Annotated in this window: 56 protein-coding genes and 4 pseudogenes (2 of these 60 only partly in view); 23 read left to right on the forward strand and 37 right to left on the reverse strand. The window is 64.8% G+C overall.

The features are described from left to right. Positions 1-484 carry the 5' portion of a carbonic anhydrase family protein gene (locus ACTIFK_RS15730; protein WP_150978945.1) on the reverse strand. It extends 191 nt beyond the left edge of the window, so the window shows 484 of its 675 coding nt (coding positions 1-484); the start codon lies at positions 482-484; the stop codon falls past the left edge of the window. A gap of 15 nt (positions 485-499) precedes the next feature. Then, a complete protein-coding gene (locus ACTIFK_RS15735; RefSeq protein WP_206078111.1) occupies positions 500-2212 on the reverse strand; it encodes a SulP family inorganic anion transporter in 1713 nt (570 codons plus the stop codon). Here ACTIFK_RS15735 and ACTIFK_RS15740 point away from each other — a divergent pair. Further along, a complete protein-coding gene (locus ACTIFK_RS15740; RefSeq protein WP_150978944.1) occupies positions 2196-2555 on the forward strand; it encodes a hypothetical protein in 360 nt (119 codons plus the stop codon). The two genes, ACTIFK_RS15735 and ACTIFK_RS15740, sit on opposite strands and share 17 nt — an antisense overlap. Positions 2556-3134: 579 nt before the next feature. Here the strand turns inward: ACTIFK_RS15740 and ACTIFK_RS15745 are convergent. After that, positions 3135-3260 (reverse strand): hypothetical protein, encoded by a 126-nt coding sequence (locus ACTIFK_RS15745; RefSeq protein ID WP_281350930.1) that lies wholly within the window; start codon positions 3258-3260, stop codon positions 3135-3137. 777 nt (positions 3261-4037) lie between these two features. Between ACTIFK_RS15745 and ACTIFK_RS15750 the strand changes: the two genes are divergently transcribed. The 11 genes from ACTIFK_RS15750 (at position 4038) to ACTIFK_RS15800 (ending at position 17498) form a co-directional block, all read left to right on the forward strand. Next, a complete protein-coding gene (locus ACTIFK_RS15750) occupies positions 4038-5204 on the forward strand; it encodes a universal stress protein (protein WP_354197419.1) in 1167 nt (388 codons plus the stop codon). A 198-nt stretch (positions 5205-5402) separates the two neighbouring features. Further along, complete coding sequence (locus ACTIFK_RS15755; RefSeq protein WP_150978942.1) at positions 5403-6467, forward strand: TerC family protein; 1065 nt, start codon at positions 5403-5405, stop codon at positions 6465-6467. Continuing rightward, complete coding sequence (locus ACTIFK_RS15760) at positions 6464-6808, forward strand: DUF1476 domain-containing protein (protein ID WP_150978941.1); 345 nt, start codon at positions 6464-6466, stop codon at positions 6806-6808. The genes ACTIFK_RS15755 and ACTIFK_RS15760 overlap by 4 nt, the downstream gene beginning before the upstream one ends. Before the next feature lie 180 nt (positions 6809-6988). Further along, positions 6989-7747, forward strand: a complete 759-nt coding sequence (locus tag ACTIFK_RS15765; RefSeq protein ID WP_167523851.1) for a tellurite resistance TerB family protein — start codon at positions 6989-6991, stop codon at positions 7745-7747. A 28-nt stretch (positions 7748-7775) separates the two neighbouring features. After that, the gene (locus ACTIFK_RS15770) at positions 7776-9350 is read left to right on the forward strand and encodes a pyruvate kinase (protein WP_150978939.1); all 1575 of its coding nucleotides are present in this window, start codon (positions 7776-7778) and stop codon (positions 9348-9350) included. 65 nt (positions 9351-9415) lie between these two features. After that, the gene (gene pyrC, locus ACTIFK_RS15775; RefSeq protein ID WP_244505151.1) at positions 9416-10396 is read left to right on the forward strand and encodes a dihydroorotase; all 981 of its coding nucleotides are present in this window, start codon (positions 9416-9418) and stop codon (positions 10394-10396) included. A gap of 37 nt (positions 10397-10433) precedes the next feature. Then, positions 10434-12155: a dihydroxy-acid dehydratase gene (gene ilvD / locus ACTIFK_RS15780; RefSeq protein ID WP_150978938.1), complete on the forward strand. Its 1722-nt coding sequence runs from the start codon at positions 10434-10436 to the stop codon at positions 12153-12155. Between the two features lie 153 nt (positions 12156-12308). Continuing rightward, positions 12309-13241, forward strand: a complete 933-nt coding sequence (gene cysD / locus ACTIFK_RS15785; protein WP_047558490.1) for a sulfate adenylyltransferase subunit CysD — start codon at positions 12309-12311, stop codon at positions 13239-13241. Continuing rightward, positions 13241-15166 carry an adenylyl-sulfate kinase gene (gene cysC / locus ACTIFK_RS15790; RefSeq protein ID WP_082004873.1) on the forward strand — a complete coding sequence of 642 codons (1926 nt, stop codon included), beginning with the start codon at positions 13241-13243 and terminating at the stop codon, positions 15164-15166. The genes cysD and cysC overlap by 1 nt, the downstream gene beginning before the upstream one ends. A gap of 67 nt (positions 15167-15233) precedes the next feature. Then, positions 15234-16148 (forward strand): DUF6671 family protein, encoded by a 915-nt coding sequence (locus ACTIFK_RS15795; protein ID WP_244466408.1) that lies wholly within the window; start codon positions 15234-15236, stop codon positions 16146-16148. 396 nt (positions 16149-16544) lie between these two features. Continuing rightward, complete coding sequence (locus ACTIFK_RS15800) at positions 16545-17498, forward strand: LysR family transcriptional regulator (protein WP_244466407.1); 954 nt, start codon at positions 16545-16547, stop codon at positions 17496-17498. On the opposite strand, the pseudogene ACTIFK_RS15805 reads toward ACTIFK_RS15800, so the two are convergent. Then, positions 17449-17571 (reverse strand): annotated as a pseudogene (locus ACTIFK_RS15805) (DUF2274 domain-containing protein); the annotation flags it as partial. The gene ACTIFK_RS15800 and the pseudogene ACTIFK_RS15805 overlap by 50 nt on opposite strands. A gap of 374 nt (positions 17572-17945) precedes the next feature. Here ACTIFK_RS15805 and ACTIFK_RS15810 point away from each other — a divergent pair. The 6 genes and pseudogenes from ACTIFK_RS15810 to ACTIFK_RS15835 all read left to right on the forward strand — a co-directional run bounded on the left by ACTIFK_RS15810 (position 17946) and on the right by ACTIFK_RS15835 (position 24005). Continuing rightward, positions 17946-18923, forward strand: coding sequence for a chromate resistance protein ChrB domain-containing protein (locus ACTIFK_RS15810; RefSeq protein ID WP_047558487.1), 978 nt, complete (start codon positions 17946-17948; stop codon positions 18921-18923). A gap of 17 nt (positions 18924-18940) precedes the next feature. Beyond that, complete coding sequence (gene chrA / locus ACTIFK_RS15815; RefSeq protein ID WP_052224906.1) at positions 18941-20344, forward strand: chromate efflux transporter; 1404 nt, start codon at positions 18941-18943, stop codon at positions 20342-20344. Further along, a complete protein-coding gene (locus ACTIFK_RS15820; protein WP_047558484.1) occupies positions 20331-21560 on the forward strand; it encodes an MFS transporter in 1230 nt (409 codons plus the stop codon). The genes chrA and ACTIFK_RS15820 overlap by 14 nt, the downstream gene beginning before the upstream one ends. A gap of 99 nt (positions 21561-21659) precedes the next feature. Further along, positions 21660-21929 carry a metal-sensing transcriptional repressor gene (locus ACTIFK_RS15825; RefSeq protein WP_047558481.1) on the forward strand — a complete coding sequence of 90 codons (270 nt, stop codon included), beginning with the start codon at positions 21660-21662 and terminating at the stop codon, positions 21927-21929. An 8-nt stretch (positions 21930-21937) separates the two neighbouring features. Then, on the forward strand, positions 21938-23257 hold the full coding sequence (locus tag ACTIFK_RS15830; RefSeq protein WP_047558477.1) for an MFS transporter: 1320 nt from the start codon (positions 21938-21940) through the stop codon (positions 23255-23257). A 27-nt stretch (positions 23258-23284) separates the two neighbouring features. Then, positions 23285-24005: pseudogene (locus ACTIFK_RS15835) on the forward strand (ABC transporter permease). 139 nt (positions 24006-24144) lie between these two features. On the opposite strand, the gene ACTIFK_RS15840 reads toward ACTIFK_RS15835, so the two are convergent. From ACTIFK_RS15840 to ACTIFK_RS15960, 25 genes are all read right to left on the reverse strand, one after another. Then, positions 24145-24432, reverse strand: a complete 288-nt coding sequence (locus ACTIFK_RS15840) for a DUF2274 domain-containing protein (RefSeq protein ID WP_052224905.1) — start codon at positions 24430-24432, stop codon at positions 24145-24147. Beyond that, a complete protein-coding gene (locus ACTIFK_RS15845) occupies positions 24420-24575 on the reverse strand; it encodes a DUF2274 domain-containing protein (RefSeq protein ID WP_082004871.1) in 156 nt (51 codons plus the stop codon). The genes ACTIFK_RS15840 and ACTIFK_RS15845 overlap by 13 nt, the downstream gene beginning before the upstream one ends. A 3-nt stretch (positions 24576-24578) precedes the next feature. Further along, positions 24579-25778, reverse strand: a complete 1200-nt coding sequence (locus ACTIFK_RS15850) for a TrbI/VirB10 family protein (RefSeq protein ID WP_047558476.1) — start codon at positions 25776-25778, stop codon at positions 24579-24581. Beyond that, positions 25775-26800 carry a P-type conjugative transfer protein TrbG gene (trbG, locus tag ACTIFK_RS15855; protein ID WP_052224904.1) on the reverse strand — a complete coding sequence of 342 codons (1026 nt, stop codon included), beginning with the start codon at positions 26798-26800 and terminating at the stop codon, positions 25775-25777. Before trbG ends, ACTIFK_RS15850 begins: the two co-directional genes overlap by 4 nt. Beyond that, on the reverse strand, positions 26797-27480 hold the full coding sequence (trbF, locus tag ACTIFK_RS15860; RefSeq protein WP_047558473.1) for a conjugal transfer protein TrbF: 684 nt from the start codon (positions 27478-27480) through the stop codon (positions 26797-26799). Before trbF ends, trbG begins: the two co-directional genes overlap by 4 nt. Then, the gene (gene trbL, locus ACTIFK_RS15865; protein WP_047558470.1) at positions 27480-28832 is read right to left on the reverse strand and encodes a P-type conjugative transfer protein TrbL; all 1353 of its coding nucleotides are present in this window, start codon (positions 28830-28832) and stop codon (positions 27480-27482) included. Before trbL ends, trbF begins: the two co-directional genes overlap by 1 nt. A gap of 3 nt (positions 28833-28835) precedes the next feature. Next, the gene (gene trbK-alt / locus ACTIFK_RS15870; protein WP_047558467.1) at positions 28836-29132 is read right to left on the reverse strand and encodes a putative entry exclusion protein TrbK-alt; all 297 of its coding nucleotides are present in this window, start codon (positions 29130-29132) and stop codon (positions 28836-28838) included. Positions 29133-29154: 22 nt separating this feature from the next. Further along, positions 29155-29916, reverse strand: a complete 762-nt coding sequence (trbJ, locus tag ACTIFK_RS15875) for a P-type conjugative transfer protein TrbJ (protein ID WP_047558464.1) — start codon at positions 29914-29916, stop codon at positions 29155-29157. Further along, on the reverse strand, positions 29913-32351 hold the full coding sequence (trbE, locus tag ACTIFK_RS15880; RefSeq protein WP_150978937.1) for a conjugal transfer protein TrbE: 2439 nt from the start codon (positions 32349-32351) through the stop codon (positions 29913-29915). The genes trbJ and trbE overlap by 4 nt, the downstream gene beginning before the upstream one ends. Positions 32352-32361: 10 nt before the next feature. Beyond that, positions 32362-32643 carry a VirB3 family type IV secretion system protein gene (locus ACTIFK_RS15885; RefSeq protein WP_150978936.1) on the reverse strand — a complete coding sequence of 94 codons (282 nt, stop codon included), beginning with the start codon at positions 32641-32643 and terminating at the stop codon, positions 32362-32364. Beyond that, positions 32643-32975: a TrbC/VirB2 family protein gene (locus ACTIFK_RS15890; protein ID WP_150978935.1), complete on the reverse strand. Its 333-nt coding sequence runs from the start codon at positions 32973-32975 to the stop codon at positions 32643-32645. The genes ACTIFK_RS15885 and ACTIFK_RS15890 overlap by 1 nt, the downstream gene beginning before the upstream one ends. Continuing rightward, positions 32972-33955, reverse strand: a complete 984-nt coding sequence (gene trbB / locus ACTIFK_RS15895; protein WP_150978934.1) for a P-type conjugative transfer ATPase TrbB — start codon at positions 33953-33955, stop codon at positions 32972-32974. Before trbB ends, ACTIFK_RS15890 begins: the two co-directional genes overlap by 4 nt. A gap of 169 nt (positions 33956-34124) precedes the next feature. Beyond that, on the reverse strand, positions 34125-34559 hold the full coding sequence (locus tag ACTIFK_RS15900; protein WP_047558828.1) for a ribbon-helix-helix protein, CopG family: 435 nt from the start codon (positions 34557-34559) through the stop codon (positions 34125-34127). 8 nt (positions 34560-34567) lie between these two features. Further along, on the reverse strand, positions 34568-36556 hold the full coding sequence (locus tag ACTIFK_RS15905) for a conjugal transfer protein TraG (RefSeq protein WP_150978963.1): 1989 nt from the start codon (positions 36554-36556) through the stop codon (positions 34568-34570). A gap of 31 nt (positions 36557-36587) precedes the next feature. Then, positions 36588-38327, reverse strand: coding sequence for a relaxase/mobilization nuclease domain-containing protein (locus tag ACTIFK_RS15910; protein WP_150978933.1), 1740 nt, complete (start codon positions 38325-38327; stop codon positions 36588-36590). Between the two features lie 244 nt (positions 38328-38571). Beyond that, positions 38572-39333: a lytic transglycosylase domain-containing protein gene (locus tag ACTIFK_RS15915; RefSeq protein WP_047558450.1), complete on the reverse strand. Its 762-nt coding sequence runs from the start codon at positions 39331-39333 to the stop codon at positions 38572-38574. Positions 39334-39336: 3 nt separating this feature from the next. Then, on the reverse strand, positions 39337-39672 hold the full coding sequence (locus tag ACTIFK_RS15920; RefSeq protein WP_047558448.1) for a DUF736 domain-containing protein: 336 nt from the start codon (positions 39670-39672) through the stop codon (positions 39337-39339). A gap of 45 nt (positions 39673-39717) precedes the next feature. Then, positions 39718-40263, reverse strand: coding sequence for a S26 family signal peptidase (locus tag ACTIFK_RS15925; RefSeq protein ID WP_047558444.1), 546 nt, complete (start codon positions 40261-40263; stop codon positions 39718-39720). Beyond that, the gene (locus ACTIFK_RS15930; RefSeq protein ID WP_047558441.1) at positions 40260-40766 is read right to left on the reverse strand and encodes a DUF2840 domain-containing protein; all 507 of its coding nucleotides are present in this window, start codon (positions 40764-40766) and stop codon (positions 40260-40262) included. The genes ACTIFK_RS15925 and ACTIFK_RS15930 overlap by 4 nt, the downstream gene beginning before the upstream one ends. After that, positions 40763-41017 (reverse strand): hypothetical protein, encoded by a 255-nt coding sequence (locus ACTIFK_RS15935; RefSeq protein ID WP_047558438.1) that lies wholly within the window; start codon positions 41015-41017, stop codon positions 40763-40765. The genes ACTIFK_RS15930 and ACTIFK_RS15935 overlap by 4 nt, the downstream gene beginning before the upstream one ends. Next, positions 41014-41652 (reverse strand): ParA family partition ATPase, encoded by a 639-nt coding sequence (gene parA / locus ACTIFK_RS15940; RefSeq protein WP_150978932.1) that lies wholly within the window; start codon positions 41650-41652, stop codon positions 41014-41016. Before parA ends, ACTIFK_RS15935 begins: the two co-directional genes overlap by 4 nt. Beyond that, the gene (locus ACTIFK_RS15945; RefSeq protein ID WP_082004870.1) at positions 41649-41939 is read right to left on the reverse strand and encodes a helix-turn-helix transcriptional regulator; all 291 of its coding nucleotides are present in this window, start codon (positions 41937-41939) and stop codon (positions 41649-41651) included. Before ACTIFK_RS15945 ends, parA begins: the two co-directional genes overlap by 4 nt. Positions 41940-42092: 153 nt before the next feature. Next, positions 42093-42602, reverse strand: a complete 510-nt coding sequence (locus ACTIFK_RS15950; RefSeq protein WP_052224903.1) for a DUF2285 domain-containing protein — start codon at positions 42600-42602, stop codon at positions 42093-42095. 43 nt (positions 42603-42645) lie between these two features. Further along, the gene (locus tag ACTIFK_RS15955; RefSeq protein WP_167523840.1) at positions 42646-42873 is read right to left on the reverse strand and encodes a transcriptional regulator domain-containing protein; all 228 of its coding nucleotides are present in this window, start codon (positions 42871-42873) and stop codon (positions 42646-42648) included. A gap of 126 nt (positions 42874-42999) precedes the next feature. Further along, on the reverse strand, positions 43000-43263 hold the full coding sequence (locus tag ACTIFK_RS15960) for a DNA -binding domain-containing protein (protein ID WP_047558812.1): 264 nt from the start codon (positions 43261-43263) through the stop codon (positions 43000-43002). Between the two features lie 168 nt (positions 43264-43431). Here ACTIFK_RS15960 and ACTIFK_RS15965 point away from each other — a divergent pair, with 168 nt between their 5' ends. After that, positions 43432-43677, forward strand: coding sequence for a helix-turn-helix domain-containing protein (locus ACTIFK_RS15965; RefSeq protein ID WP_366937483.1), 246 nt, complete (start codon positions 43432-43434; stop codon positions 43675-43677). A 221-nt stretch (positions 43678-43898) separates the two neighbouring features. Here ACTIFK_RS15965 and ACTIFK_RS15970 read toward each other — a convergent pair whose 3' ends face one another. The 3 genes from ACTIFK_RS15970 to ACTIFK_RS15980 all read right to left on the reverse strand — a co-directional run bounded on the left by ACTIFK_RS15970 (position 43899) and on the right by ACTIFK_RS15980 (position 45565). Next, complete coding sequence (locus ACTIFK_RS15970) at positions 43899-44222, reverse strand: DUF736 domain-containing protein (RefSeq protein WP_047558430.1); 324 nt, start codon at positions 44220-44222, stop codon at positions 43899-43901. Between the two features lie 583 nt (positions 44223-44805). Beyond that, positions 44806-45249, reverse strand: coding sequence for a hypothetical protein (locus ACTIFK_RS15975; RefSeq protein WP_047558427.1), 444 nt, complete (start codon positions 45247-45249; stop codon positions 44806-44808). Positions 45250-45397: 148 nt separating this feature from the next. Then, positions 45398-45565, reverse strand: a complete 168-nt coding sequence (locus ACTIFK_RS15980; RefSeq protein ID WP_167523850.1) for a hypothetical protein — start codon at positions 45563-45565, stop codon at positions 45398-45400. Between the two features lie 300 nt (positions 45566-45865). Between ACTIFK_RS15980 and ACTIFK_RS15985 the strand changes: the two genes are divergently transcribed. Further along, entirely contained in the window at positions 45866-46096 is a 231-nt protein-coding gene (locus ACTIFK_RS15985) for a hypothetical protein (protein ID WP_291738352.1), read from the forward strand. Between the two features lie 74 nt (positions 46097-46170). On the opposite strand, the pseudogene ACTIFK_RS15990 reads toward ACTIFK_RS15985, so the two are convergent. The 4 genes and pseudogenes from ACTIFK_RS15990 to ACTIFK_RS16005 form a co-directional block, all read right to left on the reverse strand. Further along, a pseudogene (locus ACTIFK_RS15990) lies at positions 46171-46395 on the reverse strand (SLOG family protein); the annotation flags it as partial. A gap of 137 nt (positions 46396-46532) precedes the next feature. Continuing rightward, positions 46533-47291, reverse strand: coding sequence for an IS21-like element helper ATPase IstB (gene istB / locus ACTIFK_RS15995; protein WP_439544016.1), 759 nt, complete (start codon positions 47289-47291; stop codon positions 46533-46535). Next, positions 47288-48784, reverse strand: coding sequence for an IS21 family transposase (istA, locus tag ACTIFK_RS16000; RefSeq protein ID WP_439544017.1), 1497 nt, complete (start codon positions 48782-48784; stop codon positions 47288-47290). Before istA ends, istB begins: the two co-directional genes overlap by 4 nt. Positions 48785-48906: 122 nt before the next feature. Continuing rightward, positions 48907-49566 (reverse strand): annotated as a pseudogene (locus ACTIFK_RS16005) (ArdC family protein); the annotation flags it as partial. 263 nt (positions 49567-49829) lie between these two features. On the opposite strand from ACTIFK_RS16005, the gene ACTIFK_RS16010 reads away from it, so the two are divergent. The 3 genes from ACTIFK_RS16010 to ACTIFK_RS16020 are packed head-to-tail and all read left to right on the forward strand — an operon-like array spanning position 49830 to position 55372. After that, a complete protein-coding gene (locus ACTIFK_RS16010; RefSeq protein WP_047558390.1) occupies positions 49830-51101 on the forward strand; it encodes an ATP-binding protein in 1272 nt (423 codons plus the stop codon). After that, entirely contained in the window at positions 51088-51870 is a 783-nt protein-coding gene (locus ACTIFK_RS16015; RefSeq protein WP_439544018.1) for a HamA C-terminal domain-containing protein, read from the forward strand. The genes ACTIFK_RS16010 and ACTIFK_RS16015 overlap by 14 nt, the downstream gene beginning before the upstream one ends. Next, positions 51857-55372, forward strand: a complete 3516-nt coding sequence (locus ACTIFK_RS16020) for a DEAD/DEAH box helicase (RefSeq protein WP_047558384.1) — start codon at positions 51857-51859, stop codon at positions 55370-55372. Before ACTIFK_RS16015 ends, ACTIFK_RS16020 begins: the two co-directional genes overlap by 14 nt. 43 nt (positions 55373-55415) lie before the next feature. On the opposite strand, the gene ACTIFK_RS16025 is transcribed toward ACTIFK_RS16020, so the two are convergent. Next, positions 55416-55487, reverse strand: partial view of a site-specific integrase gene (locus ACTIFK_RS16025; protein WP_047558381.1) — the end only. Its footprint extends 1272 nt past the window's final position; the window shows 72 of its 1344 coding nt (coding positions 1273-1344); its start codon lies beyond the right edge, outside the window; the stop codon is at positions 55416-55418.

The raw sequence follows: 55487 nt of genomic DNA on the forward strand, positions 1-55487 counted from the left end.
AGCCGTCCGTTCTGAGCGTCGCCGGCCGGATCTTACCCAGTAGGGCGGTAATATGACCCATCTGGACGCCGTCGATAGCCCCCATGACCGCACCGCAAAGCTCGTGACCCATGACGACGACGAGCTTGGCGCCCGCGACCTTGCACGCGAACTCCATGCTGCCGAGGATGTCGACGTTGATGGTGTTGCCTGCCACTCGCGCCACGAACATGTCACCTATCCCCCGGTCGAACACATCCTCAACCGGGATCCTCGAATCGAGACAGGACAGCACCACCGCCTTCGGATACTGACCCGCGACTGCGCGGCGGATCTGTTCGTTGTGGTTGCGGAGCGTCACTTCGCCACTCACAAAGCGGTCGTTACCCTCCGTGAGCAGGGCGATTACCCTGTCCGGCGTCAGGCTCGCCTGCTCCTCCTTGGTGAGGACCTCCTCGACGAGGCCCTGCTTTTCTCCGTTGGCTATTTCGGACGCGGTATTCATTGCTTTCTCCTTTGATCAAGTCGCTCCAACGGGGGCGATGGCGTCTCCATCTTCGCGGGCCGGCGGCCCGCGGCGTTTCAGCCAATCGCTCACCGACTCCATGTCGGCGAACAGCATGTCCTCGCTGATCAGGTCAGGGACAATCTTCAGGTCCCGCAGCATGGCGAGGGGCTGTTCCTGAACGCCTGTGAGGGCCACCTGAGCGCCCTTCTGGCGCAGGTCGAAGGCGACCTGCTCCAGTGCGTAAAGCCCTGACTGGTCGACATAGGGAACCTCTTCCATGCGGATCACCAGCAGCGCGGCGTTCGCGTCGACCGTGCTCGCCATCTCCTGGAACCGCGATGCGGAGCCGAAGAAGAGCGGTCCGTACATGTGCTTGATGTAGATTTGCCCTGGATGGGCGTCGAGTGCCTTCTCTTCATCGGCCCAAGGCTGATCGGTGAGTTCGCCGACATGGGAGTTCGCCTCGGTCAGGTCGCTCATCTTCTTCATGAACAGAATGCTGGCCAGGACCACGCCGATCGCGACGGCATGGATGAGGTTTCCGAACACGGTCATACCCATGACGATGAGCAGCACGGCGGCGTCGGCACGGGGTATCCGGACGAGATGCCGGAAGCCCTTGTAGTCTATGATGGAGAGGCCGACCGGAATCAGGAGCCCGGCGAGAACGCTTAGGGGTATGTAGCCGGCGAACCGGCCGAGCCCGAGGAGCACGGCCAGCAGGAACAGGCCATGCACAACGCCGGACAGCCGCGTCGTTCCGCCAGCGTTGATGTTGACCACCGTTCCCTTCGTCGCGCCGGCGCCTGGGATGCCACCGAAGATCGCCGCGACGCTGTTCCCGATGCCTTGTCCGATCAGTTCGCGCCGGCTGTCATGCTTGGTCTTGGTGATGTTATCGGCGATCACCGAGGTCAGCAGGGAATCGATTGAACCGAGCAGTGCCAGGGTGACGCCGAACCCGATGATGAGCGGATAGTGCTCGGGCGACACCGAGAACATCTGGTCCAGCTGCAGCCCGGGAATAGCGCTGGGAATTGCACCCACATTGGGCACGTCTAGGTCCGCGAAAACAGCGACCAACGTGCCCACCAGGAGGGCCACGAGCACGTTTGGCACCGCTTTGGTCACACGCGGGAACAGATAGTACACCGCTACGGTGATCGCCCCCAGCATCACCGCGCTCCAGTTCACGGCGGCGATCGGTTCGGCGATGCGGGTGAAGACCTCCAGCGGCGATTTCGGCGACGCAGATCCGAGGAACGGCCAGATCTGAAGCACGATAATGATCAGTCCGACGCCGCTCATGAAGCCTGATACAACGGGATAGGGGAAGAACTTGACGTACTTACCGACGCCAACAAGTCCGAGCACGACTTGCAGGATGCCGCCGCAAAGGAAAGCCAGCAGAGCGATGCCCAGCCCCGCTTCCACGCTGCCGGTCGTCGCGATAGCCGTCGCCACCACGGAGGCTGAGACGACGGTCATCGGTCCGGTCGGACCCGATGCCTGCGTACGGGTGCCGCCAAGCGCCGCAGCAAGGATCCCAAGCGCGATGGCACCGTAGAGGCCTGCGGCTGCGCCGAGCCCCGATTGAACGCCGAACGCCAATGCCAATGGCAGCGCGATCACGCCCGCCACCAGCCCCCCCGACAGGTCGCCCTTCAAAAAGGCAAGCGAATAGCCCCCAGGCAGAGTGCGTCCGGGCATGTCGCGTGAGGCCATCACACACTTCCTCCTGAAGTTTGTCACCCGCGCTGCCGGTGCAGGCCGTCCATACCAGTTGATGGGCGTGCGGGATAGTCGGCACGGTGAGCGGCGCGGAGTTCTTCGTGACCAGCGCCATTTCGTCGGCATTCTTGGCTGCCCTGCTCACGGCAACCTTCCAGTGGACGTCAGAACCTACGCTATCGAAGTGGTCGGGCTGATCGTCGGCGGGCTTGCGGCGGCACCCCTGGCCGGCTTCGTTGCGCGGCTCGCGCCCGCCCGTTATCTAACTATTGCCGTTGGCCTGCTCGTACTCGGGTTGGCCGCGTGGCAGATCGTGCGAGCCGTCAAGCTGACGTAGCCTTCAATGAAGTCACGCCCGATATTCGGCCGCAAGCTTGCAGGGTCAGTACGGCTAGGCACTCGGTGTATTACAGGCTTGGCCGTTCGAACGGCAACAGTGCCTCTTTCCCCTCTCACTGCCACCGCACCTCCCCGGTAGCGAGGCCGTAAACAGCTCCGACCACCTTCAACTCTCCTCGGCTCTGCGGCCCTATTCTCAAACTCGGTGTAGGTCACAACTGCTGTGACGACGCGTCGAGGTTGTCCAATCGATCGATCATTTTCTTGCACCTGTCTCGGCCGTCTGGTCCTCCGCGACGCACTGAGCAACGGCAGCACGAAGTTCTGGGCTGCTCGGCCTCAGATCGGCGAGGTCGGACGCGCCTTTCCCCTCCAAGATGCGATCTGCCGCGCAGCCGCAAAGGCGCTCTGGATCGACCCCCGCCGCCAGCGCGATCTCAGACTGAGGAACCCAAGCCGTGCAGGCTTGCACAGCACTTTGCCGAACCCCACGCCGGATACTTTGGTCGACGACGCCGCCGCTGTCACAGGCCGCTAGTGAGAGAAGCGACATAGCGGCCAACATTCTGTTCATTGATTATTCTTCATCATCGTCTTGGCCGCGCTGCTCCGTGCGATCGTCATCGTCAGGCTCACGCTCAGGCGCGTTGCAGGCCGACAGAGCGAGCAGCGCGACGGTTGCGCATGTGAGCAGAAGCCTCATGCCGGTTTCCTTACCTTTTCGCCCGAAGCGGTCCGACATGGCGACTGTCGGGGGTTAACAGCCGCCAGTGGTCCGCGACCCTGATGGCAAAGTCAACATCAAGCAATCGATCAGCATGACAGGCCGCGGCGCAAGCTACCTTCGGCTGGCGTGGCTTTCCTCACGCGCCCTGGCATTGCCGACCTTGGCAGTTTACCCAGCCGCCACACCGTCCAGCGCGCTGAGGCGCGCTTGGGCAAGTCTGGGACCAAACTGATGCCTAGCGACAGTAGTCGACAGCACACGCCGCTGAGGCCGTCCGGCCGAGCCTAGCTCGTGACAGCCAAGACGGCTGACACGAGGTGAGTCATGAGCACTTATTGCGCGCGCTACCCCAGCCGCTCCACGGTCTGCTTGAGATTGCGCAGCTAGCGTAAGGCTTTTCGGCCCTTGAGCGTTCAGAAGGATGCCGTGAGAGCACTTGCGTCGAACACAGGGACACAGTCAATTGTCCCGCCGCGGGACAGCGCCAGTCGGCACGCGCCCCGCGCGGCGGAATGGCGCTGTTCCGAAGGCTTCCTTGAGTGTTCCGTTCTGATGGTCTGCGGGCGAGACGCAGCTGCTCGGCAGCGCGCTCGATGCTGGTTCGTGACCGTCCAGCGTAGTGTGGCTGCTTGTACTCCGATCCGCAGTTTTTCTCGATCAAAGCACTATTATTAATCTGCTTTTTTTGACGATCAATCAAGCCCACATTCCGCACATGCTCAAGAATCTGGGTGGATGGAGGATTGATGATCGTTGTTCAGACGCCTGACAGGGACCGACCGATGGTGCTTGCACGCCGACTGCATCACGGCGATCGGCAATACGATCGTCGTGAAACCGGCGGATCGGCTTCCCGACCGCGGCATCGTTGGCCAGACCGCGTCGGAGCCTTCAGCCATTGAAATCGAGCGCAGCGGCTTCGTTCCCCGACGTCACCAAGCAGCTCTGCGCTCGGCAAAGGTACAGGCAAACGGACGGGGAGGAACAGGCGCCGTGCGGACTGACGAACAACGACGGCACAAGAGGGCGATGCCGTCCCGAACCATCCGGACCAAGCTGGGATTTGAGAGAATGGCTTTCAACGACGCCCTGCTTCACGTGAGCAGCTATCCCGATCCGACCCCGGTTGCGGCCGTCGAGCAAGCGGTCGACTTCTCCGCGGCGTTAGGCGCGCGCATCTCGGCGCTGACTTTCAAGGTCGAGATCCCGCTAGCCAGCAACATAGTTGCGGACATGTTGCTCGACATCCCGGGCATGATTGCGGCGGCGCGGCGGAGGAGCGTGGCGCATGCCCAGAATCTGATCGGTGCGTTCGAAAGCATGGCGACGAAGCGTGGCCTCACACACCAGCAGATCATCGTGTCATGCACCACGGTGCAGCTCCCGGACATCGTGACTGAACGCGCCAGGATGCACGATGTCACGATGGTCCCGATCGGCAAGCACGCGGACCTACAGCAACAAATCGCCAAGTGCGTGATACTCGGCTCTGGGCGACCGACGATTGTCTTCCCGGAAACGCCCAAAAAGCAGCAGTTCTTTTCCCTCGATGTCGTTGGAGTGGCTTGGGACTTCAGCCGGCCCGCGGCACGAGCCGTGGCGGATGCCCTCCCGCTCCTTCAGCGCGCCAAGACCGTGCGGGTGGTGACGATCACACAGAAGAAGGCGCCCGATACGAGAAGCTCGGGAGGGGAACTCGCGGAGCATCTCGCCTGTCATGGGATCGAGGCTGTCTTGGAGGAGGAAGACGCCGCCGGCCGGACGATCGGCCAGGCTCTCGAAGAGTATGCAACCGCGCACGACCTCGACCTGCTCGTAATGGGTGCCTACGGGCACTCCCGCTTGCGCGACTTCATCCTGGGTGGCGCGACGAAGACCATCGTCGCGAACCCGCCGCTGCCAGTGTTCCTCTCACATTGAGATGGAGCACATACGGCAGTGCATCGGCGAGCGACAACCCGAACAAGAGCCATTGGCGCTATCGCAATTGGCCCGCTCGCTAACGTCTCAAACGCTCCCGAAGGCCCCGGGTCCCGCTGGCGTTCGAGCATGGCGCAATAGGGAGCCCGTAACGCATTCAACGGGTGCTCTCAAACACCCGAATAGTAAGGATTACGCATGGAACTGCTCGCCGATTTCCTGACCAGCGATTTCCTCGGCAAGTCTGTCTGGCTATGGCTCGCCTTCCTCTTCGTGGTCGGCGCGCTGCTCGCCTTCGACCTCGGCATTCTTCACAAGAAGGATAAAGAGCTCGGTGTCGCGGAAAGCCTGAAGCTATCGGTGTTCTACATCGCTGTCGCGCTCGTGTTCGGTGCTTGGCTGTGGTGGTCCATGGGCCCGACCTCGGGCATGGAGTACTTCACGGGCTACGCTCTGGAGAAGGCGCTTTCGATCGACAACGTCTTCGTCATCTCGCTGATTTTCAGTTATTTCGCCATTCCCGCCAAGTATCAGTACCGGGCCCTGCTGTGGGGGATCATCGCGGTGCTGGTCTTGCGCGGCATCATGATCGGGCTCGGCGCGGCGCTCGTGCAGCAGTACGAGTGGGTACTCTACATCTTCGCTGTCTTTCTGATCGCCACGGGGATCAAGATCCTCGTCGTCGGCGAGGGCGAAAAAGACGTGTCGAAGAACCCGATCGTGCGCTTTCTGTCCAAGCGTATGCGGGTGTCGGCAGAGTTGCACGGTTCGCATTTCTTCGTTCGCAAGCCAGACCCGAAGACAGGCAAGCTCGCGCGCTTTGCGACGCCCCTGTTTCTGGCGCTGGTCATGATCAACATCGCCGATCTGGTATTCGCGGTCGACTCGGTGCCGGCGATCTTCGCCATTACGACGGACACCTACATCGTGTACACGGCCAATATCATGGCGATCCTCGGGCTGCGCGCCCTCTATTTCGCTCTCGCCGCCATGGTGCATCGCTTCGAGTATCTGAAATACGCGCTCGCCATCGTGCTGGTCTTCATCGGGGCGAAGATCTTCTGGAACCAGATCGTCGGCAAACTCGACCCCGCGATCTCGCTCGGCGTGACCCTGTCCCTCATCGCGGGCGGTGTGCTCTTCTCGCTCTGGAAGACACGTGCGGCCGCGCGCGAGGAAACTCATGGTCGCGGCCAGACGGATTTGCCTCCGCTCCCCGTCGGAGAGCACCCCCATGCCCGCTCTGCCGGAGATGATCGATGAACGTTGATGTCCCTATTGCTGCCATGACACACGGCACCGCATCCTCCACCGGGACCGACTCGTGCATAGACACCGACACGCGTGACAACGTCCTTGCCCGCCGCAACGTGCTCGCGGGTTTGTGGGCCGGTCGACTGATGCAGCTCCGGGACGATGGAGTTCAAGGCTACGCGACAGCGGTTCACCACGCCGACTTTTGCGAGCCTGGGGACGAAGATGTCGTCGACAAGCTCTTTGGCGACCTTACCCGTTGCGGATTTGCCATCACGCGCGAGGAAGTACGCCGCAAGCTCTGTGAGTTCCATCGTCAGGCGATCGTGCAAACCCGCGAGACCGACTGAATGACCCGGAAGAGACGACTGGCGAAGGCAAATCGCTCGGCACGTATAGATGACGCGCCGTCGCGTGCGAACTGCACGTGCCGTAGCACTGAATCGCCGCTGCGCTGCTGCCGCGGCGCAGCGCTGTGAATGCATGTCTGCAAAAGGCACGAGCCGACCGGTCCATCACAGGAGAACACAATGATCGACGTGAACAAACTGCTGAACACCGTGCTGGCGGGTGACCCGGCATCACGGCAAGGCAACGCGGAAGTCGGACTACCGGTCGACCGCAGTAGACGCGCGGGCCTCGGCGATTACCTCTCCAGCAATGTGGGCGCACTCGGAACTGGCGCGCTCGCGGGTGGTTTGGCGGGCACGCTCCTGACCTCCAAGCACGCGCGGAAGCTCGGCGGCAGCGCTTTGCAGATCGGGGCTGTCGCCCTGCTCGGAGGGCTCGCCTATAAGGCCTACAGCAACTATCGCGACGGCAAGCCGCTCGTTCCGCAAACCATCCGCGATGCGCTTGGCGGCCTCTCGCCGCAGCAGGCCGGTGCGGCACAACCGGCTTCCGGCGGTCTGTTGTCGCCACCGAGTGCTCTGCCGGCAGACAGCAGCGCCACCCTCCTGTTGCGTGCGATGATCGCGTCGGCCATGGCCGATGGTCGCCTTGACGAGACCGAGCGTTCCCGTTTGATCGAGCGCGTCGAAGCGAGCGCTCTCCCGGGCGAGGAGCGGCATTTTCTCGAGTCTCTGATCGCCCATCCGGATACGCCGGAGCAACTCGCCGCCGCTGCGAATTCTCCTGAGGAGGCCGCGCAGGTGTACCTGGCAGCCTTCATCGCAATTGATGCCGATACTCCCGCCGAAGCGGCTTGGCTCGACGATTTGGCCAACAAGCTCGGCCTCGATCCGCTTTTGCGCAGGAACATCGAGGCCGCCGGCCGCGGTACCGCGTGATCTTGTAGGACGCGCGATCGGAGAGCCAATGACGCTGAATGCGATCCAACGTTCGAGCTTGAAACGTCCTGCTGCGGGCCGCACCCGTGAGGCAGACCGGAAGGTGTCTGCGAAGCGCCTCCTGTCCAGGATCGTTCGCATCCGAGCTGCCGTCATTCGGGAGAGCCAAGCCATTGTGGAGGACTGGACCCCCAACGTGGCTCGGCCGAGTTTTCTGCCTGGAGCCATCAATCTCGCGCAGTATCTAGCGTTTCGTCGCCATGATTTAAGCGGTCTACAACATCAGCTCTCGGCGCTTGGACTGACTTCGCTCGGGCGGAGTGAGGGCCGCGTTATGGCGACCCTTGACGCCGTCTGCGCGAGGCTGACCGAAATCGCCGGCGAGCCCGCCGTGTCCCATCCCGTCCCCTTAGCCTTCCGGAACGGAAAGCGGATTTTGAGGCGAGAGCAGGCCAGGATTTTCGGGAGCGATCCGCACGGGCCCGGCACGCGGATCATGGTCACGTTGCCGACCAGAGCCAGTGAAGATCGCGCCCTGGTGGCTGACATCATTCGGGCCGGCGCCGATTGCCTGCGCATCAACTGCGCGCATGGGGGACCGGAGACCTGGGCGACCATGATCGAGAACAGCCGCGCCGCGGCGGCTGAGCAAGGCAGGACCTGTCCAATCCTCATGGATATCGCCGGCCCGAAATGCCGGATCGCCGAAGTCTGCGCGCCGAAGAAGACGCGGCTCCACCGCGGCGACCTTCTCATGTTGGCTGGTCGCATGCCCGCTCAGCTAAAGGCTGGCGATATCGTCATCCGTGTGACGTTCCCTGCCGTACTTGATCAGCTTGAAGCCGGAGCACGGGTCTTCATCGACGATGGCCGCATTGGAGCGCGCGTCGAAAGGATTGAGCCTGACGGCGCGATGCTTCGCGTGAAGCAGGCGCGCAGCAAAGGGGAGAAGCTCAGACGCAAAAAGGGACTGAACTTCCCGGATACGGCGCTCGATCTTCCGCCCCTGACCGAGAAGGATCTGCAGGATCTCGATTTCGTCGCGGAGAATGCCGATCTCGTCGGGTTTTCCTTCGTTCAGCGTCCGTCAGACATCACCCTTATTCAGCAGGAACTGGCAGCACGACGCGGCGAACGCCCCGCGCAGCCGTTAGTGCTCAAGATCGAAACCGCGCTCGCCGTCAGGAACCTTCCCGAACTGATCGTGCATGGCGCCGGGCAACAACCGCTGGCGGTCATGATCGCGCGTGGCGATCTGGCGGTCGAACTTGGTTTCGAACACATCAGCGAAGTCCAAGAGAACATTCTCTGGCTATGCGAGGCAGCCCATGTGCCTGTCATCTGGGCGACCCAGGTGTTGGCTGGGTTGGTGGAAGAAGGATCGCCCAGCCGGGCGGAAGTAACCGATGCGGCCATGGCGCAGCGCGCCGAATGCGTGATGCTCAACAAAGGACCTTTCATCGTCGAGGCAGTACGTTTTCTCGACAATGTGCTCCGCCGCATGGATCGCCATCAGTCGAAGAAGTCGGCCCGCCTCATGCCGCTGGAGCTCTGGATAGAACCGCAAGATGCGCGTCAGGCGCGCGAAGCGGAGCGAAGGTGACCCCGGTGAACGAGATGACCCTCCTTCGGCCTGACGACTGGCACGTGCACCTTCGGGATGGGGCCATGCTGCAGATGGCGCTGCCATGGACGGCGAGCACCTTCGGCCGCGCCATTATCATGCCCAATCTCGATCCGCCGATCACGACGGCTGCCCAAGCTGCGGCGTATCGCGATCGGATCCGGCGCGTCTTGCCCGACGGCTCCAGGTTCGTGCCGCTGATGACCTGCTTCCTCACCGATGAGACCGATCCAGTGGAGGTAGCTCGAGGCTTCGCCGAGGGAGTTATCACCGCGGTCAAGATGTATCCGGCGCGCAGCACGACCAATTCCGCCGCCGGTGTCACGAATGTCCGCCGGGTCTATCCGGTGTTGGAGCGGATGCAGGCCATCGGCATGCCGCTTCTGGTCCATGGCGAGGTGGCCGACGGCGAGGTCGACGTCTTCGACAGGGAGAAGGCGTTCATAGACCGGGTGCTTGTCCGGCTGCGGTCCGATTTCCCGGCGCTGCGGATCGTCCTGGAGCACATCACGACCGCCGAAGCCGTGGACTATGTGCAGGACGCCGAGGGGCCCATCGGAGCCACCATTACTGTTCATCATTTGATGATCAATCGCAACGCGATGTTCGCGGGCGGTATCCGGCCGCATATGTTCTGTTTGCCCGTGGCCAAGCGGGAGGGCCATCGCCTCGCATTAAGGAACGCCGCGACCTCCGGCAACCCCCGCTTCTTCCTCGGCACGGATTCGGCGCCGCACCTGGTCCGGGACAAGGAATCGGCCTGCGGCTGCGCCGGCATCTTTACGGCGCCGGTTGCGCTCGAATTGTACGCCCAGGTCTTTGATGAGGAAGGGGCGCTCGATCGGCTCGAAGCCTTCGCGTCGCTCAACGGCGCACGTTTTTACGGCCTGCCGCCCAATACCGAGACCGTCACGCTCGTGCAGTCAGCTTGGAAGCCGCCCGAAACCCAGCCGGTTGGAAGGGAGCAGGTGCGGGTGTTCTGCCCGGAAGGCGTGGTCCGTTGGCGCATTGCGCCGACGGATTGAAAGCAACGGATCCCTATTCACAAACCGAGGCCGACCCATGACACATAGCTTCGACAAATCCAGGCTGCCGAGTCGCCACACGACCGTTGGTCCCGAGCGCGCGCCGCATCGTTCGTTCCTCTACGCCATGGGGCTGACCGAAAAGGAGATTGCCCAGCCCTTTGTCGGCGTCGCCACCTGCTGGAACGAGGCGGCGCCGTGCAACATCGCGCTCAGCCGCCAGGCGCAGGCGGCCAAGCTGGGCGTCAAGGCGGCCGGTGGCACGCCGCGCGAGTTCACCACCATCACCGTGACCGACGGTATCGCCATGGGTCACCAGGGCATGAAGTCGTCGCTGGTGAGCCGGGAAGTGATCGCCGATTCGATCGAGCTCACCATGCGCGGCCATTGCTACGACGCGCTGGTTGGCCTTGCCGGCTGTGACAAGTCGCTGCCCGGCATGATGATGGCGATGGTCCGCCTCAACGTCCCGAGCGTGTTCCTTTACGGCGGAACAATCCTGCCCGGGCGCTTCCGCGGCAAGGACGTCACCGTGCAGGACGTCTACGAAGCGGTGGGCGGCTATCAGGCTGGCCAGATTTCCGCCGACGAGCTGCACGCGCTCGAATGTGTCGCTTGCCCTTCCGCAGGCTCCTGCGGCGGCCAGTTCACTGCCAATACCATGGCCTGCGTCTCCGAGGCGCTTGGGCTCGCACTGCCCGGCTCGGCCGGTACCCCGGCGCCCTACGAGAGCCGCGACGCCTTCGCGGAAGCGTCCGGCAAGGCCGTGATGAACCTGCTGGCGCGCGATCTCAGGCCGCGCGACATCGTCACCCGCAAGGCACTGGAGAACGCCGCTACCGTGGTGGCGGCTTCTGGCGGCTCGACCAATGCGGCGCTGCACTTGCCGGCGATCGCGCACGAGGCGGGCATCGACTTCGACCTGCATGCGGTCGCCGAGATCTTCAAGCGCACGCCCTACATCGCCGATCTCAAACCCGGTGGGCGCTACCTTGCCAAGGATCTGTTCGAGATCGGCGGTGTGTCGGTGCTGCTGAAGGCGCTGCTCGACGGCGGCTATCTGCACGGCGACTGCATCACGGTGACAGGCAAGATGATCGCCGAAAACCTGGCCGATGTAGTCTTCCCGACCGACCAGGACATCGTTCGCCCGATCTCCGATCCGATCACCACCACCGGCGGCGTGGCCGGTCTGCGCGGCACGCTCGCCCCCGAGGGCGCGATCGTCAAGGTGGCTGGTATGACGAACCTCCAATTCCGCGGGCCGGCCCGGTGCTTCGACTCCGAGGAAGCGGCCTTCGACGCCGTCCAGAAGCGTAAATACCAGTCAGGGGAGGTCATCGTCATTCGCTATGAAGGGCCAAAAGGCGGGCCCGGCATGCGCGAGATGCTGGCGACCACGGCAGCCGTTTACGGCCAGGGCATGGGCGACAAGGTGGCGCTTGTCACCGACGGGCGCTTCTCCGGCGCCACGCGCGGCTTCTGCATTGGGCATGTCGATCCGGAAGCGGCCGTTGGCGGCCCGATCGCATTGCTGAAGGACGGTGACATCATCGCCATCGATGCCGAGGCGGGTACGCTTGACGTGGAGCTCTCGGCCGAAGAGCTGGAGGTTCGGCGCAAGGCGTGGCGACCGCATCGTCACGACTTCCAGTCAGGCGCGCTTTGGAAATTTGCGCAGACCGTGGGGCCCGCCTCGAAAGGCGCGGTCACCCACCCTGGGTCCGCCGCGGAGACGCACTGCTATGCCGACATTTGAAAGCCGGGCGAAGCTGAATGCCCCACGGCCATTCGCGGCTGCACGCACCGTGTCGTGGCGACCTGGCCGCGCGCCGCCTCTGCAAGTGACACTTGGAAGCTCAAGAAGCCGCCATCTTCTCGGCGGCCGCACAAGTCGAGAGACCATGCTGATATGACAGTCATCGAAGCTCCCAGCCGAGTTGATGAACGATTCTCGCACATACGCCGGCTCGAGGCCGAGTCGATCGCCATTATCCGAGAGGTTGCCGCCTGTTTTCAGCGGCCCGTGCTGCTCTACTCGATCGGCAAGGACAGCTCGGTCCTGCTGCATCTGGCGCAAAAGGCATTCGCACCGGCGCCGCTGCCGTTCCCGGTGCTGCATGTCGATACCGGATGGAAGTTCCGGGAAATGATCGCCCACCGCGACAGCATCGCCGCGCGCCTTGGGTTCGAACTCCTCGTTCACACGAACGAGGAAGCCGCGCGCGCTGGCATCACGCCGTTCACCGCATCTTCGGCGGTCTACAACCATGCGATGAAGACCGAGGGACTGAAGCAAGCAATGGCGCGCTGGGGTTTCGATGCTGCGATCGGCGGCGCACGCCGCGACGAGGAGAAGTCGCGCGCCAAGGAGCGCATCTTCTCACACCGCAACCCAGCGCAGCGCTGGGAGCCAAAGACGCAGCGGCCGGAGTTCTGGCATGCTTGGAACACGCGCCTCGCCCCCGGCGAGTCGATGCGTGTATTTCCGCTGTCAAATTGGACCGAGCGCGACGTCTGGGACTACATCTGGATCGAAGGCATCTCCCTCGTTCCTCTTTACTTCGCGAAACCTCGGCCCGTCGTCCGGCGCCAAGACACCTGGATCATGGTGGACGACGACCGCATGCCGCTCGAGGCGGGAGAGTCCCCCGAAAAGAGGTCGGTCCGGTTCCGCTCCATCGGCTGCTATCCCTATACCGGGGCGATCGATAGCACCGCCGCCACGCTTGCCGACATCCTGCTCGAGATGCGGTCGACGCGCATGAGCGAGCGCCAGGGACGCTTGATCGACCACGATCAGCCCGGATCGATGGAGCGCAAGAAACAGGAAGGATATTTCTGATGCGCGACACGCCCCATCAGATGCCGGAAGAGGAAAGCCCGGACGCCATAATCGCCCGCGTCATCGCCGCCGAGCAAGCCAAGTCGCAGCTTCGCCTGTTGACGTGCGGCAGCGTCGATGACGGCAAATCCACGCTGCTCGGGCGAATCCTCTACGACGCCGACTGCGTCTACGAGGATCAGCTTGCGCGCCTGTTCAATGACAGCAAAGGCCGTGTGCCGGAGGGCGATCTCGACTTCGCGCTGCTGCTCGACGGGCTCATGTCCGAGCGCGAGCAGGGCATCACGATCGACGTCGCCTGGCGTTTCTTTGAGACCGACAAGCGCAAGTTTGTCGTCGCCGACTGTCCGGGCCACGAGCAATACACGCGCAACATGGCCACCGGCGCATCGCAGGCGGATGCCGCCCTGCTGCTGGTGGACGCGCGCAAGGGCGTCCTCACCCAGACGCGACGTCATGCTCATATCCTCGCCTTGATGGGCATCCGCCACGTCGCCGTGGCGGTGAACAAGATGGACCTGGTTGGCTTCGACCGCACTGCGTTCGAGCGTCATGCGGCCGAGATTGCCGACCTTGCCGAAGCGCTCGGCTTCACCGACGCGGTTGCCGTCCCGGTCTCGGCGCTCAAGGGCGACAATGTGTTGGGCCGCTCGGCCGCGATGCCCTGGTTCGAGGGCCCTACGATCATCGGATGGCTCGAGTCGGTCGACGTCGACGATGCGCTGGAGATCGGACCATTTCGCATGCCGGTGCAGTGGGTCAGTCGCGCCGGCCAGGATTTTCGCGGCTACTGCGGACGGATCGTGGGCGGCCGGGTGCGACCGGGAGACGAGTTGACGGTGGCACGCTCCGGCGCGCCTACCGTGGTCACGCGCATCATCCCGGAATGTGATCTCGGTCAGGCCGTCGCGGGGCAGTCGGTCACGCTGGTGCTCGACCGCAACGTGGACGTAAGCCGCGGCGACGTGCTGGCCGCCGCCGATAGCCCGCCCGCTATCGCGGATCAGTTTCAGGCGCATCTGCTGTGGTTGGGCGAGGCGCCCATGATCCCCGGCCGCCAATACCTGATGCGGCTCGGCACCGACGAAGTGCCGGTGAGCATCACAGCACTGAAGCATCGGATCGACATCGACACGCGTGCGCATCTGGCTGCCCGTCAGCTCGCAATGAACGAACTCGCGGTCGTGAACCTCGCTGCCGATCGCCCAGTGGCCTTCGACCCTTATGCCGAGAACCGCGACATGGGCGGCTTCGTGCTGGTCGATCGCATCACCCATGCCACGGTGGGCGCCGGGATGATCGACTTCGCGCTGCGGCGCGCCGGCAATATCCCCTGGCAAGCCTTCGATACCGCTCCCGATGCGCGCGCCGCGGCGCAGGGGCAGCGCCCGGCGATCCTGTGGTTCACCGGACTGTCGGGGGCTGGCAAGTCGACGATTGCGAACATCGTCGACCGCAAGCTGATGGCCGCCGGCTTCCATCCATTTGTGCTGGACGGCGACAATGTCCGCCACGGGCTCAATCGCGATCTCGGCTTCACCGAGGCGGATCGGGTCGAGAACATCCGCCGCATGGCCGAGGTCGCAAAACTGATGGCCGATGCCGGGCTTGTCGTGCTGGTCTGCGTGATTTCACCCTATGCGCGCGACCGGGCGCTCGCGCGTGAGATCGCCGGCAGTCATCCATTCTATGAGATCTTTGTCGATGCGCCGCTGACGGTGGCGGAAGCGCGCGATCCCAAGGGGCTTTATGCGAAGGCCCGGGCTGGAAGAATCACGCATGTCCCCGGCATCGACGCGCCTTACGAGACGCCTGAGGCGCCGGAACTGCGCCTCGCTTCTCACGACGGGCCGGCCGAGGCGCTGGCGGATCGGGTTCTCCATCTTCTCAAGCTCGACCGTACTCTCAAGGTGACCGATGACTAGGGAGCTTTCGCCAAAATGTACAGCACAGCGGATAGCCATTTCCGAATCGACGCGGGGTCGCGCCTCCATGCCGATCTCTGATTCCCGCGACACCCCCGCCCACGCGCTTCCCGATCAGGTCGGCGGCGACCAATTCCATCTGGCCGGCGCACGGACGGTGATCGCCACGATGCACGGCAAGGAACGCGTGATCGCCCCTTTGCTTGCGGAGGCGCTCGGCCTCGATTGCGTTGTGCCACGGGCCTTCGATACCGACCGCTTCGGGACCTTCAGCCGCGAGATCGAGCGAACCGGTTCGCAACTCGACGCCGCCCGCGCCAAGATCGCCGCGGCGTTCGAACACGTACCGCATGCACGTGTGGCAGTCGCCAGCGAAGGCAGCTTCGGGCCACATCCCCAAATTCCCTTCGTCCCGATCGGCCGCGAGATTGTCGTAATGAAGGACCGCGTCAGCGGTCTTGAATTGATCGGTCATTATGCGGGTCTGTCGACGAATTTTGGCCATGCGGTCGTTACGGACCTGACCGGCGCCAGTGCGTTCGCCGAACGCGCGCGATTTCCCGGACATGGGGTGATCGTCATGGGCTGCGTCGATCAGCAGCCGGCGCCCAGGTGCGCGCTGATCAAGGGCATTGACGCTTGGGCCGAACTGCAAAGGGCGATTGAGGAGGTGATCACGATCTGCGGCGCCGCCTTCGTTGAGACCGATATGCGCGCCCATCGCAACCCCACCCGAATGCGCGCCATTAAACGCGCGACGCTGGACCTTGTCCGCCGGTTTCGGAGCCTGTGCCCGATCTGCGCTCGACCCGGATTTGCCATCACCAAGCGGCTATCCGGCCTGCCATGCTCATGGTGCGGAGGCCCAACGCTCGCGCTGAAAGCTGATGTCTATAGCTGTGAGGGGTGCGGTTACCGGGAAGAGCGCGCGGTGAAGGCGGCGACAGCGGACCCGGGGCAATGCGGGGAGTGCAACCCGTGACCAAGGGAACGAAGGGAGAGCAGAATGGCCGCTTCCCAATCGCCCGTTGAGCCTCTCCTAGAGGCCGAAAAGCAGATTGCGTGGGTGCTCGCCCATCCTGGCATGAGCGACTGGCTGAAGGACGCTCTTAGGACCGCAGTCGACCGCGATCCCGAGCACCTTCTGAATGACTTGGAGATACTATGTTTGCTTTTGAGAGCGAAGTCCCAAGCCGCCATAGATGAGCGGCTACGTTAGTCTCCAGGTCCGGTAGGTATCGGGGCGAATATTGAACAGCGTGAGGAGCGTCACAGATGATGAAATGCGCAGACGACGTCTACCGAGCGCTTCCGATGTATGCGGAACGCGGTGCGTTCTTCGACAGCGCTGTTTCCGCGCGGCGAAACGAGCGCTCTCGTGTCGATCGAGCTTAAACATCTGCGATACGCTGAGGCGGCGGAACGCTGTGGCAGTTTTCGCAAGGCGGCAGATCTGCTCGCCCTCAAGCAGTCTAATCTCAGCCGACGAATCCGACATCTGGAGGAGCAACTCGGCGTAGCGTTGTTCGAACGAACGAATGGCGGCGTCAGGCCGACGGCGGCAGGCCGGGACTTTGTGAGCGGCGTTCGCCGGGTTCTCAATGATTTGCAGATTGTCGTCGACGGAGCCAAGGCCGTCGGACGCGGCGAGGCCGGGTACTTGACGATCGGCTTCTACACGTCCCTCTCAGCCGGCAATCTCAGGGCAAGTCTTGTCGAGTACGGCCGTCGCTTTCCCCAGGTTGAGATCAAAACTATCGAAGGATCGCGAACGCGATTGTTCGACGGAATACAGAATAGCATGATCGACATCGCCATCGTCACCGGGGAGCCGGCTTCAGATTGCAATCGCTCGATGGTGCTCTGGAGCGAGCGCATCATCGTCGCTCTGCCCGAGGATCATCCGCTCGCAGCGAACGAAGTCATCTATTGGACAGACTTAAAACATGAGCGCTTCTTGCTGAGCGAGCGCGATCCGGGACCGGAGATCCAAGACATCCTCGTTGCCAAGCTCAGTTCCCCTGGCGATCTGCCCGACGTCGTCCGGCACGATGTGAGCCCGGAAAACATCAAGAGCCTGGTTGGGGCCAACCGAGGCGTCAGCCTTATGTGTGAGGCCTGCATGGGAGCCAGCTATACCGGCGTCGTCTACCGCGAGGCGCGCGACGGCAACGGCTCGACCCGGATCGGGTATCGCGCCTATTGGCGAGACGGCAACGAGAACCCAGCGCTCCGGAACTTCATTCGCCTCTTGGAGGAGCGCTACCCGCCGGTTGCGAACGGGAACGGGCCGCGTGGCGCATCTTCGCGAATCCCCGATCCGTCGCCATAAAACGCTCAATCATTGGTGCGATCAGCTTAGCGGGGTCGAGAGCTTGGCCGCTTTCGCGGCCAAGGATCTCGGCATTATCCGGACTCTCCAAGCGTGTCTCACGTCCGCGACGCTTGGACGGTAAGCGCAGCGATCATCGTCGCATTCAGTTCATGGTGCCAGAAGGTTGTCGTACGCCGCAGCGGGAGCCCGTCGCGGCTTGCGAACAACGACCGAGAAGGTTTCGATCCCGCAACTGTACCTCACGGACCTGTCCGCCCTTCATTCCTCCGGCGGGGCCGGCGGGATGACGCCGCATCTGTGCGTTGCTGCGGCCGCGGCGGCGCACAGATGCGGGCTCAGTGACGGCCGCTTGGTACCGCCGGAGGCAGCGGCCAACCCATCTGGATGTCCGAGAGATTGTGATACATCTGTTCCTTTTCATTACCTCAATGATACGGTCTTTTCATGGACGATGACCGATCACCAAACCAACCCTGGCTCCTTCTGATCCACCAGCTTCCCAGCAAGCCGGCCTATTTGCGCGTCAAGGTCTGGCGCCGGCTGCAGGCCATCGGCGCCGTCGCGGTGAAGAGCACCGTCTACGCACTTCCGGCAACTGCCGAGACGCGGGAGGATTTCGCGTGGCTCCTGAAGGAGATCGTCGAGGGCGGCGGCGAGGCGCTGGTCTGCGAGGCGCGCCTGATCGACGGTCTCTCGGACGACCAGGCGCGGGCGCTTTTCGACACGGCGCGTGATGCCGACTACGAGGCGATTGCGACCGAGGTCCGGGCGCTCGCGGAGACGTTCGATGCGGCGGCGGGCGGTGAGGAGAAGACGGACGCGCGCGCCCATGCCCGGCGCCTGCGCAAGCGGCTCGCCGATGTCATTGTGATTGACTTCTTCGGCGCCACCGGGCGGCTCGGTGCGGAAGGTGCCATTGCTGAACTCGAGAGCCGGCTCGTAGCGGACAACGACATGGACGCCGCAGAGCCCGAGGCTGCGCGGACAGACGACCTCAAAGGTCGTATCTGGGTCACGCGCAAAGGCGTCCACATCGACCGCATCGCCTGCAGCTGGCTGATCCGCCGCTTCATCGACCCCGATGCCGTCATCCGCTTCGTGCCGGGCAAGGGCTATGTCCCCAAGCCGGGCGAGCTGCGCTTCGACATGTTCGAGGGCGAGTTCACTCATGAGGGCGACCGCTGCAGCTTCGAGGTGCTGCTCGCCCGCACCGGTCTCGACGACCCGGCCCTTCGGGCGATCGCCGAGATTGTCCACGACATCGACCTCAAGGACGGCAAGTTCGCACGCGAGGAAGCGACCGGCATCGCCCATCTCATCGCCGGCATCGCGATCGCTCATGCGGACGACGAGGAGCGCATCGCTCAGGGAGCACCCGTCTTCGATAACCTTTACCAGTATTTCCGCAAGAAGCGCCGCTGACGCGCAGGGATGGATCGATGAACAAGATCGCAAGCAACGACACACAATCCATCGAGCGCAACACTGCGCCCGACCACGGCATCCCGTTCGGAGAGGCCGTGCGCGTCTGGGCGCGGGTGGCGGCGCTCTCCTTCGGCGGCCCGGCCGGGCAGATCGCGGTGATGCACCGGATCATCGTCGAGGAGAAGCGCTGGATCGGCGAGAACCGCTTCCTGCACGCGCTCAACTACTGCATGCTCCTGCCGGGACCGGAGGCGCAGCAGCTCGCCGTCTATATCGGCTGGCTCCTCCACAAGACCAAGGGCGGGCTCGTCGCCGGCACGCTGTTCGTGTTGCCGGGCGTCGTCGCCATCATGGGCCTGAGCTGGATCTACGCGCTCTTCGGCAATGTCGGCGCCGTCGAGGCGCTGTTCTTCGGGCTTAAGGCGGCGGTGCTCGCCATCGTGCTCGAGGCCGTCGTGCGCGTCGGCAAGCGCGCCCTCAAGAACAACGTCATGATGGCACTCGCCGCGGCTGCCTTCATAGCCATCTTCTTCTTCCACGTTCCGTTCCCGCTCATCATTCTGACAGCAGCCCTTATCGGCTTTGCTGGCGGGCGCGCTGGCCTTGCGCCCTTCCTCGCCGCCAACGGGCACGGCAAGGTGGGCGACAGGCAGGTCGCCGACGCGGAGAGCGTCCTCGGCGAGACGATCCCGGCCCACGCGCGGCCTTCGGTTGGCTGGGCGTTGAAGATCGCCGGCGTCTTCCTCGTCCTGTGGCTTACGCCGGTGGTTGCCCTTGTCGCCGCCTTTGGCACCGGCAATGTCTTTGCCGATATCGCTGTCTTCTTCTCCAAGATGGCGGTGGTGACCTTCGGCGGGGCCTATGCCGTTCTCGCCTATGTGGCGCAGCAGGCCGTGGAGACCTATCACTGGCTCCAACCCGGAGAGATGCTGGACGGGCTTGCCATGGCCGAGACCACGCCCGGGCCGCTGATCATGGTCACGCAATTCGTCGGCTTCATGGGAGCCTTCCGCGCGCCCGGGTCGCTCGATCCGTTGCTGGCGGCCACGCTCGGTGGCCTGCTCACCACTTGGGTGACCTTCACGCCCTGCTTCCTGTGGATCTTCCTCGGCGCGCCCTATGTCGAGGCGCTACGCAGCAACCGGGCGCTGTCGGCCGCGCTGGCGACGATCACCGCGGCCGTCGTCGGCGTCATCCTCAATCTCGCGGTGTGGTTCGGGCTGCACGTGCTCTTCGGCGAGCTGATCGAGGTGAGCAGCTTCGGCATGAGCGTCGATGTGCCGATCTTGAGCTCGGTCAACGTGGCCTCGCTCGTGCTCACCATGGGCGCGCTGATCGCCGTGTTCCGCTTCAAGGTCGGTATGCTGAAGGTGCTCGCCGCCTGTTCCCTGGCGGGGCTCGCCTATGGGCTCCTCTGACGCTCAAACGGACGTCCAGCCGCGCAAGTGGCTCCACCCGACGACCTGCCTCTTTGCAGCGCGGGCGCTGCGCGATTTCGGCGACGGCTTCGTGGCCGTCCTCCTGCCGGTCTATCTGCTTGCGCTCGGCTTCAGCCCGCTCGAGGTCGGCATCATCGCCACCGCATCGCTCCTCGGCTCGGCGCTGCTCACTATTGCAGCCGGCTTCCTTGGCCCGCGCTTCGATCATCGTCAGCTTCTACTGGCCGCTGCGAGCCTGATGATCGCTACCGGCGTCGCCTTCGCCGTGGTTCACGATTACGCGCTCCTTCTGATCGTCGCCTTCGCAGGCACGATCAACCCGTCGGCCGGCAGTGTGAGCGTGTTCGTGCCGATCGAGCACGCGGCGCTGACACGGGAAGTGAGTGACGCCAACCGGACGAGGATGTTCGCGCGCTACAGCCTTGTAGGAGCGCTCGCAAGCGCCGTTGGCGCGCTCGCTGCGGCCGCCCCCGATGTGATGACCACGGTCGGGCTCGGCCAACTCACGGCGATCAAGCTGATGTTCGTCCTCTATGCGGTTGTCGGGCTCCTGGGTGGCCTGTTCTATGCACGCATCCCCAAGCGCCCGCCCGCAAGCGAGCCGGCCGCCGCGCTTGGCCCCTCCCGCGCCATCGTCTTCAGGCTCGCGGCACTCTTCAGCCTCGACGCCTTCGCCGGCGGGTTCGTCGTGCAGTCGCTGCTGGCGCTGTGGCTGTTCGAGCGGTTTGATCTCTCCCTGTCAGCCGCGGGCGTGTTTTTCTTCTGGTCGAGCATACTGTCGGCTTTCTCATTTCCCGTCGCCGCCTGGCTGTCGCGGCACATCGGGCTCGTCAACACGATGGTGTTCACCCACATTCCCTCCAGCATCGCCCTGATGCTGGCGGCGCTCGCCCCCAACCTGGGCATTGCCCTTGCCCTGCTGCTGATCCGGGCAGCGCTTTCCCAGATGGACGTGCCGACGCGCTCGTCATACGTCATGGCCCTGGTAACGGAGGCCGAGCGCGCCGCCGCCGCGAGCTTCACCTCCGTTCCGCGCAGCCTCGCCGCATCCGCCAGCCCCGCACTGGCCGGCGCCTTGTTTGCCGCATCCTACAAGGCCTGGCCGCTCCTGATCTGCGGCGCGCTCAAGATCACCTACGACCTGCTGCTGCTTGCGCAGTTCCGCCACATCAAGCCGCCGGAAGAGCGTAAGTAGGTTGGCCGTTGAGCACTTCCGCGGCAATCGAAGTCTGCGGCGGAGTTCACGTCCCCAGCGACCTTGACTCTATCCTCCCCAGGAGGATAGGCCGGAGGCATGTCCACCCATTCCTCGCACCCCGCCATCGTCAAGCGCCTGAAGCGCGCCGAAGGCCATCTGCGCAGCGTCGTCGCGATGATCGAAGCCGGCCGGCCCTGCCTTGAACTCGCGCAGCAGCTGCACGCGGTCGAGAAGGCCATAGGCCAGGCCAAGAAGACGCTCATCCGCGACCATCTCGATCACTGCCTCGGCGACGCCGCACAGGCCTTGCCCGCCGGCCAGCAGCGCTCGATCGAGGAGTTCAAGGAGATCACCAAGTACCTTTAGGACAGCCAGTGCTCGGCATTCTCGCAAACCGCACCTACCGTCATCTCTTCGCCGCGCAGGTGATCGCGCTGATCGGCACCGGGCTGGCCACGGTCGCGCTCGGGCTTCTGGCGTTCGAGCTGGCCGGCGGCGAGGCCGGCGCGGTGCTGGGAACGGCGCTGGCGATCAAGATGATCGCCTATGTCGGCGTCGCACCCGTGGCGGCCGCCTTTGCCGAACGGCTGCCCCGGCGCGCGATCCTGGTCAGTCTCGACCTCGTGCGCGCGGCGGTGGCGGTGGCTCTCCCCTTCGTCACCGAGGTCTGGCAGGTCTATGTGCTGATCTTTCTGCTGCAGTCGGCATCGGCGGGCTTCACACCGACATTTCAGGCGACCATACCCGACGTCCTGCCGGACGAGAAGGACTACACGCGGGCGCTCTCCCTGTCGCGATTGGCCTATGATCTCGAAAGCCTTCTCAGCCCGATGCTCGCTGCGGCCCTTCTCACGGTGATGAGCTTCTATGCGCTCTTCGCCGGCACCGTGATCGGCTTCCTGGCCTCGGCCGCTCTGGTCGTCTCGGTTCTGCTCCCCAGCCCCAGGCCTTCCACGCCGCGCCCCATTTACGAGCGAACCACGCGTGGCTCCCGCATTTACCTCGCCACCCCGAGGCTGCGTGGGCTGCTGGCGGTCAACATGGCGGTCTCCGCCGCCGGTGCGATGGCGATCGTCAATACTGTGGTCATCGTGCAGGGAGAGTTCGGTTTGTCGCAGCGCGCGACCGCGCTGGCGCTGGCGGCGTTCGGCGGCGGGTCGATGGTCGCCGCACTCGCCCTGCCAAGGCTGCTCGAAGCCATATCCGACCGCGCGGCGATGCTGGCAGGCGTGATCCTTATGATCCTTGGTCTCGTGGCTGGGGCCACTGTCTCGGGCTACCAGCTCCTTCTGCTGCTCTGGTTCGTTCTCGGCCTCGGCTATTCGGCGGCCCAGACGCCCTCGGGCCGGCTGCTGCGGCGTTCCTCGCAACCCGAGGACCGGCCCGCCTTGTTCGCGGCGCAGTTTGCGTTGTCGCATGCCTGCTGGCTTGTAACCTATCCGCTGGCCGGATGGCTCGGCGCCTCCGTCGGGCCCAACGCGACATTCCTGATCCTGGCCGTGATTGCGGCCGCCGCTCTCGTGGCAGCGGCCCTTCTGTGGCCGGCTTCCGACCCGGAAGTCGTTGAGCACCGGCATCCCGGCCTTTCCGACGACGATCCGCATTGGGCGGAGGGAGCGCGGCACGGTGAGGGCCGCCATGCTCACGCCTTCGTCGTCGACAACCTGCATCCGCAATGGCCGCGCGAGCCGTGAGCGGCAAGGAGTGACGATTGGGTCTGTATGCTGCAATGGGTTATTGAGGTCCAACGCGAGATCTATCTGACGTTCGCCGACCGCATTGGCGCGTTTGCCGGCGGCGGCAGCTGGACCGCGCTCGCCGCCTTCCTGCCGATGGGCATCGTATTCGGCGCCGTCCACGCCATGACGCCGGGACACAGCAAGTCGGTGCTTGCCACCTATCTGGCGGGATCGTCCGTGGGAATGGCGCGCAGCCTGATGGCTTCGCTCGCGCTGTCTTTCACGCATGTGAGCATGGCCGTCTCCTGATCGCGCTGCTGTCACTTCCCCTGGTCTCAATCGCCTTCGGCGGCGTCGGCCGGGCACCATTGCTCGAGGATTTGAGCCGCGGCCTGCTCGGCGTTATCGGCTTGTGGATGCTGTGGCGGGCGTCGAGGCGTGCGAACCATGCCCATGGCGTTGGGGAAGGTGCCGCCGTCGGCTTCATGGCGGGACTGATCCCCTGTCCGCTGACGCTGTTCGTCATGACCTTCGCGATCACGCGGGGCGTGCCCGAGGCCGGCATCGCCTTGCCGTTGCCATGATGGCGGGCGTGGCGGCGACGCTATCCCTTGTCGCGGTGACCGCCGTGTTTTTCCGTCAACAGGTGACACGCCTGCCGGAGACGCGGCCAAGGCAGATTGCCGCATTCACGCGGACGATCGAGGCGGTTGCAGGTATCGTTCTCGTTGCGGTTGCCCTGCGTGAGATCCTGATGCGGTGACGGAGTTAGGTGCCCTAAACGAACGCCCGCTAGCGGTCATGGACGTGAGTTCGTGCGGCGGCGACCGAAATTCCGCCAGAGGGTCGGAACCAATATTCCGCTTAGGGTGCCAACCGTTAGGTTCGGCAAAAGGACAGCTTCAGGCGGAGCCATCGCCTTCGGCACCGCTTAATGCCTTTTTGCTGGCTGGAGGCACCCCTGGCTGACGCGCACGGCCTCCCTTCGCCTTACGGCTGCGCCAACCGCGATCCGAACGGAGGAAGGCTTCTAGCATGTGCGGGACCAGCGCTGCGGTGTCCACGGGTTCGTACAGCCGGCTGTGTTCGGCTGCATACTGGTCGAGTTCCTCCTTAAGTGGCTCCGGCAAGATGATGGTCATGCGGACGACGCCAACCTTCGGCAACCGACCGAGCCTCAAATCCGGCATGGTTCACCTCCTACTGGTGAGACATGTTGACTGTTCAGATAATCAGCATAGGCGATGAGATCGCGGTAAAGTGCAGCGGGCAACTCCATTGAGATCTTCGCCGGCTTGTCGTCTTCGAGCGGCCCCAGCTTGAGCTTGGCCATCAGCTAATCTCCGTAGGGTTCGAGCACCAAATCCCGCGTAACGATGACGCGAACGGGAAAGCCCGGCCGGATCGTCAGTGTCGGGGCGACGTTGAGCTGGCGGCGCACGATCTGCTGGCCGGCATCGTTGATGGTGTCCTGCCCACCGTTGCGGATGGCCTGGACCAGGCGGTCGTCGTCATTAGTGGCGAGCTCGGCTCCGACGCTCAGCAACGTGGAGAGCCCCGCAGCTTTCGCCAGCTCCCACCAATGATAATCGACGCCATCCTGAAGGCCGGCGTAACCCTCCGCATCGGCGCCGGGCTGGCGCTCGAGAACGATCGAGCGCCCGTTTGGGAAGATCAGCCGGTTCCAGACCAGGAGCACGCGGCTCTGACCGAACTGAACGCTGTTATTGTACTGGCCGATCACGCGCGTGCCTTGCGGCACCAGGAGGATACGTCCCGTTGGGCTGTCATAGATGTTCTCCGTCACCTGCGCGGTGATCTGGCCGGGTAGGTCGGAGCGGATGCCGGTGATGAGCGCCGCCGCGATCACGGCGCCTGCCTGAAGGATGTAAGGCGACGCCGGTGCGGCGACGCGATCGGGTGCGACGGTGCGCCGATCGGCCGCCGCATTGAGAAATGCGAGCTGTCGATCCTGGGCCGATGGGGTGGCGGGTGGCGGCGCGAGGCCGAGGCCGGTGAGGTCCGGAGTGGGCGGCGGCGCGATCGTCGCGGCGCCGGGGCCCGTCGAGGCCATGGACCTGTTCTCGGCGCCGCTGAACAGCCTACTGACGCGGGCGGTCTCTATTTCCTGCAGCCGGCGTTGCTCCTCCGCGCTGAGGCCGGCCTGGTTTGGCAATGGCTGGCCACGATTTTGCGCGCCCAGAATGGGTCGCCCGAGGTCGCCCGGAAGCGGCGGACCCAATTGGGGAACACCGCTGTAATCGCGCGGCAATCCGGCCAGGCCATCGGCGGTCGACCGATTATCGGTCGAGTAAAGTTCGTCCGCCGGCCTCCCCGCGTCGCCGGTCTGGAGCGCATAGATCAACGCGGCGCCGATTCCGACGCTCGCCACGAGTCCGAGGCCGGCGAGCACCTTGCGCGAGAGCCGCGTAACGCGCGGCGCATCCGCGCGCAGCCGCATCGGGGCGGCCGCGTCGTCCGCCGACCCGGTCAGCGGCGCCTCGTCTTCTTCTTTCCGGGGTTCTGGCTCGCTCACGACGCCGGCCTCCCATCGGTGCGGACGATCCGGACGCGCTTCTGGCGGTCGCCAGCGCCGAAACGCAGCTCCGCGGCCGCGAACAGCCGGTCGACGATCATGTAGTTGGCACGGACGCGGTAGTTCACGAGCTCGGAGGTGTTGCCCTCCGGACCGACCACAAACAGCGGCGGCATCTCGCCCTGACCGATGCCACGCGGAAACTCGATGAAGACCTGGCGTCCATCATCGTAGGCGCGCAGTGGCCGCCACGGCGCACGATCGCCTTCGATGGCATAGCGGAAATTGATGTTGGCGAGGTCGACGCCGGTGGCGACGGGACTGCTGGCCTCGGCCTGCGCGTTCTGGCGGCGCAGCGCGATGAGCTGATCCTGCGGATACTGCCAGGACACCGAAGCCATATAGGTGCGCTCGGTCGAGCGCAGCTCCATGTGGTAGGTGCGCAGATTGGTGTTGATGATGAGATTCGTCATCAAGTCGGCGCGGGTCGGCTTCACCAGGATATGAACTTGCTGGGTCGCGCCCGAGCCGCTCACCGTGTCGCCGATGATCCAGCGAACCGTGTCGCCGGCGGCGACCGGGCCGGAGCCGACCAGTTGCTCGCCCGGCTGAAGAGCGATGTCGGTGATCTGGCCGACGGCGGTGTAGACCTGATAGAGCGCGCCGCCGGTATAGGGATAGACCTGCATGGCGTTGATGAAGCCATCGCGGACCGGCTGCACACGCGCGGCGGCGTTGGCCTGATTAACGCGGGCTGTCGGATCGGTAGGCTCAGGCGTGCCGCGGGACGGCTCGACGGGCTTCATCTGACCGGGGAGTGGCAGAGGTCGCGGCAGCTCGACCACGCGCACGGGAACCGGAGGATTGGCGCTCAGCGCCGCTGGCACGGCGTCATCATAGGAGATCTCTGGCGGCCTGTTCGCCGTGGCGCAGCCGGCGAGCGCCGACGTGCACAGCAGGAGAACCGCAAATGTGGACGTGCGAGAAGCCGGATTTCCGGCTTTACGGAAAGACGGCTTCATTGCCCAAGCTCCCGTGACCAGTTGATGGCGTTGACGTAGATGCCGAGCGGGTTGGCGCGCAGCCGATCGGCGTTGCGTGGAACCTGCACGACGATGGTGAGGATGGCGGTCCAGCGGGTCGTCTCGGCGAGCTGGCCGTTCTCGTACCGGCGCTCGACCCAGGCGACGCGGAAACTGTCCGGCGAGGCCCGGATGACGCTGGAGACGTCGACGGCGATCTGTTGTCGGCCGACCTTGGTAAAAGGGTCGTTGGATCGCGCGTAGTCGTTCAGCGCCATCGCGCCGCGGTCGGTCGTGAAGTCGTAGGCGCGCAGCCAGTTCTGCCGAACGATGATGGCGTCGGACGGAATCGAGCGGACCTGCTCGATGAAGCGCGCGAGATGAAAAGCGATCTGCGGATCGGTGGGACGATAGTCGGCGACCGCTGGCGCCACCGCCTGCGCTTGGCCGAGCCGGTCGACCTGCACAACCCATGGCACGATCGTGCCGCGGGCCGATTGCCAGACAAGCGCCGCCGCGAAACCAGCGGACAGGATCAGCGAGCCGAACGCCATGAGCCGCCAATTCTTCGCCTGGACGCGCGCGGCGCCGATGCGCTCGTCCCAGACCTGCGCGGCGCGCTGGTAAGGCGTCTCAGGTTCTGGTGGTTTGCCGTAGTGAGTAGAAGGTCGTTTGAACATCAGCGATCGCCTTGAGAGAGGTTGATAGAGGAGCCGCCGCCATGGCTGTCACCGCTGCGAACGGCGTGGGCGGCCGCCGTCACACCGTGGCTCAAGGCCTGAGAGCGCTTCATGCGCTGGGCCCAGGCCGGCGGCCCGTCAGCCGCAGCGGCCGGCGCAGCATCGGCCGCGAGCCCGCCGATCGTGCCCATGGTCGATGTGCCACCCGTCGCGGCGAACGCGGACTTGGCGCCATCGGAGAAGCTCGACTTCATGCCGTCTGCTGCCCGGGAGGCCGCGCGACGCAGCGGTGAGCTGGCGGCCGCGCCAGCGGCGCGAGCAACGCCACCGAGTCCAGATCCGACGGCGGACACGCCCGACTGGCCGGCAGCGCCGAGGCTGTAGGCCGTCGAGGCGCCACCGGCCAGGGCCGCTCCCCCTCGAGCGGCAGCGGCAGTTCCGGAAAGAGCAGCGGCGCCGCCGCGAAGGGCCATTCCGCCAGCCGCGCCGGCCGCGACCAGAGCGCCGCCCGCCGCGAGCCCAGTTCCGACGGCCGCGCCGGCGCCGAGCTGCGGACCGCCAGAGACGAGGCCGTTGGCGATGCCAGGGCCGAAGATTCCGAGGCCCAGCAGCGAGAGCGCGGCAAGCACGATCGCCATCGCCTGGTCGATCGTCGGTGTCTGGTTCGCGAAGCCGGCGGTGAACTGGGAGAACAACGTCGAGCCGATGCCGATGATGACGGCGAGCACCAGAACCTTGATGCCGCTCGATATGACGTTGCCGAGGACGCGTTCGGCCATGAACGCGGATTTGCCGAACAGGCCGAACGGGATCAGCACGAAGCCCGCAAGCGTCGTCAGCTTGAATTCGATCAGGGTGACGAAGAGCTGGACGGCGAGAATGAAGAAGGCGAGCAGCACCAGCGCCCAGGCGAACAACAGGCAGGCGATCTGGATGAAGTTCTCGAAGAAGGCGATCCAGCCCATCAGGTTGGAGATGGAATCGAGCAGCGGGCGGCCGGCGTCGAGGCCGGTCTGCGCAACGCGGCCGGGGCGCATGAGATCTTCGACGGTAAATCCAGTGCCCGACGCCTTCAGGCCGAGCCCCGCGAAGCTCTCGAACACGATGCGCGCGAGGCTATTCCAATTGCCGATGATGTAGGCGAAGACGCCGACGAACAGCGTCTTCTTGACCAGGCGCGCCATGATGTCGTCGTCGGCGCCCCAGCTCCAGAACAGCGCGGCCAATGTCACGTCGATGACGATCAGCGTCGTGGCTATGAACGCTACCTCGCCGCCGAGCAGGCCAAATCCGCTATCGATATAGCGGGTGAAGACCTCCAGGAATTGGTCGATGACGCCGGTGCCGCCCATGGATCACCGCCCGTCGTCATGCTGCGGCGACGTCGGCGCTGGCGCCGGCGCAACGCCGAGGAAGCGGTCGCGGGTTGCGGCCCAGGTGCGCAGGCATTCGGCATCGCGCGCGGCGGCCTCGCCGAGCAGTTGGCACCGCCGCTGCGCCTGGCGCAGCGGATCGGCCGGCGTGACTTCAACTGGCCGCAACGCTTGGCCGGCCGGCTCTTCCTCTTTCCGGGACATCTCGATCGCCGTCGCCGTGATGGCGACGGCGACGAAGACGACGGCGCCAAGGCGCGCCAAGAGCTTGCCGTCCATGACACGATCCTCTTGCGGGGCCTTAGTTGCCATTCGGGAACATGCGGGCGTTGCCGGGCTGATAGCCGCTGCCGGGGGTCAGGAAGCGGCGGCGCTGCTCGCGACCCTGCTCGGCTGCCGCCGCGCGTTCCGCTTCGGTCAGTGCCTGAGCCCGGCCGTTCGCAGCGACGACAGCCGTGAGATCGGCGAGCTGCTGGGCCTGGAGCGCGAGGAGCTGATTGCCGGCCTGCGCCGCCTGCAAGGCGCCGGTAGCGCCCTGACTCTGACCAATGAGCGCCGACATCTCGGCGCGGTTGGTGTCGATGTTGCCGACGACACCGGCCTGCACGCGCATGGCGTCCTGCAAGCCGCCGACGGTGTTCTGCCAGCGCTCGCGCGCCTGCGAGACGAGCTGCTGGTCGGAGGCAGACATCGACGCATTGCCGTAGGTGGAAGTAAAGGCCTGGTCGATCTGCTGGACGTCGTAGGCGATGCGCTGCGCCTGGCCGAGAAGCTGCTGCGTCCGCTGCACGGACTGCTGCAACCGCTGAAGCGAGGAGTAAGGCAGGCTTGCGAGATTGCGCGCCTGGTTGATCAGCATCGTCGCTTCGTTTTGAAGCGAGGTGATCTGATTGTTGATCTGCTCCAGGGCGCGGGCGGCGGAGAGAACATTCTGCACGTAGTTCGTTGGGTCGTAGACGACCCATTGCGCGGATGCCGGCTGGACCATCACGGGCGACATCGCCACGGGAATGGAAAGGATCGACGCGGCAAGAAGCGCCGCGCGTGAGCGACGGAAGATCATGGCTGAGTCTCCAGGTTGTTGAGGTCGGGAATGAGGTCGGACGCCCAGGCGACGCCGCGCAGCCGCAGCCAGGCCGGCAGGAAGCCCTCGCGGCCATGCTCGGCGATGGTGCGCTCGAGGGCGGCCTGGTCGGTCTTCGACGAGGCGGCGCACAGTGCCAACGCAACGTCGGACAGGCCGAGCTCGAACAGCCGGTTGCCGCGGCGGGACTGGCAGTAATAGTCGCGCTTGGGCATCGCGCGGGCGAGGATCTCGATCTGGCGGTCGTTGAGGCCGAAGCGCCGGTAGATCGCGGTGATCTGCGGTTCGATCGCGCGCTCGTTCGGCAATAGGAGCCTGGTCTGGCAGCTCTCGATGATGGCGGGCGCAATCGCCGAACTGTCGATGTCGGAAAGCGACTGGGTGGCGAAGACGACGGAGGCGTTCTTCTTGCGCAGCGTCTTCAGCCATTCGCGGAGCTGACCAGCGAAATCCTCGTCGTCGAGCGCCAGCCAGCCTTCGTCGACGATGAGCAGCGTGGGGCTGCCATCCAGGCGATCCTCGATGCGATGGAACAGGTAGGCGAGCACGGCCGGCGCCGCGCCCGTGCCGATCAGGCCCTCGGTCTCGAACGCCTGCACAGAGGCTTCGCCAAGATGCTCGTTCTCGGCGTCGAGCAGGCGACCATAGGCGCCTCCGACGCAATAGGGTCGTAGCGCCTGTTTGAGGTCGTTCGATTGAAGGAGGACTGCAAGCCCGGTGATGGTGCGTTCGCTAACAGGCGCGCTCGCGAGCGAGGTCAGCGCCGTCCAGATATATTCCTTCACCTCCGGCGCGATCGTCACGCCCTCGCGCTGCAGGATCGCGACGATCCAATCCGCCGCCCACGCGCGTTCCGGCACGTGGTGGATGCCGGCGAGCGGTTGCAGCGACACGCTGTCGGCCGCGCCCTCGGTCAGCCCGCCGCCGAGATCGTGCCAATCGCCGCCCATGGCGAGCGCCGCGGCGCGGATCGAGCCGCCGAAATCGAAGGCGAAGACCTGCGAGCCCGAATAGCGCCGGAACTGAAGCGCCATCAGCGCCAGCAGCACAGACTTGCCGGCGCCGGTCGGCCCAACGACGAGCGTGTGACCGACATCGCCGACATGAAGGGAAAACCGGAACGGGGTCGAGCCTTCGGTCCTGCCATAAAGCAAGGGGGGTTGCCCGAAATGCTCGTCCCGTTCCGGCCCCGCCCACACCGCCGACAGCGGAATCATGTGGGCGAGATTGAGCGTCGAGATCGGCGGTTGCCGGACGTTGGCGTAGACATGGCCTGGCAGCGACCCAAGCCAGGCGTCGACGGCGTTGATCGTCTCCGTCATCGCGGTGAAGTCGCGGCCCTGAACGATCTTCTCCACCAGGCGCAGCTTCTCGGCTGCGATGCGTGGATCGGCGTCCCAGACGGCGACCGTCGCGGTGACATAGGCCTGACCGGCATAGTCCGCGCCGAGTTCCTGCAGAGCGAGGTCGGCATCGGCCGCCTTGTTCGCCGCATCGGTGTCGACGAGCACCGAAGCCTCGTTGGTCATCACCTCTTTCAGGATCGCCATGATGCTCTTGCGCTTGGCGAACCACTGCCGCCGGATCTTGGTGAGCAGCTTGGTGGCGTCGGTCTTGTCGAGAAGGACGGCGCGCGTCGACCAGCGATACGGAAAGGCGAGCCGGTTCAAGTCGTCGAGCAGCCCGGGCGTGGTCGCGGTCGGAAAACCGACAATGGTGAGGATGCGGAGATGCGAGTCGCCCAGGCGCGGCTCCAGTCCGCCGGTGAGCGGCTGATCGGCCAGCAGCGCATCGAGATACATCGGCGTCTCGGGCACGCGCACGCGATGGCGTTTGGTCGAGACGGTCGAATGCAGATAGGTCAGCGTTTCGCCGTCATCGAGCCATGCGCATTCCGGCATGAAGTTCTCGATGAGCTGAAGCACGCGGTCGGTGCGATCGGCGAAGCCGCGCAACGCCTCATGAGGGTCAAGGCCGTTGTCGGCCTTGCCTTCATAGAGCCAGCTCTCGGCGCGGGCGGCGTCCTCGGCCGGCGGCAGGTGGACGAAAGTGAGGAAGTAGCTGGACTCGAAATGCGAGGCGTCTTCCTCGAAATCGGCCTTGCGTTCGGCGTCGACCAAGGCCGACGCGGCCTCGGGAAAGCGGCTCGCCGGATAAGCTCCTGCGCCATGCCGCTGCGCCTCGACGAAGATCGCCCATCCCGAGCCGAGGCGGCGGAAGGCGTTGTTGAGACGGCCGGCGACGGCGACGAGTTCGGCCGGCACTGCGGAGTCGAGGTCGGGACCGCGAAAGCGAGCGGTGCGCTGGAAGCTGCCGTCCTTGTTGAGGACGATGCCCTCGCCCGCGAGCGCGGCCCAGGGCAGGAAATCCGCAAGGCGGGTTGAGGTCCGGCGATATTCGGCGAGGTTCATCATCGGAGTGGCCTCACGCGCTCAGATGGCCGGGGATGCGCAGGTGGCGGCGCACCACGTCGACGAATTGCGGATCGCGTTTTGCCGCCCATACGGCGGCGAAATGGCCGATCGCCCAGAGCCCGAGACCGACCAGCCAGAGGCGCAGGCCCAGGCCGAGGGCCGCTGCCAGCGTGCCGTTGAGGATGGCGATCGAGCGCGGCGCGCCGCCGAGCAGGATGTGTTCGGTGAGCGCCCGATGGACCGGGACGGCGTAGCCCGGCACTTCGCTGGCGCTGTCGATCAAGCTCGCCATCAGACGAGCGCTCCGCCGCCGAACGAGAAGAACGACAGGAAGAAGCTCGACGCGGCGAAGGCGATCGAGAGGCCGAACACGATCTGAATCAACTTTCGGGCGCCGCCCGACGTGTCGCCGAAGGCCAGTGTCAGGCCGGTGATGATGATGATCATCACGGCGATGATCTTGGCGACCGGACCCTCGATGGATTCGAGGATCGATTGCAGCGGCGCTTCCCACGGCATCGATGAGCCGGAAGCATGGGCTGCAGGGGCCAGCATCATGCTGACCACCGCCGCGGACATGGCGGTTGCGATATGACGGCGAGCGCGCAGGGCATGGCGGATCATGCGGGGTCTCCTGAGACGGGCTGGGTTGCGGGGATGACGCGGTAGTCGCCGTCCGGCTGAAGGCCTTCGACGCGGGCGAGTTCGGCGAGGCGGCGGGTCGAGCCGCGGCCGCTGAGCACCGCGACGAGATCGATGGTCTCGGCGATCAGCGCGCGCGGGACCGTGATGACGGCTTCCTGAATGAGCTGCTCGAGGCGGCGCAGCGCGCCGATCGCGGTGCCGGCGTGGATGGTGCCGATGCCGCCCGGGTGGCCCGTCCCCCAGGCCTTGAGCAAATCCAGCGCCTCGGCGCCGCGCACCTCTCCGATCGGAATGCGATCGGGGCGCAAGCGAAGCGAGGAGCGGACGAGATCGGAGAGCGATGCGACGCCATCCTTCGTCCGCATGGCGACCAGGTTGGGCGCGGCGCATTGCAGCTCGCGCGTGTCCTCGATCAGAACGACGCGGTCGAAGGTCTTCGACACTTCGGCGAGCAAGGCGTTGGTGAGTGTCGTCTTGCCGGTTGAGGTGCCGCCGGCGACCAAGATGTTGCGGCGGTCCACGACGGCGCGGCAGAGGATCTCAGCCTGTTCGGCCGACATGATCTCGGCGGCGACGTAGTCAGCGAGCGTGAAGACGGCGACGGCAGGTTTGCGGATCGCGAACGCCGGCGCGGCGACGACGGGCGGCAGAAGCCCTTCGAACCGCTCCCCCGTCTCGGGCAGTTCGGCCGAAACCCGCGGCGAACCGGAATGAACCTCGGCGCCGACGTGATGCGCGACGAGGCGAACAATGCGTTCGCCGTCGGCGGGCGAGAGCCGTTCTCCGGTGTCGGAGAGCCCCTCGGACAGGCGGTCGATCCAGAGCCGCCCGTCGGGATTGAGCATCACCTCGACGATCGACGGGTCTTCCAGGAATCCGGCGATGGCGGGGCCGAGGGCTGTGCGCAACATGCGCGCGCCTCGCAGGGTCGCCTCTGATTGCTGGTGAGAAACCGCCATGTCGTCCCCGTTCTGTGCGGGACCGCGAACACGCGGCCCTGGATCGGGGATCAGTAGAAGAGGCAGAAATCAGGGCATGACAACAAGCAGAACGGGGTCGTAGTGCTCTGGCGTACAAAGACAGGGACAGGGCGGAACTGCCGGACGCTTGCGACACGTTACGCGATGGTTATTCCGCGCCCGCGATGCCCGTGACGTCTTCGGAAATCTCCTCACGCACCTTCGGTCCCTTCGCGAGTCGCCGGCCGAGCGCGGCGACGAAGGCGTCGTACCGCTCGCCCGCCTGTGCGCGTGCGGCCGCCTGGGCTGGCTCCGGCAACGGCGGGTTGGTGGTGAGCCAGTGGCGGACGAACACCGCGAGCATTTCCACGGAAATGCCGAGGTCGCGTTCCATGCGTGTCATGCGCCGGTCGAGCTGGTCCAATCGCTTGGTGGTCGCGGCTTCCTGGCGCTCGGCGGTGTCGGGTGACAGGAAGGATGCGATCGCCGCTTCCGCGACCAGGGATCGCGATTGATCGCGACGCGCGGCATAAGCGGTGAGCGCCTTCATGATGTCCGGATCGAGATAGACCGAGAGGCGCTGCTTCTTCGGAATCTTCATGATCGCCACGCTCAGAGGTCCATCCCATCGTTGGGATCGAGCGAGACCTGCCGCGCGATGCCCTGCATCACCTGGTTCAGCCGGCGTGCGCGCGCGGCGTCGTCATCGGCGTCGTCGGGACCATCGAGGTCGAACTCGTTGTTGATCGGCGCCTTCTTCTCGACGGTCCCGGCCTTGTTCAGCTCGGGCTGGTGGCGGCGTTCCGAGCCGGTCGGATCCTCGTCGTCGCCCTGGCCATCCTTTGCGGCGGCGCCCTCGATCTCCGGCCGCGGCGGCAGCGGCATCTTGCTCCAGTCGTCCGACTTTGCCGCCGCTGTCTTTGCCAGCGCCGGCGGTGGCAGGATGCGTTCCTGAAACCGACGATCCTCGAAGTAGCGCGCCTTCTTCGCGCGGATCGGCGGCGTTCCGGAAACCATGACGATCTCGTCGGCGGGTGGGAGCTGCATCACCTCGCCCGGCGTCAGCAGCGGGCGCGCGGTCTCCGATCGCGACACCATCAGATGGCCGAGCCATGGGCTCAGCCTGTGCCCGGCATAGTTCCGCATTGCCCGCATCTCGGTCGCGGTGCCAAGCGCATCCGACACGCGCTTGGCCGTCCGCTCGTCATTGGTCGCGAAGCTGACGCGGACATGGCAGTTGTCGAGGATCGAGTTGTTCGGGCCATAGGCTTTCTCGATCTGGTTCAGCGATTGTGCGATGAGGAAGCTCTTCAGCCCATAGCCCGCCATGAACGCCAAGGCACTCTCGAAGAAGTCGAGGCGCCCGAGCGCGGGAAACTCGTCGAGCATGAGCAGCAGCCGATGCCGCCTGCCTTTGGCGTTGAGATCCTCCGTCAATCGGCGTCCGATCTGATTGAGGATCAGGCGGATCAACGGCTTGGTGCGCGCGATGTCGGATGGGGGAACAACGAGATACAGGGTCGATGGTCGCGTCCCGCCGACAATGTCGGTGATGCGCCAATCGCAGCGGCGAGTTACTTCGGCCACAACCGGATCGCGATAGAGGCCGAGAAACGACATCGCGGTCGACAAGACGCCCGACCGCTCGTTGTCGGATTTGTTCAGCAGCTCGCGCGCGGCCGAGGCGATGACGGGATGTGGACCCGCTTCGCCGAGATGTGCGGTCTTCATCATGGCCGCGAGCGTCGACTCGATCGGCCGCTTCGGATCGGATAGGAACGCGGCGACGCCGGCGAGCGTCTTGTCGGTCTCGGCGTATAGAACGTGTAGGATGGCGCCGACCAGCAGCGCGTGGGACGTCTTCTCCCAATGATTGCGGCGTTCCAAACTCCCTTCCGGATCGACCAGGATGTCGGCGATGTTTTGAACGTCGCGCACTTCCCATTCGCCACGACGGACTTCGAGCAGCGGGTTGTAGGCGGATGAGTTGGCGTTGGTCGGGTCGAACAGCAGCACCCGGCCGTGTCGGGCGCGGAAGCCGGCGGTGAGCTGCCAGTTCTCGCCTTTGATGTCGTGAACGATAGCGGAGCCAGGCCAGGTCAGCAGCGATGGCACGACGAGGCCGACGCCCTTGCCGGAGCGCGTCGGCGCGAAACAGAGCACATGCTCAGGGCCGTCATGGCGCAGATAGGCGCCTTCGAACCTGCCGAGCACCGCGCCATCGGGCCCAAGCAGGCCGGCAGCCCGCACCTCGTCGGCTCGCGCCCACCGCGCCGAGCCGTAGGTCTCGACATTCTTGGCTTCGCGCCCGCGCCAGACCGACATGCCGATGGCGACCGCGATGGCAATGAAGCCGCCTGACGCAGCGATGTAGGCCCCCCCAACGAAGACCGAAGGCGCATAGGCGTCGTAGAAGTACCACCACCAGAAGAAGGCCGGCGGATAATAGACCGGCCAGCCGAACAGCTCGAACCATGGCCTGCCGAGCTGCGGCTGGAAGCCGAGTTGCCACGCCGTCCACTGCGTCGCGGTCCAGGTCGTCGCGAGGACGATCAGGGAAACGACGAGAATCTGCCCCCACAGAATCTTGGTGGCCGACATGGCGGAGTCCTTTCTTAATAAGGAGCGGTGATCACAGGCCGAGCCCCCGCTTTCGGCCGAAGCTCCAGTCGATGCCGCCATCGCTGCGCGCGAGACCGGAGACATGCCGGCCGAGTTTCTTTTCGAGTGAGGGCGACCAGGGCACGAGCTGGAAGCCGAGGCCGTCATCGATCATCGCGAAGCGGCCGGAGGCGAGCGCGATGCGCCGCTGGTAGGCGCCAGCGACGTATTCCCCCGCCGCGGGCTTGTTGAATGGGCGGCCGCTCTCTGCCGCGATCTTGGCGCCCACGGCGTCCAGCTCGCGCCGGCGGAGCGTCTCGATCAGGTTGCGGCTGAAGCTGACGCCGCGGTTCTGACGTTCGGCCAGACCTCGCCCAATCAGGTGTTCGGCGCGCCGGTCCAGGGCGTCGCGCACCTCCGCGCCGAAGCCCCCGCCACCGAGCGCAACCGGCTCGCGGGCGATCGCCTGTCGATCAAGCCAGGTGGCGCCGGTCGCGGTGATCTGCTGCTCGATGGTGAGGTCTGATCGGACCGCCATCGCGACGCGACGCTGCCCCTTCGCGTCGTCGAACCTGCGCAGCTCGACGATTGAGCCGGGCGCGCTATCGCCGGCGGCGTCGAGATCGGGCAGCTTGATGTGATGGGTGCGGCCGTCCATGCCGTCGACCACGGCATAGGCTGTACCCTTCAGCTCATCGTCGAGACCGCGGGCGACCAGCCGGCCGACCACAGGATCGTCCAGACTTTCCCCGGCGAGCACATAGTTGGACGCGCCGCGTTCGATGCTGTGTTCTGAAAGGCCGCGATGGATGCGCTTGATGATGTCGCCGCGTTCGCCGAGCTCGCGCAGCGTCGTCTCGGCATTTTCGGAAACAGTCCACTGGCCGGGGCCGACCTGGTCGGCAAGCCCGAGCGATTCCAGTTTGCGAAGGCGCCCGACCTTGAGCGCATGAAATTCGTCGGGCTGGCGGTTGGGATGTGGCGCGAGGTCGATGACGCCGGTGCGATAGCCGTCGCGTGCGAGCTGCCGATCGAGGTTGGTCCAGCGCTCGGTGTCGATCTGACGTTCCAGGGTGCGACGGATCTCGTGATCCGTGCGCGGCCCCAATTCCTGCGTGATCAGATCCCGCGCCCGATCACGCATGCCTTCCTTGATATAGTCGCGGGAGATGACGAGGTTTTCGCCATCCTCGCGCACGCCACGCACAATTAAATGGACGTGCGGATGTTCGGTATTCCAGTGATCGACGGCGACCCATTCGAGCTTGGTGCCGAGGTCCTTCTCCATCTGGCCGACCAAATCGCGGGCGAAGGTCTTGAGGTCTGACATCTCCACGGCGTCGTCCGGCGAGACGATGAACCGGAAATGATGCCGGTCATCCTCGCACCGTTCCGCGAACGCCTTCGGATCAGCGTCATCGGCGCCAGGCCCGAACAGCCGGGCCTTCTCTCCGTCCCGGGTGACGCCCTCGCGGCCCAGATAGTTCAGGTGGGTCGCGAGCGGCGCGCTCCGTCCGCCGTGACGGACGACACGCGCCTTGACGACGGCGCCGCGCGAGCGGGACGTGATGAACCGATTGGCCTGCACTGATGCGCGCTGGCCCCGGCCGAACCGGGAGCGGTGGTTCGGGCCGATCGTCCCCTTGCGGGAGACCGAGCCGCCGGCGCGCTGGGCGGCGGCCAAGGCTTGGGCGATGAACGGCCTCGCGCGCTGCGCGCTGGTCGATCGGATGCGGCCTGGCCGGACGCGGAAATCGTTGTCGTCGCTCATGGCGGCAAGACCGCACATCGCGCGATAGCGCTGATTTGCTTATGAAATCGCCGGAGCCGCAGGCTGCGCCGAACAGGCGCACCTCGCGAATTCGCAGCGTAAGCCATTGAAAAAGCACAACCGAACCGAGGCGCACATCGCGCCCCTTTATCCTGCCATCGTGCGGTTGTGTTGTCCTGCTTCCCCCTCCACGCACTCCATGATGCGCTGGAGCCCGCCAGACCGCGATCCGAACGAAGCGCCGTCATCGCGGGCCTCCGCCATCCGAGCGCGCCACGAACAGGCCCGAGGATTGCGGGACGATCGCGGAAGTCTCGCGCGCCCGAGTTGCTGCCAGAGCGTCGTCCGGAGTGCTTTCCGCCTGCGCTGGATCGACGCTGGTCACGTTGTTGGCGCGCGTGATGAACAGCGGCGCGCGAGTCCAGGCGCGAGGATCAGCCGCGGCGACGGTGGTTGCACCCGGCAGGTCACCGCCGCCGAAGGAAGGGATCAATGCGGCCACATAGGCGCGGGTCTCGGCCGGCAACGGGCGGCCCGCGAGATATTCTTCGTAGCGCCCTGGCCCCGCATTGTAGGCTGCAAGAAACCCCGGCGAACCGTAGCGATCATGCATCTCGCGCAAGTAAGCTGCGCCAGCCAATATATTGTCGCGCGGATCGTATGGGTTTCGCCCGAGACCATGGCGGACGCGCAGCTCCGCCCAGGTAGCAGGCATGATCTGCATCAAGCCCATCGCCCCGGCAGAGGAGATCGCGCGCACATCGCCGGCGCTTTCCGCGCGCATGACGGCGCGAATCCACGCGGCCGGGATGCGGAAGCGCCGTGCGGCCTCTTCAATGTAGGCGGCGAACGGATGGGCCGTCGCCGTCCGCGTGCCCGGTGGGTTCTGCGCGCTCGCTGTGGCGTTAAACGGCACGGCGAGCAGCAGGCCGGAAAGGAGAAGGAGGCATGTCAGTCGGACGGCGCTTGGCCGCCCGACGACAGCTTGATGGCGCGGGCCGGACATCGTTCAGTCCCGCTCGCCGCGCTTGGGCGGGCGGTTCCAGTGCAGATTCCAGGCGGATTTGTCTTCGGCCGATTGGAACAGATTGGCGCGGATTGGCTGGGCCAAGGTGGGATCGTCGATCTGCAGGGAGACGTAGTCGCCGGCTTTCTCACCGGTGCGTTTCCATCCGGCGCCGATCTCGGGGCCGTCATCGCTGCCGTGGTGAACACGGTAGTCCGGCGCGTTCTCAGCGTCGGTGTGCTCGGCGGGGACGAGCACGATTTCGGCGTCGAGCGAGAGCGTGCGGATGTGGCCGGCGTAGCCGTTCTTCGTGCGGGTGAATTCGCCGATCTGCGGCATGGGAAGACTCCTTTGCTGTGCGGTGAGGTCGGATAGGCGCGTCGTTCACCGCGTCGCGGCGCGCCATTGGAAGCGGCCGCCGCCGTCTTCATCGGTCCACACAGGCGTTGCGCGGCCGATGATCGAGCGGGTGGAAATCGGACCGAAGTAGCGCCCGTCGAGGCTGTCCTCGACGGACCAGTTCATGAGGAAGATCTCGCCGTCGGCGATGCGCCGGCAGCCCTGCCAGACGGGCAGATGGCGGCCGAGACGGTCGCGCGTCAGCGCTTCACCCATCGCGACGCCATCGACGGTGACGTGTGCGCCGGTGCGGCAGACCTGCTGGCCGGGAAGGGCGGCGACGCGTTTCATGAGGGGGACGCCGCGCGGCACGTAGCCACGCTCGGCGAGGAACGATGCGAGCGGCTCAGGGGCGTCCACGGCGACGAGGTCAGTCACTTGAAGGCGTGGCGACCGGTCGAGCGAATAGAGTCCGATCGGCGTGCTGGCGGACGCGTTCCAGATCAGCCGGGGCGTGATGTGGATGAAGGACAGGCCACCGATCAGCATCACGGTGAAGTACGTCGTGATGACGTAGCCGAAGCGGGTCATGGCTCGACCCTTCGGCGCAAGAGGATGGCCCGGTGCTGCTGCGCGGTGTAGTTGCGCGGTTCCTGGCCGGCGACGAGCCGGTTATGAACGTGGCGCCAATGGTGCGGCGAGACCTCGGCGGGATTGATGCCGCTGGACTCGATCGCGTCGACGATCTGCAGGACGCGCTCGACGTGTCGCCAGCTCTCGGCCTTCAGCAGAATGTCGCCGCCGGGGCGCACGAAGGGCAACGTCTGATAGGGTTCGCCCGGCGAAACCGCGCGCACGATGTCGATGCGCGAGAGGACCGTTCCGAAGTCGTTGGACGCCCAGCGGACAAGCGCGAAAACGCTGTGGGGCGGGAAGCTGACGACGCGCCGGCGGCGGTCGAGAATCTGTTCGTGGACCTCCTGTCCGAACCGGATCCAATATTCGATCCTTTTCTCGATCCAGGTCAGCTCGACATGGGTCAGGCCGGCGACGTTCGGCGTCGCGGCGCGACGCAAGTCGGCTGCGCCGTTCATGGCGTTGCTCCATCGGTTGGGGGAAACTCGCGGGCGAGTAGCTCGCGCAGCATGTCGGCGACGGTGACCCCACGCTGAAACGCGGCGATCTTGATCTGGCCACGCATGTCGGGCGTGACGTCGATGGTGAGGCGCGCGGTGAAGGTGGCGGTGTCGCCGCCGCGCGGGTGCCGCGGATTGGGGGCTTTCACCCAGCTCTCTGGATCGGCTGGACGTGCAGTGAAGGCGCGTTTGTGGGGCCGCTCCGTCATGGTGCGATCCTCCCGACCTCAGTGCAGAGTGCGGTGATCTCGCGCGCAGCGGGGCTGCGTTCGTTGATCTCGGAGACCAGGCGGCCGGAGCGTGCCGCGTCGGCGAAGGTGACGCGCTGGCCGACGGTGCTGGTGAGTACCGGCGGATCGTGATCGGCGAGCGTCTCGGCCGTCTCGCGCGCGATGACGGTTCGCGCTCCGCAGCGATTCAGCACGAAGCGGGCGGCGAGCTGGGGGCGGTAGATCCGCGCCTCGCCCAGCAGCGAGAGCATCTCCGCGGACGCCCAGCCATCGAAAGGCGATGGCTGCACGGGGATCAGTACCAGGTCGGCGGCAAGCAGCGCGGACCGCATCAGGCTGGCGACGCGCGGTGGCCCGTCGATCACCACATGATCGGCGTCTCGCGCCAGCTCCGGCGCTTCGCTGTGAAGCGTATCCCGCGCCAGGCCGATGACACCGAAGAGTCGCGGCAGGCCTTCGCGTGCCCGCTGCTGGGACCAATCGAGCGCGGAGCCCTGTGGGTCCGCGTCAATGAGTAGGACGCGCCTTCCCTTGCTCGCCCATTCGCCGGCGACATGCAGCGTGAGCGTCGTCTTGCCGACGCCACCCTTCTGATTGAGGAGCGCGACGATCATGACGCGCCGCCGCGTCGCACGGGCATTCCCCCGGCGGGCGTCGCCTGTCGTTTTGCAGGGTGGACAACACCGTGGCCCGGATCTGATGTCGACTGCCGTGTGCCGCGATCCGCCCAAGCCTGAAGATCGTCGAGGGCATAGACAATGCGTCCGCCGAGCTTGCGATAGACCGGTCCCGTGCCGTAGGTGCGGTGCTTCTCCAGCGTGCGACCGGATAGGCCGAGGAAGCGCGCCGCCTCGGATGTGCGGAGATAGCGTGGCGGGGGGTCGAGTCGCGCTGCTGACATTGGGGCCTCCGGTGGATCGGCTGCCCCGCCGGCGTGCAGTGGCGAAGCGGCGACCACGATGGCGAACCACCGGCGTCAGGGTGGATGACGGAGTGAGACCCCTCTGTGCGCGTACCCCCCTTGTGCCCCTCGTTCGATGGGGACCGCAGGGAGTCAGCGGCCGGCCAGCAAGCGGAGATAGCCGCCGCGCACCATCGTCTCGGCATCCTTGACCAAACGGATTGTCTGGGCGCGGATGGACGACGTTTTCCATTCGGTGGCGGACTGCCGCGGCGTGTCGAAAAGCACGCCGGCGATTTCGCGATAAGTCGCGCCTGCGGATCGGCCATCGAGCGCACGCACCATGCGCACCAGCCGCAGGCGGCGGCGCGGTGTGAGCGTGAGCGCGCGCGGTAGCGGACCGGGGGCGCGTCCAAATAGGCGGCGTTGGAATCGCAATGCCGCTTCGGCGCGGATGTGGAAGTTGTCGTCGAGCGGCAGCAGAACGGCGAGCGGTTGAGCCGGGTCGATGGCGCCGACGACCAAATGATGATCGCCGTCGGGATCGGCTAAAATGATCGCACCTTCGCCTCCGGGTTGCGCGTGCAGTGTGGCGTGAGTTAGGTCGAGCTGGTCGAGTCGCTTGGCGGCGAGAAAGACGGCCGGCGCTGGTTCAATCAGCAAGACGCTGGCGACAAGCTCTGGCCGCCAGAAGATCGCGGTCTCGCTAGCGGAGCGGTCGGGATCGAGCAGGAAAGCGCAACCCCCATTGCGGGGTGGCGCTCCTATGCGGCAATGAAGCGCTCTCGCGGCTGGCCGGGGTGCCGCGCAGGCGGTCATAGTCGCTGCGATAGTCGGGATTGCGGCGCAGAAACTCCCACGCGAACCCTTGCCGTTCCAAGCGGTTCAGCGCGCGTTCGGTTGTCTGCAATCGCCAATCCGGCGGCTCGGCCATACGCGTCTCCTCGTCCGCGCTCTGAGTGGCCCCCTGCGCGTTAAGCCTCGCCGCCGACGAGGCTCGGCGGAAGTCCCCAAAACTGCGGGGCGCGATGCCTTGCACAACCGGGAGGAGTGTCCCGCTCTAGGACACGCGGGGACGGAGGAGCTCGCGATAGCCCGTCGTGGTCATCCAGCGGGCGCGGGCGAGATGGCTTTGATGAATAACGCGAGCGCGGTCGGGGTCATCGTCGGGGTCGAATCCGAAGATGATTTGCACCGCCTCACGCCAATCGGCCCCTTCCGCGTCGGCGTCCAGCAACCGGATGTAGGCGGCGAGATGGCTTTCATCGTAAGCCGTGAGACGGTTGCTCTCGGGCGGACGATCCAGGAAGTCCATCGTGATCATCGGCGCGTCCATCTGTCTTGGTTAATTGATCGTATCGGCTCCGCCAAGGCACACCAGACCGACAAGTGAAATTTCCCGATGCTTTTCACGCATCACGGCAGCCCGCTGGCGGCATCACGCTCAGCCGACGCGGCCGTGTATTATAACACGTAGCGATATAATGCACTATTGTCTCCTATCCTGCGGATGGACATTCGCAGAATCTTTGGAGCCAACGTCAGGAGGTATCGCGTCGCTGCCGGTCTGAGCCAGGAAGCGGTCGCCGTGAAAATGGGTGTGGACCGCGCCTATGTGAGCGGCATGGAGCGGGGCCAGCAAAATGTCACGCTGTTGACGATGTGGCATTTGGCGGAAGCGTTGAACGTGAAACCCGCCGACCTCCTCGATGAGACGGTGGAAGTCACTGAAACATGACTCTACGCGAGTCGCGTTACAATTCAGCTCGCGTCCCGATCCGACCAACCGGACCTGCGGAAACGCGTAGGGTTGGCCAACCGGCGATCCGGAAAAGCGACAAGGTGCAAAGCCGGAAGGCCAGCCCGTTCGGGCCAGCCTCGAGGTGGTTTCGCGTGCGTGCCTTGGCGGGGCCTTGAAGGACTGCCCCGCCCGAGGATCGGGCGGGGCGTCGCTGGCGGTTAGTCGGCGCGGCGGCCGTTGGGACGAGACCAAATCAGGCTGTAGCCCTCGCCGTCCTCGTCGTCGAAGAGGTTGGCGTAGATCGGGGCGGTAAAGCTCGGGTCGTCGAGCTTGAGGCCCAGATAATCGCGGCCCTCGTTGGAGCGCTTGGCCCAGGCGGCGCCGATCTCGACGCGGCCCACGAAGACGCGGTGGCTGGGGGCGTTCTCGCCGGAGCGGTTGGCCTCGGGAACGATGCGGACGTTCTTCGCCTGGACACTGAGGGTGACGATTTGGCCGCTGAACTCGTTGCCGGTCTTCTTGAAGGTGCCGATGGTCGCCATGGTAGTTCTCCTTGATCTCTGTTTCGAGCCCGCACCATGCGGCCTCGATGGCGATCGGTTGGCCGGAGGCGATCGGCGCCGCACCTGCTTGCAGGCCGAAGCGCAGCGGAGGATGGCAGCCAGGCGACTTTGTTGTTTCGCGAGGAATGCCGGCGAAGCCGGCAGGGGAAGAAAGTCGATCGGCGCCATTGCGGCATAGGCGGTCGAGGCGCAGCCGGCCTTCGGCCAGATCAGCCCATCGAAGAGGCCGCTTGGAGTGCTCGATCAGACAGAGGTGTATCGAGGAGAACGTGGCTCGACCCGTCGCCTTCCCCAATGGACCGGCACGTTTAGCGCAACATTCCGTATCGGCGTCCGGCGGACGAAAGTGGGATCGTCGCCCGGCCGCGTAGACGAAAGACGTCTCAGGGATCCACCATTGTGGAGTTGAGGAGCAGCTTCGCCGATTGGCTTGTGTTCCCGGCGGGCTTCGATGTGGGCTGCTCACGTCTAGTCGAGAGGCGCTCTATGGCATCGTCTCGCCAACAAACGACTAGGACGGCGTATGCAAGCCTTGCTCGGCCGCCCCTGCCGTGCAGCCCGCTTAAGCGCGCGCCATGCCGCCTTGTCCCGTAGGCGCGGTCCCAGCCAACGTCGTCACGCGAACGAATGCGGTGACGCCGACTGCGATGGCGCCGATCACAGAGAAGATGATCGGCCACGTCTCGGACGGCATAGTGTGTTTCACGATGCCGTGGGTGGCGTGATAGCCGGCGATTGCGGCCGGCGCGACGAAGGCGATGGCGATCGCGAGCCTCAGCCAGAGCGGTTTCACGAACACGAGCAGGAGTTGGCCCACGCCGAGTGTGACCAAGCCCGCGACAAATCCAACGGCAATAGCTCCGAGCCATCCCGCGCCTGTGCCGTAAGCCCATGCGCCAACTGTGACGCCAGCGAACAAGGGCAGCGCATAGACCGCGAGATAGAACATCAAGCAGCAGAGAACGCCGATCGCGGCGATGCTGGCGATGATACCAATGAAGATCATGGCGATGGTCTCCCGTGAGAGAATGTTTGACGGTCGCGCCATCCACCACCACCGCGGCGCGAGCAGAAGTATAGCTGAAAACAGACGCCAGCGGGAGGAGAATTCCCGTTGGCGTTCTGCGGTGCAGCTTGCGTGGCACTTCGCCCCTTCATGGTTGGAAGGGGTCGAATTCGTGGATGACGGTGCCGGGATCGCCGTCATACTCGGCGGCGAGCATGACGCCGTAGTTGCCAGCGTCAGCATGAAAGACGACGACGCAGGCCATGAGGGTGGTGGCGAGGTTCCAGCCGTTTGCGAGTGCGAGGGCTTGAGACATTGATCCGGCTCCTGTGTTGAGGCGGGGCCATCCCCGCGCGACAGGCGCCCGATGTGTCCGACCGAGGGCCGCAATCACCGCGCAGGCAAAGACGGAGCGGCGGCACGCTTCAGCGTAAGCCGACCCCTTGTGGGTTGATGGCGTCAGGCCCCTCGGCCGGACCAAGGATCAGCGCTGGTAGACGCGGGGTGGCGCCCGTCGGCAGGAGCCGTTACTCAAAGGCCGTCGCCGACCATGCGTGAAACCTCGCTATCCTCACGGTGCGCTGACCGATCGGCTAAGGTGCGCTTACGAGTCGACATGATGGTTGAGGCATGCGGCATGACGGAGTTCACGGGACGCGAGTTGCATCTGGTGAAGAAGGCGCTCGCGATTGCGGTGCTGGCGATCGAGCGACAGGCGGGACCGTTTCAATCGGCGTCCGATCAGAGCGATATGAAGGCGCTGCTCGACGGCCTGATCGAGAACGACACGGAGTTGGCGCACTATGCTCGTGCGGCCCGGCTCGCGGTGACGGGTGAAGCGGACTGAAAGGCGGTTTTGCGGAAAGCCGTTGACCCGCCGTTGCGGTTTCACGTCATTGCACGGGAAGGGTAAGGCGGCGCTCACGCGCCGCCGAACTTCCAGACCGGGATGCCGAGCTTCTTCGCCTTGTCAGCGAGGTTGTCCTGGATGCCGGTGCCCGGGAAGTGCAGGACGCCGATCGGCAGGGTCTCCAGCAACGAGTCGTTGCGCTTGAACGGTGCGGCTTTGGCGTGCTTCGTCCAGTCGGGCTTGAAGGCGATCTGCGGCACCTTGCGGTTGTCGGCCCATTTGGCGGCGATTAGCTCCGTGTCAACGGCGGAGTAAAATCCGGCCAATGGGCGGAGCAAAACCAGGCCACTTATGGCGCGCGCATGAGACCCGCCGGGAGGGCGTAGCCCGAGCGGGGGTCTCATGCGTGCGCGGCGATCTTTTGAGAGGGGTTTCAGCCGGCCTTTCGGGCGCGGCTTTGCGCGAGACGATAGCTGTCGCCATTCATCTCGAGAATGTTGACGTGGTGTGTGATGCGGTCGAGCAGCGCGCCGGTCAGACGCTCGGACCCCAAGGTTTCCGTCCATTCGTCAAACGGAAGATTGCTGGTGATCAGGGTGGCGCCCCGTTCGTAGCGTTGCGAGATCAGCTCGAACAGCAATTCCGCGCCTGTCTTGGAGAGTGGGACAAAGCCAAGCTCATCGATGATGAGAAGCTGGTAGGCGGCCATCTGCTTCTGGAACCTTAGCAGACGCCGCTCGTCGCGCGCCTCCATCATCTCGCTGACCAGAGCTGCGGCTGTCGTGAAGCCGACGGACATGCCCTTTTGGCATGCTGCCAGGCCGAGGCCGAGTGCAACATGGGTCTTGCCCGTGCCGCTCGGCCCGAGCGCGATGACGTTCTCCCGACGCTCGATCCATTCGCAGCGCGCCAGTTCCAGCACCTGCATCTTGTTGAGCTTGGGGATAGCGGCGAAATCGAAGCTATCGAGGCTTTTGACGACTGGGAATTTTGCTGCCTTGATGCGGCGTTCGACCTTGCGGCGATCCCGTTCGATCATCTCCTGCTCGGACAGCCGGGTGAGATATCCGACATGATCGACGCCCTCGGTGGCGCATTGACGGGCCAACTTCTGGTACTCGCGCTGGAAGGTCGGAAGCTTGAGGGTCTTGAGGTAATGGGAGAGCAGGATCTCGGGCACTTCAGTGCTCATGCCGCTTCCTCCCCATGCGCAGAAAGCAGCCGCATATAGGCCTTCGCCGATGTCGTCTCGACCGTCGCCCTCGGCAGGTAAGGATAGATGGACAGGTCCAGCCGCGGCGGTCGGCGCTCCACCCGGCACAGGGTCAGATGCTTGACGGCGTCGAAGCCGATTGCTCCAAGTTGGAGGGCCTGCTTCACCGCCGCATGCAGATCGGCGAGATCGAAGCTCTCCAGCAGGCGAAGAACCTGCACGTACTCACGCCGGCCATGCTTTGCCATGCGGCCCTCCATCAGGCGGCGCAGCGTGGCGAACTCTTCGGGCAGATCCCAGCCCTGGAGAGGTGCAGCCTGATCCAGCGAATTGATCTTCTGCTCGATCAGCGGCAGGTAGTGCAGAGGATCGAAGATGATGTCTTCCCGCGCCCAGCTTCGGGGATGACGGGCGATGATCTCTCCGCGGCAGCCGATCACCACCTCGTCGACATAGCCTCGGACCCAGACGTCCTGATGCCCATAGGAGACCGGGACGGAATAATCGTTGGTCTTGTAACGAACCAACGACTGGGCCGTTACCTTGGCGCTGGCCTGATCGCAGGCATCGAAAGGCGACGGCGGTAACATGCGCATGGCAGCGAGATCACGCTGCAGTCGCTCGCCGATCGTCTCGCTCTCACCGCGCAGCCTGTCGCGCTGACGCTTGCGGCATTGCTCCTCCAGCCAGACGTTGAACGCCTCCCATGTCGGAAACTGTGGGATCGGCACCATGAAGTTGCGACGGGCATACCCAACAAGTCCCTCGACGTTCCCCTTGTCGTTGCCTTTGCCCGGACGCCCGTAGCGGTCCCGGATCAGGTAGTGGGACAGAAACCCGCTGAACAGCGTGGCCCGCTTGCGGGTGCCGTCCGGCAGGATCTTCGCCACAAGGCATCGGTCGTTGTCGTAGACGATCGATTGCGGCACGGCCCCGAAGAAGGAGAACGCATGAACGTGGCCGTCCACCCAGGCCTCCGACACAGCCGCTGGATAGGCTCGCACATAGCAGCCGTCGCTATGCGGCAGATCAAGGACGAAGAAGTGCGCCTTCCGCTCCACCCCACCGATGACGACCATCGCCTCGCCGAAATCGGCCTGCGCATGCCCTGGCGGATGAGCCAGCGGCACGAACACCTCCTGGCGACGCTGGTCCCGCTCACGCATATAGTCTTTGATGATCGTGTAGCCGCCGGGGAACCCACACTCGTCACGAAGCCGGTCGAACACCCGCTTGGCCGTATGGCGCTGCTTGCGCGGCACCTTCACGTCCTCATCAAGCCAACGATCGATCGTCGAAACAAACGCATCCAGCTTCGGCCGCCGGATCGGTGACCGGCGCTGATAGCCGGGCGGAACCGAATACGACAGCATCTTGGCCACGCTATCGCGCGATATGTTGAAATGCTTCGCAGCCTGACGCCGGCTCATTCCATCAGAACAAGCCAGCCGAACCTTCAGATATAATTCCACGGTGTAAATCCCCAACCCTCCTGCCGTCGTTGCAGAAGGAAAATAGGTGGACGACTTTTACGCCGCCCGAAGCGAGACTATCCCGCCGCTACCGTGGACTAATTTTGCACCGCCGCTCTCACGCTGGCGTGCCCCAGCTCGTGCAGGGCTGTGCGGTGCCAGTTGATTGGCTCGAAATATGCCTGCGGCGGCGGGACCATCACGAAGTCCGGACCCGGTGCGTAGAAGGCGCGGTTGCCGCCGATGCGGAAGTCGACGCCGGTCGCGCGGATCAGCGCCTCGACTCTGGGCTCGATCAGGCCCGGCGGCGGCGGTGGCGCGACGGCCGCGACCTCGGCCGGCAGGTTTTCGCATTGGGCGGCGTTGAAGACGGTGAACCGCTTCAGGAACGGGATGGCGGCGGCTTCCTCGCCGGTCTCGCGCGCGCGTCGCTTCTCGTCGTCCGGCACGAAGCGGTCGGCATAGACGACGGTGGTTCCGTGCTCGCCCTTGCGCACATTGCCGCCGAGCGAGAGCGCCTGGCGAAAGGTCAGCCAGCTCTGGGCGGGGAAGCCGTGCTCGATCACGGCGCCCCAGAGGATCAGGACGTTGATCCCCGAATACTGCCGGCCGGTGGCGGCGTTCTTTGGCATGGCGAGCGGCGCCTTCGCCGCAGCCGTCCCCCAGGGCTGGACCCAGGGCACGCGGCCGGCCTCCAGCTCGACGATGATCTTGCCGGTGATTTCGTCATAGAGGCTCGCCCGGTCGTGGCCGGGGCGAGCCGAAGCGGTCTTGGTGGACATCGCGGTTCTCCGCGACGGGCGCCGGAGGCCTCTCCTCCAGCCCTCAACCCGTCACGGCGAACCTGGTCCGCACTCTCACTCTAAAGGGGGCGTTGCGGGGTCTCCCCGCAGAAGGGGATCGGCCGAGACCCCGGCTCGGCCGAAGGGGAAGGCTTTCCCCTCCCGGCTTTCCAGATAGCGGCCTTCCGTCTCCCAATTAGCGGAACGTTGACTCCCAATCAGCCGATACCGATAATCCCGATCGGCCGAGATTCGGAGAAGGCATGTTCGAGCGGTTTGTGGAGCGACGGGCGGAAGAAGCCCTTTTGGATACCCCGGTGGTCCTGATCGTGGGGCCGCGACGGGCGGGCAAGACCACGCTCGTTCGAAAGATGGGAGAAGCCGGTCGGACTTATATCACGCTCGATGATCAGACCGTCCTCGAAGCCGCCCAATCCGATCCCGCCGGTTTCATCCGAGGCCTGGATCGGGCCATCATCGACGAGATCCAGCGCGTGCCCGACCTGCTGCTCGCGATCAAGAAGACGGTCGACGAGGATTACCGTCCGGGTCGGTTCCTACTCACCGGCTCGGCGAATGTACTGACCTTGCCGCGGATCGCCGACAGCTTGGCCGGCCGGATGGAGACCATCCGTATGCTGCCGCTGGCGAGAGCCGAGATTGCAGACCGGACCCCGACCTTTCTCGAACGCCTCTTCGAAGGGAAGCTCCAGGGACAGCGGAGTGCGATCGTCGGCGACGATCTCGTCAAACTCGTCCTGGTCGGCGGCTTCCCCGAAGCGATCAGCCGCGACAGCGAGCGGCGGCGGCAGGACTGGCTGCGATCTTATCTCACTTCGATCCTGACCCGCGACATGCGGGACATCGCCGAGGTGGAGAAGCTGACCGAGCTTCCCAAATTCGTGCGGCTGCTGGCCGAGCACTCCGGCCAGCTGGTCAACTATTCGCAGTTCGGGAGCGGCATCAACGTCAATCACAAGACGAGTCAGCGCTATGTGGGGCTGCTCGAACAGGTGTTCCTGATCGCGACCGTGCAGCCCTGGTTCACCAATGCACTGAAGCGGATCGTCAAGACGCCCAAGCTCCATTTCCTCGATTCAGGCCTGTTGGCGGGTGTGCGCGGGCTCACATTTGATCGGGTGAAGGCGGATCGTGGGACGTTCGGCGCGCTGCTGGAGAGCTTCGTGTTCTCGGAAGTGCTGAAGCTCATGACGGCTTCGGACCTGCGGTTGACGCCGCATCATTTCCGGGATCGGGACATGCGCGAGGTGGACATCGTGCTGGAGCGTGACGACGGGACGATCGCAGGTATCGAAGTGAAGGCGAGCGCCACGGTCAAGGCTGGCGACTTCGCCGGCCTGCGGGCATTGGCCGAGGCTTGCGGGGACCGTTTTGCATTCGGCGTCGTCCTCTACGACAGCACGGACTTCGTGCCGTTCGGCGACAAGCTGGCGGCGGCGCCGCTGTCGAGCCTTTGGGATGGAGAGGCGCCGGCGAACAAGGCAGGCAGGGGAGCGCCGCGTGGGGCTGTATAAGAAGTGGTGCGAAGCCACGAAAGAAAAGGACAAGCGAAAGCGCTATTGGACGTATGTCGAAAAGGACGGTGGCCGCGACGAGATTCGTGACGACCTCGCCGAGACCATGCGCTCCCATTACGATCGGCTTGAGCGTATAGCCGATGACGTCCAGCGGCTCGGCTACAAGGTTGCAGCGGAAATTCTGCGCACGCAGCTCCCCCAGACAGATAAAGGCCGCTCGGGTGATCTCGGCGAGATATTGGCGACCGAGTTGGTCGAGGAGGAAATCGGTCTGCGCGTTCCCGTTCGCCGTCTGCGCTACAAGGATGGGCGCAACATGGCGATGCGAGGCGACGACTTTATCGGGGCAGGCTATGGAGGCGACGACTCCAAGCTTTGGCTGCTGAAAGGCGAAGCCAAGAGCAACAAAGTCCTCGGAAAAGCCACCGTCACGAGCGCCCGCAAGGTGCTCAATCGTGACAATGGCAGATGCACGCCGGACTCGCTGGCATTTGTCGCGAACCGCTTGCTCGAAAGCAACGACGACGGCGATGTGCAACTGGGCCGCGACCTTCGCGATGAAATCGGTCTCAAGGCCCTGCGTGCCGATCGCATCGACCACATGCTCTTTACGATATCGGGCAATGGACCTCACGCGTCGCTGAAGGACGATCTCGAAAGTGCTGGGACGAACCGGGACCAGTATGTCGTGAACGTCCACATCGAAGACCACCAGGACTTCATCAAGGAGATGTATCAGAAGGCGGAAGACCTTGGAGACGACTGACGAACTGCAAGCATTTTTGACGCGCGCGACGCAGGACGGCGTGCAAGGGCGGCTGCTGTACCGAGGGGCGGCATGGTCGCTAATGCGAAGTGATGGCGTTCTGCCTGAAAATGCCCCGCCGCTCGGCGCGACCATCGATACCGACCTTGCAGAACATGGGTTTGCGTTGCTCCGTGCGGCAATGGCCCTTCGCACCCAGGCCGGCTCCTCCGAGTTGACGAACAAGGCGTTCGAGCGCGCCGGCAACGCGTTTGAAGCTTTGGTGCGGAATGCCGATCCCGAAGCCGCCGATCGCGGTTTCCGCAGGACGATCGCCGCCACGGCCTACCATCTGGCCGGGTTCTCGGCCGTCGCCTATTCGCTCTTCAACGAGGCAGTGGGCGACCTGAATTTGACGCCGGGCGAAATGGCGGTGATGCGGCTGGTGCTCCGCGACCTTGATGGGCTTCGAGCCTTCGTGCGCGGTTGGCTGAACGACGCGGCGCATGGTGACGACCGGATTGCTGCGGGGCTGTCCGGTGAGGATGCCGATGTCGACGAGATCCTGGCGATCGTTCTCAACACCACGATCTGTCGGGCGTTGGCCTTCTTCGATTTCGCGTTGGAGACGGGCGAAGAGGAACCGCTCGACGCGGCGCGCTCGCTTCTCACAACGGCCGTCAGCCTGGCCGACAATGCGGAGAACGTACCGCTGTGGTGGATCACCAATCTGTGCCGGCATCTGATCGACGACCTATGGCAACATTCGTTGCACCAGAACCTGCCGACGGAGCCACCTGAGGGCGCCGCCGAGAAGTATCCCGATCTGCGACGATTGTTTATTGGGTCTCTCTACGCTCGGAAGAATTCCGAGGTCGAGTTGTGGCCCTCGCAGCGTGAGGCGGCGCGCCGCTCGACGGATGTCAAGGATGACTTGGTCGTCGCCCTACCCACCAGCGCCGGGAAAACGCGCGTCGCTGAGATCGCCGCGCTCATGACGCTGTCTTCGGCGCGGCGAGTTCTCATCGTGACGCCGCTGCGAGCGCTCTCGGCTCAGACAGAACGATCGTTTCGTAAGACCTTCGCGCCGCTCGGATTCAGCGTGTCGTCGCTCTACGGCGCCAGCGGCCTCTCGGCTGGTGACGAGGACGCGCTCCGATCGCGGGAGATCATCATAGCGACGCCGGAGAAACTCGACTTCGCGCTGAGAAGCGATCCGAGCCTGATCGACGACGTCGGGCTGATCGTGCTCGATGAAGGCCACATGATCGGGCCGAGCGAGCGTGAGATCCGCTACGAGACGCTGGTGCAGCGCTTGTTGCGCCGCGCAGATTCGGCCGACCGCCGTATTGTCTGCCTCTCGGCGATTCTCCCGAGTGGAGATGAGCTCGACGATCTGACTGCGTGGATACGGGCGGACGAGCCAGGCGATGCCGTGCGGTCTGACTGGCGGCCAACACGCCAGCGTTTCGGAATGCTGGCGTGGCGTGCGCGTGATGCGCGCCTGACCCTGGATCTGACCAACAACGGCCCGTTCCTGGATCATTTCGTGGTTCAAAAGCCGCCCCGCGGCCGTGAGAAGAAGCCCTATCCCCGAAAAACGTCACATCTGGCCCTGTTCGCGGCCTGGGAGTTTGCGGCGCAGGGCAAGCGGACACTCATCTTCTCGACGCAAGCGAACTGGGTTGAGGGGTACGGAAAGCAAATCGTCGACCTCTGCAAACGCGGCTATCTGGACTCGCTTCTGGATGACGAAGTATCGATCGCTCGCGCACTCGAGGTCGGCAAAGAATGGCTCGGCGAAGATCATCCGGCGGTGGCAAGCCTTAAGGCGGGCGTCGCCATTCACCACGGCCGCCTGCCGAGCCCGTTTCTCCGCGAGTTGGAAGTCCTGCTGTCGGAGGGCGTCCTCAAGGTCATCGTTGCATCGCCGACGCTGTCGCAGGGGCTCAATCTCAACGCCGCAGTCTTGCTCGTCCCCGCGCTGTACCGAGCAGGCAAACCGATCACCGGCGAGGAGTTCGCCAATGTCGCCGGCCGCGCCGGCCGCGCTTTCGTCGATGTGGAAGGGCTCATCGTCCACGTCATGTTCGATCGAGTCGATTGGCGGAGCGGAGAATGGCGGGGATTGGTGGCCTCTTCCAAGGCCCGGACGCTGAAGAGCGGACTGATTCAGATCGTCGCGGAGATTCTTGATCGCCTGGCTCGAGAGGACGTGCTGGGACGCGCCGACGCGTGGGAATATCTCGCCAACGCCCGCGAGGCCTGGAAGTCGCCGGCAGAAGAAGCGGCGATCGCCGCTCAGCTTGCGGTGCCTCCAGACGGAACTAATCCGGATGACGAGGACGAGGATGACGAGGCGGGAGGAGATGAAGAGGAAAGCATCGACGAGGAGCCGCTCTCGGAACTCGTCGAGCGCCTTGATGCAACGGTCTTTGGCTTGGTGGAGGCGCTCGATGCTGACCGCGCCGACCTGCCCAAGCTTCTCGACGAAGCGCTCAAGGGATCGCTCTGGGCGCGTCAAATAGCGCGCGAGGGTGAAGGCATGGAGGCGCAACACCGCAAGGTGTTCGAGGCGCGTGCCAATCTCATCTGGTCGGTGACGACGCCCCAGGCCCGTCGCGGGCATTTCGCAATGGGCGTCGGCTTGGAAGCCGGGCTGACAATCGACGCGATGGCGGAAGAGTTGGGCGCCCTCATCGATCGAGCCGACGCCGCGTCCCTGCCAGGAGACGTCGACGAACTGGCCGATGCCTTGGCGGGCCTCGGGGAGCGACTGCTGGCGATGCGGCCGTTCATTCCCGACAAGAAGAATGCGCTGCCTGGCAATTGGAAAGCGATCCTGAAGCAATGGGTGTCGGGCGCGGAGGTCTCGCAGATCGGACCCCACAACATGCGCATGGTGGAAGAGGCCTTCACCTATCGGCTGGTTTGGGCATTGGAAGCTATCAGAACCCGGCGTCTGACTTTGGGCTGGTCGCCGGACATCATTCCGGGTGGCGCAGCCGCATCTCTGGAAACAGGGGTTCCGCAGTTCATGATGTCGATGTTGATACGGGCGGGCCTTCCGTCCAGGCGGGCGGCTATCGCGGCGATCCAGACCACCAACCCCGTCTTCGTAACGCCGGCCGAGATGCGTGCATGGCTGGAATCCGATGAAATCACGGCGTTTACCGACGCCGGCGACTGGCCAACGCCTGATACCGCCGCGCTCTGGGCGCGTTTCAGGACCGAGGCCCTCAGCGGCGGAATCCAGAAGTGGTCGATCGAACGCTACAAGAGGTTGCTCGACATTCCTGCGCACTCGGCGCCGCCGGCTGGGCTTTATCGGGTCATCACGGACGAGGGCGATGGGCGCACATGGCTGGCGACACCGGACTATCGACGGGTGGTCCCCTTCAAAAAGCCGGCGGTAGATCCGAAGCCCAGCCTGTTCTCGGGAAGGTTGCCCGGGGCGACGGCGGTCGTGGATGCGCTGAGGGTAGGACGGGGCAAGTTGCGATGGCCTCGCGCGGACGCTTGAGAGCGCGAGAGCTTTCGCCGCGGCTGAGGGCGCTGTCTGAAACTTACGCCGCCAACTGCTCCAAAGCTTCTCCTGGCTGCATCGCTTGCGCGAACAGGCGGTTCATCGCTGCTTG

The sequence above is a fragment of the Hyphomicrobium sp. genome, assembly GCF_051860585.1.
Classification (GTDB): domain Bacteria; phylum Pseudomonadota; class Alphaproteobacteria; order Rhizobiales; family Hyphomicrobiaceae; genus Hyphomicrobium_C.

Bases quoted from the DNA above. Each gene is read 5' to 3' on its own strand.
- ACTIFK_RS15740 (WP_150978944.1), top strand. From the start codon at position 2,196: ATGTCGCGTGAGGCCATCACACACTTCCTCCTGAAGTTTGTCACCCGC.
- ACTIFK_RS15735 (WP_206078111.1), bottom strand. From the start codon at position 2,212: ATGGCCTCACGCGACATGCCCGGACGCACTCTGCCTGGGGGCTATTCG.
- ACTIFK_RS15745 (WP_281350930.1), bottom strand. From the start codon at position 3,260: ATGAGGCTTCTGCTCACATGCGCAACCGTCGCGCTGCTCGCTCTGTCG.
- ACTIFK_RS15755 (WP_150978942.1), top strand. From the start codon at position 5,403: ATGGAACTGCTCGCCGATTTCCTGACCAGCGATTTCCTCGGCAAGTCT.
- ACTIFK_RS15760 (WP_150978941.1), top strand. From the start codon at position 6,464: ATGAACGTTGATGTCCCTATTGCTGCCATGACACACGGCACCGCATCC.
- ACTIFK_RS15765 (WP_167523851.1), top strand. From the start codon at position 6,989: ATGATCGACGTGAACAAACTGCTGAACACCGTGCTGGCGGGTGACCCG.
- ACTIFK_RS15770 (WP_150978939.1), top strand. From the start codon at position 7,776: ATGACGCTGAATGCGATCCAACGTTCGAGCTTGAAACGTCCTGCTGCG.
- pyrC (WP_244505151.1), top strand. From the start codon at position 9,416: ATGCTGCAGATGGCGCTGCCATGGACGGCGAGCACCTTCGGCCGCGCC.
- ilvD (WP_150978938.1), top strand. From the start codon at position 10,434: ATGACACATAGCTTCGACAAATCCAGGCTGCCGAGTCGCCACACGACC.
- cysD (WP_047558490.1), top strand. From the start codon at position 12,309: ATGACAGTCATCGAAGCTCCCAGCCGAGTTGATGAACGATTCTCGCAC.
- cysC (WP_082004873.1), top strand. From the start codon at position 13,241: ATGCGCGACACGCCCCATCAGATGCCGGAAGAGGAAAGCCCGGACGCC.
- ACTIFK_RS15795 (WP_244466408.1), top strand. From the start codon at position 15,234: ATGCCGATCTCTGATTCCCGCGACACCCCCGCCCACGCGCTTCCCGAT.
- ACTIFK_RS15810 (WP_047558487.1), top strand. From the start codon at position 17,946: ATGGACGATGACCGATCACCAAACCAACCCTGGCTCCTTCTGATCCAC.
- chrA (WP_052224906.1), top strand. From the start codon at position 18,941: ATGAACAAGATCGCAAGCAACGACACACAATCCATCGAGCGCAACACT.
- ACTIFK_RS15820 (WP_047558484.1), top strand. From the start codon at position 20,331: ATGGGCTCCTCTGACGCTCAAACGGACGTCCAGCCGCGCAAGTGGCTC.
- ACTIFK_RS15825 (WP_047558481.1), top strand. From the start codon at position 21,660: ATGTCCACCCATTCCTCGCACCCCGCCATCGTCAAGCGCCTGAAGCGC.
- ACTIFK_RS15840 (WP_052224905.1), bottom strand. From the start codon at position 24,432: ATGCCGGATTTGAGGCTCGGTCGGTTGCCGAAGGTTGGCGTCGTCCGC.
- ACTIFK_RS15845 (WP_082004871.1), bottom strand. From the start codon at position 24,575: ATGGCCAAGCTCAAGCTGGGGCCGCTCGAAGACGACAAGCCGGCGAAG.
- trbG (WP_052224904.1), bottom strand. From the start codon at position 26,800: ATGAAGCCGTCTTTCCGTAAAGCCGGAAATCCGGCTTCTCGCACGTCC.
- trbF (WP_047558473.1), bottom strand. From the start codon at position 27,480: ATGTTCAAACGACCTTCTACTCACTACGGCAAACCACCAGAACCTGAG.
- trbL (WP_047558470.1), bottom strand. From the start codon at position 28,832: ATGGGCGGCACCGGCGTCATCGACCAATTCCTGGAGGTCTTCACCCGC.
- trbK-alt (WP_047558467.1), bottom strand. From the start codon at position 29,132: ATGGACGGCAAGCTCTTGGCGCGCCTTGGCGCCGTCGTCTTCGTCGCC.
- trbJ (WP_047558464.1), bottom strand. From the start codon at position 29,916: ATGATCTTCCGTCGCTCACGCGCGGCGCTTCTTGCCGCGTCGATCCTT.
- trbE (WP_150978937.1), bottom strand. From the start codon at position 32,351: ATGATGAACCTCGCCGAATATCGCCGGACCTCAACCCGCCTTGCGGAT.
- ACTIFK_RS15885 (WP_150978936.1), bottom strand. From the start codon at position 32,643: ATGGCGAGCTTGATCGACAGCGCCAGCGAAGTGCCGGGCTACGCCGTC.
- ACTIFK_RS15890 (WP_150978935.1), bottom strand. From the start codon at position 32,975: ATGATCCGCCATGCCCTGCGCGCTCGCCGTCATATCGCAACCGCCATG.
- trbB (WP_150978934.1), bottom strand. From the start codon at position 33,955: ATGGCGGTTTCTCACCAGCAATCAGAGGCGACCCTGCGAGGCGCGCGC.
- ACTIFK_RS15905 (WP_150978963.1), bottom strand. From the start codon at position 36,556: ATGTCGGCCACCAAGATTCTGTGGGGGCAGATTCTCGTCGTTTCCCTG.
- ACTIFK_RS15910 (WP_150978933.1), bottom strand. From the start codon at position 38,327: ATGAGCGACGACAACGATTTCCGCGTCCGGCCAGGCCGCATCCGATCG.
- ACTIFK_RS15915 (WP_047558450.1), bottom strand. From the start codon at position 39,333: ATGTCCGGCCCGCGCCATCAAGCTGTCGTCGGGCGGCCAAGCGCCGTC.
- ACTIFK_RS15920 (WP_047558448.1), bottom strand. From the start codon at position 39,672: ATGCCGCAGATCGGCGAATTCACCCGCACGAAGAACGGCTACGCCGGC.
- ACTIFK_RS15925 (WP_047558444.1), bottom strand. From the start codon at position 40,263: ATGACCCGCTTCGGCTACGTCATCACGACGTACTTCACCGTGATGCTG.
- ACTIFK_RS15930 (WP_047558441.1), bottom strand. From the start codon at position 40,766: ATGAACGGCGCAGCCGACTTGCGTCGCGCCGCGACGCCGAACGTCGCC.
- ACTIFK_RS15935 (WP_047558438.1), bottom strand. From the start codon at position 41,017: ATGACGGAGCGGCCCCACAAACGCGCCTTCACTGCACGTCCAGCCGAT.
- parA (WP_150978932.1), bottom strand. From the start codon at position 41,652: ATGATCGTCGCGCTCCTCAATCAGAAGGGTGGCGTCGGCAAGACGACG.
- ACTIFK_RS15945 (WP_082004870.1), bottom strand. From the start codon at position 41,939: ATGTCAGCAGCGCGACTCGACCCCCCGCCACGCTATCTCCGCACATCC.
- ACTIFK_RS15955 (WP_167523840.1), bottom strand. From the start codon at position 42,873: ATGGCCGAGCCGCCGGATTGGCGATTGCAGACAACCGAACGCGCGCTG.
- ACTIFK_RS15960 (WP_047558812.1), bottom strand. From the start codon at position 43,263: ATGATCACGATGGACTTCCTGGATCGTCCGCCCGAGAGCAACCGTCTC.
- ACTIFK_RS15970 (WP_047558430.1), bottom strand. From the start codon at position 44,222: ATGGCGACCATCGGCACCTTCAAGAAGACCGGCAACGAGTTCAGCGGC.
- ACTIFK_RS15975 (WP_047558427.1), bottom strand. From the start codon at position 45,249: ATGATCTTCATTGGTATCATCGCCAGCATCGCCGCGATCGGCGTTCTC.
- ACTIFK_RS15980 (WP_167523850.1), bottom strand. From the start codon at position 45,565: ATGTCTCAAGCCCTCGCACTCGCAAACGGCTGGAACCTCGCCACCACC.
- ACTIFK_RS15985 (WP_291738352.1), top strand. From the start codon at position 45,866: ATGATGGTTGAGGCATGCGGCATGACGGAGTTCACGGGACGCGAGTTG.
- istB (WP_439544016.1), bottom strand. From the start codon at position 47,291: ATGAGCACTGAAGTGCCCGAGATCCTGCTCTCCCATTACCTCAAGACC.
- ACTIFK_RS16010 (WP_047558390.1), top strand. From the start codon at position 49,830: ATGTTCGAGCGGTTTGTGGAGCGACGGGCGGAAGAAGCCCTTTTGGAT.